Here is a 57,450-nt window from a genome sequence, read left to right as displayed (position 1 = left end):
GCTGGCCGTGGGCGCGATGGGCGCCGTCGAACTCGTACCCCTCGTCGTGTTCGGACTGTATGGCGGCGCCCTCGCCGACGCGGTGGACCGGCGCAAGGTCATCCTGCTGACCGAAGCGGGCCTGGGACTGCTCGCGGTCGTCCTGCTGGTGAACGCGATGCTGCCCAGCCCCATGCTGTGGCCCCTGTACGTCGTCGCCGCGGGAGTGGCTGCACTCGCCGGCCTCCAACGGCCCGCCATGGACTCGCTGCTGGCCCGCATCGTCCCGCACGACCAGCTCGCCGCCGCGGCCGCACTGAACGCCCTGCGCTGGCAGATCGGGGCCATCGCCGGCCCCGCGGCGGCCGGGCTGGTGGTGGCGTACGCGGGCAACGTTCCCGCCTACGCCACCACCGTGGCCGGCTTCGCCGCGTCGGTCCTGATGTGCCGTCGCCTCTCGGCCGTGCCGCCCGTCGAGCACGCGGCCAGGCCCTCCTGGCACGGCATCCTCGAAGGAGCCCGGTACGCCTGGTCGAGGCCGGTCCTGCTCGGCACGTACGCCATCGACCTCGCCGCGATGTTCTTCGCCTTCCCGAACACGATCTTCCCCTTCCTCGCCGACGAACTCGACGCCGAATGGTCGCTCGGCCTGATGTACGCGGCAGGCTCCGTCGGCTCACTCTTCGTCAGCCTGACCAGCGGCTGGGTGTCCCGGACACGCCGCCACGGCCTGCTGGTGGTGTTCGGCGCCGCAGGATGGGGCGTGGCTGTCGCGGCGGCCGGCTGGACCTCGAACATCTGGCTGGTGCTGGTGTGCCTCGGCCTCGCGGGAGCGGGGGACATGCTGAGCGGTCTGGGCCGCTCGACCATCTGGAACCAGACCATTCCCGACCGGATCCGCGGCAGGCTCGCCGGCATCGAGGTCCTCTCCTACAGTGTCGGCCCCCAACTCGGTCAGGTCCGCGCCGGAGCGATGGCCGGCTGGACCGGCGCCCGCCCGGCGATCTGGACCGGCGGGCTCGCCTGCGTCGCCACGGTGGGGGTGCTGGCGGCCGTGCTGCCCAAGCTCCTCAGCTATGACGCCCGCACCGACGAGGACGCCCTCCGCCGCGCCGGCGAGGTCACCGACCTGCGCAAGCGGGGTGTGACAGCGGCGGAGTGACACGCCCGCCGGGTCGTACACCGGTGAGTGACGAACCATCAGTGACGGACCGTTAGCGGTGAACCATCAGTGGTGAACCACCAGTGGTGAATCTCCGTCGCCCGGCTGTCCGGCCGGCCGTGCGTGAGTCGGCCTGGTCTGCCTACGAACCCGGGTCGGAAAGGTTCGGAAGACCAGGACCCGGGCCCGGTGTCGCCGCCGCGGTGTCGAGTCGGTCGCCCTTGGTTCGCCCGTATTGACCGCCACCCTCATGTCTGTGCCCGATAGGTGACCATCGCTCCCAGCCGCCCGCCTACCGCAGCTGCGCCGCCTCCTCGACCAGGTGGCGGAGCCAGAGGTGAGCGGGATCGTCGGTGAGGGTTTCGTGCCACATCGAGCTGACGGCGTACTGGGGCATCGGAATGGGCGGCGCGGTGGCTGTCAGGCCCAGCAGGCCGGCGTACACGGTGGCCGCGTGGGCGGGGAGGGTGGCCAGGACAGGCAGGGTGGCCAGGTGGAGGGCGGCTCCGGCGAAGTGGGTGGTGGAGGCGATCACCCGGCGGTCGAGTCCGCGTGCTTCCAGGATGTCGTCGACGATGCCGCGCCGCCCGTCGTAGGAGATCAGCAGGTGGGGGTGGGTCAGGAAGTCGTCGAGGGTGAGCGGGGTCCGCAGCGGCAGGAGGCGGGGGTTGAACAGGCAGGTGTAGCCGGAGGTCATCAGTTCCTGGCTGCGGTGGTCGGCGCGGTGCGCGGGGGCGGCGGCCACGCCGAGGTCGACCTCGCCGCGGTCGATCATGTCGGCGACGGTGTTGCGGCTGGCCTGCCGCACGGCGAGCCGGATGCCCGGCAGCGCGGACGTGACGTTCAGCAGGCGGGGCAGCAGGGCGGCCTCCAGATCGTCGGACATGCCCAGGGTGAAGGTGCGCCGGGCTGTGGCCGGGTCGAAGCGGTCCCGGTCGGTCACGGCTCCGTGGATCAGCCCGAGGGCCGGTTCGATACGGCGGGCCAGTTCGACGGCGCGCGGCGTCGGCTCGACGCCGCTGCGGGTGCGGGTGAACAGCTCGTCGTCGAAGAGTCCGCGCAGGCGGCCGAGGGCGGCGCTGGTGGCGCCCTGGCTCAGGTGCAGGGCGGCGGCGGCCCGGGTGACGCTGCGCTCGCGCATCAGGGCGGCGAAGACGACCAGCAGGTTGAGGTCGGCCTTCCTGAATTCGGTTTCGTAGATGTCGATCATTTGAAAGATTAGTTTGCCCGATGGGCAGGTCGGTTCCTACCGTCGCAGCATGACGTCTGCCTCTCCCCAGCCCAGCCGCACCGTGACCGCCGCCGTCGTCCAGGCGGCCGCCCCGCTCTTCGACACCCCGGCCGCGGTGACCCGGGCCGAAGAACTCATCCGCGAGGCCGCCGGCCGCGGCGCGGAGGTCGTCGTGCTCCCCGAGGCGTTCCTCGGCGGCTACCCCAAGGGCCTGGACTTCGGCATCACGGTCGGCAGCCGCACCCCGGCCGGCCGCGACCTCTTCCGCCGCTACCATGCCGCCGCCATCGAGGTCCCCGGGCCGGAGGTCGAAGCCCTGGCCACCGTCACCCGCGAGCTCGGCTGCCACGCCGTGGTCGGCGCGGTCGAGCGCCAGGGCGGCACGCTGTACTGCGTCGCGCTCTTCTTCGGCCCCGACGGCTACCTGGGCCTGCACCGCAAGCTCATGCCCACCGCCGCCGAGCGGTACCTGTGGGGCCAGGGCGACGGCTCCACCCTTCCCGTCATCGACACCGGCGCCGCCCGCATCGGCGCGGCCATCTGCTGGGAGAACTACATGCCACTCTTCCGTACCGCGATGTACGCCAAGGGCGTGGACCTGTGGTGCGCACCGACCGTCGACGACCGCGACGCCTGGCAGGCCACCATGCGCCACATCGCCCTGGAGGGCCGCTGCTTCGTCCTCAGCGCCAGCCAGTACCTGCGCCGTGACGCCCTGCCCGCCGATCTCCACCCCGTCCAGGGCGACGCACCCGACACCGTCCTGATCGGCGGCGGATCCGTCATCGTCTCTCCGCTCGGCGAGATCCTGGCCGGTCCGCTGCGCGACGGCGAGGGCATGCTGACCGCCGTGCTCGACCTCGACGACCTCGCCCGTGCCCGTTTCGACCTCGACACCACCGGCCACTACGCCCGCCCCGACGTCTTCACACTCCACGTCGACGAGACTCCCCGCCCCGCCGTCACCGGCGGCCGGCGGGGCACGGAACTCGCCGGCTGAACCGCTACGGCTGCGAAGGCCGGTTCTGCCCACCGTTTTGTCCACGCGCAGAATCGGATACATGGCGAACCGTGTGTCCCACGACGAGTGCCGCTGCTCGAAGAACTCGCGGCGCGCTTCTGGATCCGCCGCGAGTTCGTGCCGGAACTCGTCGGCCCGGTGGGGTTCACGGCGCGGGCCCGGTGGTGGCTGACTGCTGAAACCAGGGCTGGAGCCGCACCACCGACTGTGCGGCTCCAGCCCTTTCATCCTCTTGGCGCGCCCGGCGAACAGCTCCCGCGCCGCGCATCGCCAGGAGGGCACCGCGAGGACCGGGCATCCGGGGGAGGGGCTCGGTCTTCGCGCTTCCGGCCGTCGCCGCGTCAGTGCGCGGCGGCGGCCGGACGGCATACGAAGCCTGTCATCGGCACGGCTGGCCATGGGTCGGTCCTGCGGTATGCGGAGAACCTGATCACCCTGACCGGTTTCAGACAGGGGGTGGGACGGGCCGGTAACAGGTGTGACGATGCTGCCGGGTCCCGGCACCACCTGCGCAGGGCTTTCACCTGCGGTTCCGGTGCCCGAGTGCAAGCGGGCCGGCGTCACGGGTGCGTTACGCAACGCGCACAAGGAGACCCGAGTTGGCTGTTCCTGTCCTTGATCGACAGGCGTGCCGCGGGCATATTCCTCGCCATGGCGTTGGTCCGGCAGGGACGACGCGCGGTGCGGAGCGGGGATCGTGACCATGGAGAATCTGTTTGCCGGGCTGCTGGAGGGCGTGTCCGAGGCGGTTGCGGAGACCACGAGTTTCCAGGGCAACCACGTGCTGGAACTCGACGTGCCCGAAGACGCGTGGCGTCAGGTGCTCTGCGTGACCTACCGGCTGGAACGCCGCGCAGACGTGCCGGCGAACTCGTTCCGGCTGTCGGCACAGGCTTCGACACCCCTTCCATTCCTGGTTCAGGTGATGACGGAGGACCAGCAGCTGATCAACCAGGTGGACTTCAACGGAGGCCCTCCCGTGACGGCGACCGCGGGTCCGCTCACGTCGTACAGCGGGCGGATACTCCACATCCGAATGAGCCTGGACGGCAACCCGCTTGTCTTCCACCTCGACCTGGGCGAGCCGGCGTCCACACTCCTCGGCGGCCGACTGCTCGCCTTCACCCTCGCACCCCGCCCCCTGCCGGCCACCGCGGAGAACGAGCAGTGGCCGCGCAGTGTCACCAAGCAGGCGTACGTGCTGGGCTACCAGGACCCCGTCACCGGACAGGTCACGCCGCCGTGCCGCACCATGCCGCCCGCCCTGTCGTCCAGCCGGGTGCGGCAGGCGTTCCTGGCCCTGCGGGATGTGGGCATCCGCTCCCCGGAGGTGTTTCCGCTGCTGAGCGTCCCTACGGACGGCGTTTCTGCACAGGCGTTACGCGATGCGCTGGGCAACGTCGACGCCGACGCGGTCGTGGCGGAGATGCACCAGGGCCGTCAGCTGACGGCGACGCGGACGAGCAGCGGCGCGTACATATTCCGTTTTGTGCCGGACGCCCGCTACACCGGACCGCGCCTGCTCCTGGTGGAGACCTACCAGCTCACCTCCGTACCGCTGCACTACGGACCCGGCAGGGTGATCAAGACATTCACCCTGCTGCCCGGCGAGCGCACGACGATGCGGGTGAGCTCCTACAAACGGTCCTCGCAGAGTATCCAGTCGACGTCGTCGGTGCTGGACTCCACGAGCGACGAGAGCGAGCGGGAGTTCGAGCAGGCCGTCACCGCCGAGCAGGGCAACTCCGCCGATTCGTCGAAGAGCTTCGAGTACAACGCTCAGGCTTCCGCGTCCGCGAAGGGCTCCTGGGGCTGGGGCAGCGCGAGCGCCTCGGTCAGCGGTGGCGTCGCCGGCAGCAACACCTCCGCCCGGCAGGAGTTCGCGAAGAACCTCACCAGCGCGGTCGGGAAGAACGCCGCGAAGGCTTCCGCACGCCGCGAGGTGACCGTGGACACCAGCATGGACATGAAGCTGGAGGAGGGCGAGGAGTCGGCGGTCGAGCGGACCATCGAGAACATCAACACCAGCCGCACCCTGAACTTCCTTTTCCGGCAGATGAATCAGGAGTACGCGGCCGTCCTGCACCTGGTCGACGTCCGCGTCGCGTTCTTCAGCGGCCACAACGAATCCCGCGAAGAGGTACCGCTGGCGGAGATGGACTCTCTCCTGCACCGCGTCCTGAACAGCGACGCACAGGTCACCGCGGTCCGCGAACAGATCCTTGCCCTTGTCGCCGGCACCCGTGACCTCGCCGGGAACACCCACCCGGGCTTCGTCCGAACCGAGGCACCCGACGGAACCGGCCTCGCCCCGGCCGTCGACCCCACCTACACGAGCACCTACACCACCCCTGACGGCCGCACCATCACCCTGCCCGGCATCGTCACCGCCGCCGAGCACCACGTCATGCGCACCGACGGCATGACCGTCGACGCCTTCCTCGGCGAAGGGCAGGGCCTCGACGCCTACTCCACCGGCCTGCAGGAACAGGCCCTGCGCGCCCAAGCCGCCGACAACCTCCTCAAGGAACGCGAAGCCGAACGCCTCCAGGTCGCCCTGGACATCGCCCGCGACGGCGACGAACGCCGCGCCCGGGCATTTCGCACGCTGTTCATGCCCACGCAGATCGTCAACCAGATCGACCATGCCGCCGTCAACACCGGTGACCGCGCGGGCGACAACGGGACAGGACAGGACCGATGAGCGAAACCGCACCGGAGAGCGGACCTCTGACACCGGGCGGCGGGGGGCAGGAGGGCGCCCCCTCCGGGCCTCCGGCGCAGTCCCCGGTCCTGGAGGAGAAATCTCTGCAACAGAAAGAAAAGACGCTCGAGAAAAAAGCACTCGCCACCGAAAAAAATTCCGTAGCACCTTCCTCTTTGGGAAAAACAGCCAAAGCGACAAAAAGTCCTGGACTGATCGACGACCGGGGCAAGAGAGTGGGCGCCAGCCAGACCGGTGAACTGTTCAACACCTGGATGAAACAGGGGCACATCGAACTGATAAGCAGAGACCCCACTACTTTGGACGCCTGGAGAGGCCTCTTCAGGAAGGTGGTTGTGGAGGCCGCGCGGAGTCCAAAGCAAACCTATGAGCGCGATGACGTCATCATGGCCTTCTACTTCCTCCTGGCCGAAGCCGACAAGCGGGAGGAGGACAACAGGGAGATATACGCCAAGCTCAGCATGAAGATCACCGCGGACTCGACACTGCGCACGGAGATCGAAACGGTCGCGAGAAGGATAGCGAACCAACTGGGAGAGGACGGACAGGGGGACATCCGGGAGCCGAAGCTGGCTATCTTCCGCGGCCCGAGCCTGTTCCAGGCGGACCGGATCTACGCCAACAAGTCGATGGGCGGAGCCGCCGCAAATCCCGGCCGCACCGAGGTCCCCACGGAGGAGGAGGCCGTCAGTCAGACTGGCTTCAACGAAAAGAAAGCGAAGTACGGCCTCATCGAGGAATGGTCGCTGAAGCAACAGTTCGGATTCGCCACCGGGAGTTTCATGATGGCCGCTCTCGTGGACAGTAGATACGTACGGATCCCCCCGAAGGGGCGTGGCCGGACGATCGGGGAAATGGGTGTGACCGGGTATGAGGACCTTCCGGTGCAACCGGTCGTATGGAGTGCGGGACGAGCATCGGTCACACCCGCGGTGCAGGCGAAGATCGACGACATCGGCAAGCCGAAAGACATTACCGCTGCCCTCGGCAGAGCAATCGGTCACCGGCCGTCCGGCAATTGACGGCGGCCTCGCGTGCTCAACGACCGGGCTCCCCGGTTGGATTTTGGAGCCGCTTGGGGTTCAGGGGTTTTCGGGGTGCAGGGTGCCTTGGCCGTCGAGGTCGTTGAGCACGGCGGGCAGGCCAGTGGTGAGCATTTTGGTGCGGACGGAGCCGAGGATTTTGGCCATGAAGAAGCCTCCGGCGCCGGTGAAGCCGGTGTGGTCGTAGGTGAAGCGTGTTCCGTTGCCGTGCGGTTCGAGCCGGTAGGCGACCTCGGTCACCTCGCCGCCACCTTCGTCCTGCCACGAGTAGCGCAGTAGTGCAGGCTCGCGCACCTCCAACACCTTGCACACCACGACGCCGCTCCAGCCGGGCTTCGGTTTCGCGATGAACCTGAACGTGGTGCCGACCGTGGTGGCGAAGCCCTCCGGCCGAGCGCCGGCGCCGGTGGCCGTCCACAGCGGGATCAGTTCCGGATCGGTGACCGCACGCCAGACGCTCTGGGGTGGGTGTGGGTACTCGCGGACGATGTGGATGGCGCTCATGGAGGGCTCCTCAGGGAGGGGTGCGTCAAGTACGGCTTAAAGTTCAGTCGCTGTAAAATTACAGTAACAGAATAATGCAGCCTGACCGGGCTATGCTTCGGTGATGAGTACGCGCACCGTGAACTGGACGGCCTTGCAGGGCCGCGAAGAGGAGCCTGCAGCCGAGGGGCTGCGGGAGCGCAAGAAACGGCTGCTGCGGCAGCAGCTGTCCGACACGGCCACCGAGATGTTCATGGACCGGGGCTTCGATGCTGTGCGTGTCGCGGAGATCGCCGACGCCTGCGGGGTGTCGGAGAAGACCGTGTTCAACTACTTCCCCACCAAGGAATCCCTTGTCCTGGACCTGGGCGAAACCACGTTGATCTCCCTGCGGACCACACTGGCCGATCCGGACCTGTCGCCGGTCGAGGCGGTATTGGAGATCTTGTCCGGCCAACTGGCGGGCCTCACATCCTGGCTGACGGCGCAGGACGACTGGACCCGGGCCAAGGCTGTTCTGCTTCGCTTCGGCATGCTGATCCGATCGACCCCGTCCCTGCGGGCATATCAGCGCGACATGACCGACCAGCAGGTCGCCGTTGCCGCCGAAATCCTGGCCCGGCGTACTGGGATGAGCCCGGACGATCCTGAACCCCAGATCGCCGCGGCCGCCCTGCTCGCGCTGTGGCCCGTCCAGTTCCAGGCGCTGCGCAGGCACCTGCATCGCGCCCGGACCTCCGAGGAACTGCACGATGAGGTCAGCGCCGACGTCCAACGCGCAGCCCAACTTATCGACGCCGGACTTAGCTCATTCACCCCCGCCCGGCGCAGCTTGTGAATCAGGCAACCGGCCCGGCGTAGCGGCGAGGGGTATCACCGTTCCTCCGGCGCACCTGCCAACCGGGACCCGTCACCAACCTCCGTGGGTAGAACGTTGCTCTCGGCCCATCAATCCTACCGAGCAACAGCTCACCTTCATGATCCAAACGAGACTGCCTAGAGGTGCCTGCTCCACGTACGCGGCGCACGCGGCATCGCGCTCGTTCAGCCGGTCGACGATGGCCGCACACGACCTCGGGTCGGTGAATGTCCTTGTCCACCCAGCTGGGGCCGGCACTTGTTCCTCGTAGGGAGAGTGCCCTGCCGCCAGGAATCACAGGCATCCCCGGCCGGCGATCACCTGACCGGCCATCGCATCGCAGATCCGCGGGTGGCACAGGGCACCTACGCGATCAACTACGACGCCACGCTGTTCATCCTGCATCCTGACGACGTGCCAGGCACCGCGCTACATCCCGACCGCGGGCCGACTCCCCAGAGTCCGTTATGGCTCTGACTTCGGGAGGTGCGAGAGCAGACCAAGCGAAGGACTTGAGGGGCTGCTGCCCGGCCTAGAGCCAGTCGCGGCGCTTGAAAATCACGTACAGGCTGCCGCAGACAACCCCCATCAGGCCGATGGCGAAGGGGTATCCGAAGGTCCAGCCAAGCTCGGGCATGTGTGTGAAGTTCATGCCGTAGATCGTGCCTACCAGGGTGGGGGCGAACAGGATCGCCGCCCAGGATGAGATCTTCTTGATCTCCTCGTTCTGTTCGAAGCCCGCTTCCGCCAACGCCCGCATTTCCGCGTTCTGTTGCTGGGTGACCAGGGTGGCGTTGACCGTGAGGATGTCCGTGAGGGCCTGGCGGAAGCCGTCCACGCGTTCGCTGGTGTGCGTGACGTGGTCGGCGACGTCGCGGAGGTAGCGCTGGAGTTCGTCGTCGGTGCCGTACTTGGCGAAGCCCGCCATCAGGCCGTGCAGCATGCCGACCAGGGGGCGGGTGGCGCGCTGGAACTCGACCATCTCGCGGGAGAGTTCGTAGATGCGGCGCGAGACCCAGGGGTCGCCGCCGAAGACCTCGGTCTCGATCTCGTCGATGTCGTTCTGGACGCCGGAGACGACCGGTGCGTAACCGTCCACCACCGCGTCGAGGATCGCGTAGAGCACCGCTTCGGGGCCGAGGCTCAGGAGTTCCGGGGTCTCCTCCATGCGGCGTCGCACCGCGGAGAGGTCGGGGGCGGCGCCGTGCCGGACCGTGATGAGGAAGTCGGGGCCGAGGAACACGTGCAGTTCGCCGAAGTCGACCTCCTCGGACGCGTCGAGGTAGCGGGCCGCGCGCAGGACGACGAAGAGCGTCTCGCCGTACCGTTCCAGCTTCGGTCGCTGATGGGCCTCCATCGCGTCCTCGACGGCGAGCGGATGAAGGTCGAACTCGGCCGCCAGGGACAGGATCTCGTCCTCGGTGGGACGGGCGAGACCGATCCAGGCCATGCCGTCCGGCTGCTCGCGCAGCTCACGGAAGGTCTCCGCGAGGGTGGCGGGCGTCGCGACCCGGACGCCGTCGCGGTAGAGCGCCGCCTGGACGACGCTGCCGGGCTCCACGGCGTCCGTCTTCACGTCGGCCGCGGCGGGGCCGGGCGCCGGAGGGCTCGAAGGGGGCTCGGTGGTCGGAGGTGCGGCGCGTCGCCACATCGGCTTCCGGTTGCCCCTGGTGGCCGGTACGGGGCGGGCTCGGCGCTCCGGCATCGCGGCTGCCTCCGTGTCGTACGTGTCGCACGTTTGTTCGTGCGTTCGGCTTGTGGGCTGTCGTGTCGTCTGCCTTGCCGGACGCCTTGTCGGACGTCCTGTCGATCACCGGCAGGATATACGGGCCACATGGCCGGAGCGGCTCGGCACCATGGCGGACAGAAGGTGTCCGCAGGGGCCGGTAGCGTGCCGAACATGACGAAGACCTCGACCGCTCCCGTGCTGAGCGTCCGCGAGCTGAACCGTGCGACCCTCTCCCGGCAGTTGCTCCTGCGCCGGGCCGGCCTGTCCGCGAAGGGCGCCGTCGAACACCTCGTCGGTCTCCAGGCGCAGAACGTGAAGCCCCCGTACCACGCGCTCGCCGCCCGCCTGGAGGGCTTCGCGCCCGAGGAGCTGTCGGCCGCCATGGAAGCACGGGAGGTCGTCCGCATCGTGACGATGCGGTCCACCATCCATACCCACACCGCAGACGACTGCCTGACGCTGCGGCCGCTCGTACAGGCCGCCAGGGAAAGGGAGTTGTACGGCTTTCGCCAAGGACTCGCCGGAGTGGATCTCGACCGGCTCGCCGCGATCAGCCGGGAGCTGGTCGAGGCCGAGCCGCGCACGATGAAGCAACTGCGGGAGGTGCTGCTCACCGAGTGGCCGGACGCCGACCCCGCGGCCCTCGCGATCGCCGCCCGCTGCCGGCTGCCGCTCGTCCAGGTCACCCCGCGCGGGCTGTGGGGGCGCAGCGGGCAGGTCGCGCTCACCACCGCCGAGCACTGGCTCGGCAGGCCGTCCGAACCGGCTCCCGCGCCCGACGCCACCGTCCTGCGCTACCTCGCCGCCTTCGGGCCCGCCTCCGTCAAGGACATGCAGACCTGGGCCGGTCTGACCCGGCTGCGCGAGGCCTTCGAACGGCTGCGGCCGCAGCTGGTCACCTTCGCCGACGAGCACGGAGTCGAGCTCTTCGACCTGCCGGACGCGCCCCGCCCGGACGCCGGCACCCCGGCCCCCGCGCGTCTGCTGCCCGAGTTCGACAACCTGCTCCTCTCGCACGCCGACCGCTCCCGGGTGGTGTCCGCCGACTACAAGGGCCGTACCTGGCGCGGCAATCAGGCCTACCCGACCCTGCTCGTCGACGGGTTCCTGGCGGGCGTGTGGCGGCTGGAGGAGACCGGCGGACGGGCCGTACTCACCGTCGAGCCCTTCGGCACGCTCACGGACCGGCAGCGCGCCGAGGTGACGGAGGAGGCGACCCGGATGCTGACCGTGCTGAGCGGGCCGGCCTCGCCCTCGTCCTCGTACGACATCCGGTTCGGGACCGTCGTACGAGGCTGACGAGCGGGTGCCCAGGGAGTGCCGGGCATATGGACAGGGGGCGTTGCGGGCCGCTCGTGGAGGCCCGCAACGCCCCCTGGCTCTACCTGAGTTGACCTCAGGGAGTACTCGGGGCCGATCCCTCGGCTAGGAGTTGACCTGCGTGGTCACCAGGCTGGAGAACGTCGTCAGACGGGTGTAGACGCCCGGGTAGCCGGCGTCCGCGCAGCCGTAGCCCCACGAGGTGATACCGGCGAGCTTGCCGCCGATGATGAGCGGGCCGCCGCTGTCGCCCTGGCAGGTGTCCACGCCGCCGGAGGTGTAGCCGGCGCACACCATGTCGGAGGAGATGTACGAGGAGCCGTACGCCGACGAGCAGGTCGAGTTGGACACGGTCGGGACCGTGGCCGTGCGCAGCTGGTTGGACGACGAGCCGCCCGAACTGGTCGTGCCCCAGCCGAGGATGCGGGCGGTGGTGCCCGCCGTGTACAGGCTGGTCTCGGAGGCGGAGACGTAGCTGATCGGCGTGTACGGCATCGACGTCGACAGGGTCAGGACGGCGACGTCGTCACCCTCCTCGGCGTCCGTGTAGCTCGGGTTGATCCATATCTTGCTGACCTGGGCGACGGTGCCGTTGGTGCCGTTGCGGTAGGTACGGCCGCCGACCACGCGGATGCCGCTCGGGGTCTCGCCGACCATGCAGTGGGCCGCGGTGACGACCTTCGTGGCCGACACCAGGGTGCCGCCGCAGAACTGGCTCTGCGAGGCGGTGGTGATCTGCATGACGTACGGGTAAGCGGCTGCCGTGGTCGTCGTGCCGCCGACGATGGGGGCGGGGGCGGCACTTGCGGTGGTCGCGCCGAGAAGACAGGTGGTCGCGGCGGCGGCGACGGCCGCGGTGACGGCGGCGGCCTTCTTGGCAAAGGTGAGCCCGAACATGGATCTCCTCAGGAGTGCCGGTGGGGGGTGCACTGTGGGGTGGTGCGACGGCCTGTGGGGTGGGTCCACGGTAGGAGTGGGGCGGGGGTGTTCCCAATGAGGGAACTCCCTCGGCCGGTTACCGAGGGATAACCCTCGGTCACGTTGGCCCCGGGCCGGGCGTTGTGTGTCGACGGCGGCCCGGTGGGGGCCGGTCGCGCAGTTCCCCGCGCCCCTTTATAGGGGCGCGGGGAACGGCGCAATCTTTTGGTCTGACCCGCACGGGCAGCGACGCAGCCACCCCCGCTCCCAGAAGCGCGCAACTCTTCGCCAGCGAGGGCGAGTTCACTCGCCCCGGTGCTGCCCCGCAGCCAAGCGCACGATGTCCACCCGGGAGCGGATGCCCAGCTTTCGGTAGACGCGGGTCAGTGTCGCCTCTACCGTCTTCACGCTGATGAACAGGCGCGCGGCGATCTCCCGGTTCGTGGCGCCCTCCAGGACCAGCGCCGCGACCTGACGCTCCGTCGAGGCCAGCCGGTCGAGATGCGGCAGCACCGACTCGGGCGCGGCGGGGGCGGAGACACCGGGAGACGCCGCGGCGGGCGCGGCGTCGGCCGCGGCGACCGCGTCCAGCTGGCGCAGCCACGGCATGGCCCGGCAGCGCCGGAACAGCCGTGCCGCCTCGTCGTACGAGCCCCGCCCCGACTGCTCCGCGCGCAGCCGTGCCAGCGCGAACGCGGCGCGGGCCTCTTCGAGTCCGTAGCCGAGCTGCGCCAGCCGGTCCTGCGCCGACGTCAACTGCTGCACGGCCGCCTCGTGGTGACCGGTCGCGGCCTTCACCAGGGCCTCGGCCCGGTCCAGTACGGCCAGCACGCTCGCCCGCCGCAGCCGTACCGCGTGCTCGCGCGTGGCGGTGATGACGTCCTGCGCCTCCGCCGGTTCGCCGACCAGGACCAGCGCCTCGGCGAGGTCGCCGTGCCAGCGGCCCCGTGCCGGATCGGAGATGCCGAGCCGCTGCTCCGACTCCCGGGCCCGGCGCAGTGAGCGGACCGTGCCGGCCGCGTCCCCTGCCACCAGCTGGGCGTGCCCGAGCGCGCCGAGGGCCCGGGAGAGGTAGATCAGGTCGCCGTCGTCCTCGGCCCGCCGCACCGCGTCCCCGGCCAGGACCAGTGCCCGGTGCACATCGCCGCCCGCGGCCTCGGCGAGCGAGGTGAACATGTTGCCCGCGGCCTCGCCGATCCCGGTGTCCCGGGCGAGCCGCAGACTCTCGTGGGCGAGGTCGAGGGCCCGGCCGCAGTGTCCGGAGCGCAGTTCGGTCTCGGCGAGCCCGCGCAGGAAGTGCACCTCGCTCTCGACGATGCCGCGTCTGCGTACCTCGCCGAGCAGTCGGGTGATCGAGACCCGGGCGTCCGTGAGTTGGTCGCTCATGATCAGCCAGCGGAAGCGGGTGGCGCCGGCGCCGTTGTGGTCGACGGCCACGCGCAGGTCCTGCGGTTCCGCGAGGGCCTTTTCCAGGGTCACCGGGGCCGCGGGGTGCCCCATCAGGGTCTCCATCTGGGCCTGGAAGGACAGGGCCAGCAGTTCGGTGCTGCGGTCGCCCGCGGTGGCGGCGAGCCGCGCCGCGCGGGCGGCCTCCTCGCGGCCCTTGCCCATGGCGCCCTCCACGAGGAGCGCCCGCCATGCCAGTTGGTAGCGGACCAGTGCCAGCAACCGCGGGTCCTCGCCCGCGTCCGCGAGGGCCTGCGGGAACACGGCCTCGACGTCGGCCATCGCCTGCCCGGCCGCGTCGATCACGACCATCCAGGCGCGGACCCGGGCGGCCGGGTCCGTCGCGCGTTCCAGGACGTCGCGGGCCACCTCGCGGGCCAGGTCGATCTCGCCGGAGGTCAGCGCGTCCTCGGCGGAGCGCAGCCGCCGCTCGTCCGCGCCGACCGGGCTGTCGGCCGGGGTGTGCCGGGCGGCGAGCAGTCCGAGCTGGGCCGCCACCGAGGGCGCGCCGCGGTCCCGGGCGAGGGCTGCCGCCTCGGAGAGCCGTTCGGCGACCTGCTCGTCGGTGCCGGTGGTGGCCAGTGCGAGATGCCGGGCGCGTTCGATCGGCTCGGAGGCGGCCGTCGACAGGGCGGCATGGGCGGCCCGCCGGTCCTGCGGTGCGGCCTGGGCGTACAGCGCGGCCGAGACGAGGGGGTGCGCGAAGCGCACCGCGCCCTCCTGCCCGTCCGGGCCGTGGCCGTCCGGACCCTGCGCCGCCACCAGTCCGAGGGAGGCGGCCAGGGCGATCTCGGCCTCCGCGTCCGGACGGCCCGCGGACTCCAGCAGAGACTGGGTGGGGCGGGCTCCCGCGCTCGCCACCAGGAGCGTCTGCCGGGCCTCGGCGGACAGCAGTTCCAGACGGCTGAGTACGAGGGCGCGCAGGGAGGTCGGCACGGGCAGCGGCTCGCCGGGCCTCGGCGGCGTGGGGCTCTCGGCGAGGGCGCGGCCGATCTCCAGCGCGAACAGGGGGTTGCCGCCGCTGGTGTGGTGGATGTCCCGCAGGGTCGAGCGGCGCAGCCCGTTGTGGCCGCGGGCGGTCAGCAGCTCGGAGACCTGCGGCCGGGACAGCGGGGACAGCCGCAGGGCCAGCGTCTCCGGCGGATACGCGCGTAGATACGGGTCATGCTCCTGCTCTTTGGGTTCCGTTCCGGTACGCACCGCGCCGAGCATCCGCACCGGCATACCGCCGAGGCGCCGGGCGGCGAACGCGAGCAGCTCGGCGCTGGGGGCGTCCAGCCACTGCAGATCGTCGGCGACGAGGAGGACGGGCCCCCTGGCCGCCAGCGCGCGGAGCACCGAGAGGACGGCGAGCCGCAGCGCCAGGCCGTCCTGGTGCAGGGACGATTCCGCACGCCCGGTGAGGGCCGCTTCGAGCGCGGCCTGCTGCGGGGCTGGCAGCGCGTCCGCGACCTCGTCGGCGACCAGGCCGAGCAGATCGACCAGTGCCAGGAACGGGAGATGCGATTCGGACTCGGTCGCGGAGCAACGCAACACAGTCCGGGCTGATTCGGCGTATTCCGCAGTGATTGCCCGCAGGACGGTCGACTTTCCTATTCCGGGCGGACCGTGCAAGAGGAGGCTGCCCCCTCGGGAGAGCTGGCCACGTGCTCGTACGAGCAGCTCCTCCCGCCCGATGACCTGGTCGGAACGGGGTCTGACAGGCTCTTCGAAATCCCGTCGCACGCGCACCGCTCCCCTCAAGTCGTGTCCGGAACAATATTATGCAAAGAGGCCCTGAATTTCGGGGGGTTCCACCGTGAGGGAAATAACAGAGATTCGGTATACGGGATTTCATGGCACCCGCACATGTATGAAACACGCGGAGTGGTACGGACCTTCATGGCAGCAGCCCCGCCCGCCGCGCCGCCACCACGGCCTCCAGCCGCGTATGGGCCCCCAGCTTGCGCATCGCCGACCGCAGATACGCCTTCACCGTCTCCGCGCGCAGCCCGAGCCGCTCCCCGGCCCCCGCGTTGGTCCTGCCGACGGCCACACAGCTGAGAACGTCCAGCTCACGCGGGGTGAGCCGGATCTGCCCCGCCGACCGGAACGATCCCGCCGACCGGACCGATCCCGGCGACTGCGCCGCTCCGGCCGACCGCGCCGGTCCCGGCGAGGCCGCCAGCGTCTCGCAGACCGACAGCAGCTCGGCCCGCAGCGCCGGGTCCATGACGCGCGGGGCCAGCGCGCGCAGCGCACCGTGCGCCTCCCGGAGCCGCTCCCAGGCCATGCCTTCCGCCCCCTGCGCCCCCGGGTGCCTCTCCGACCCCCCGGGCGGCCCCGGCTCCCGGGCCGCCGCCAGCAGGCCGTACGCCTCGTCCCGTACGGCCAGTGACTGCTCCATGTCCCGGGCCGCCTCCACCGCCGCGGACAGCGTGCGGTCGCCCAGGGGCTGGGCCGAGCGCAGGGCGCCGTACAGGACAGCGCGCACCCGGCGGCGTACGACGACGGGCACCGCGAGCACGGAGCGCAGCCCCTCCGCGGCGACCGCGACGTCGTACTCGTGGCTGATCCGCCGGGACGAGGAGTAGTCCGTCACCGCGCACGGCCGGGCGAGAGCGACCGCCTTGCCGCCCAGACCGTTGCCCGAGGACACCGCGAGCGCGCTCAGAGCGGCCGTCGTCGTGCCGTTCAGCTCGCTGATACGGACCTGCGCGCGGCCCGGTTCGACCAGCCCGCCGAAGGCGACGGCGAGCCCCGTCTCCCGCCGCAGCCGCATCAGCGCGCCGCGCATCTCCACCGTATCGGCGCCGCCAGTTGCCACGTACTCGTCCCTTCACCGTCACGCACCCCCCGTCCGGGGGTAGTGAGACCCGCATCACGGATTACACGATGGGGGAGAGCCGCCCGGCAATGGTCCGGGACCGAGGAGGACAGATGACGACGCCGCCGACGACGCCGGCCCACTCCACGCCCACGGAGAGCTTCCGTGCGGCGCGGGACTTCCTGCTGGCGCACCGCGAGGACTACGGCACGGCCTACGAGGGGTTCTCCTGGCCCCGTCCGGAGTACTTCAACTGGGCGCTCGACTGGTTCGACGTCATCGCGGCCGGCAACCACCGGACCGCGCTGCACATCGTCGAGGAGGACGGCTGCGAGATCGAGCTGTCCTTCGCCGAGCTGTCCATGCGCTCCGACCGGGCCGCGGAATGGCTGCGCGGGCTGGGTGTCCGTGCCGGGGACCGCATCCTGGTCATGCTCGGCAACCAGGCCGAGCTGTGGGAGACCGCGCTGGCCGCGATGAAACTGCGCGCCGTGGTCATCCCCGCCACCCCCCTGCTGGGCCCGGCCGACCTGCGCGACCGTGTCGAACGGGGCCGGGTCCGGCACGTCGTCGCGCGCGCCGAGGACACGGCCAAGTTCGACGAGGTGCCCGGCGACTACACCCGTATCGCGGTGTCGGCGACAGGGGCGGCGGGTGCCGGCGGCGGTGGGCGCGCGGGCTGGCACGCCTACGAGGAGGTCCAGGAGCGCGCCTTCGGGCCCTTCACGCCGGACGGCCCCACCCGGGCCGACGACCCGCTGATGCTCTACTTCACCTCCGGCACCACCGCCCGCCCCAAACTCGTCGAGCACACCCATGTCTCGTACCCGGTCGGCCACCTCGCGACCATGTACTGGATCGGCCTCAAGCCCGGTGACGTGCATCTGAACATCGCCTCGCCCGGCTGGGCCAAGCACGCCTGGTCGAACCTCTTCGCCCCCTGGAACGCGGAGGCGACCGTCTTCATCTACAACTACACGCGCTTCGACGCGGGCCGGCTGATGGCGGAGATCGAGCGGGTCGGGGTGACGACGTTCTGCGCGCCGCCCACCGTGTGGCGCATGCTCATCCAGGCCGACCTGAGCCGGCTGCGTACGCCCCCGCGCGAGGTCGTCGCCGCCGGTGAACCGCTCAACCCCGAGGTCATCGAGCAGGTGCGCAGGGCCTGGGGCGTCACGATCAGGGACGGCTTCGGTCAGACCGAGACGGCCGTCCAGGTGTCCAACAGCCCCGGTCAGCAGCTGAAGACGGGGTCGATGGGGCGGCCGAGCCCCGGCTACCGCGTCGAACTGCTCGACCCGGTGACGGGCGCCCCGGGCGCGGCGGAGGGCGAGATCGCGCTCGACCTGTCCGCGCGGCCCGTGGGTGTGATGACCGGCTACCACGGCGACCCCGACCGCACGGCCGAGGCGATGGCGGACGGCTACTACCGCACCGGTGACATCGGCTCGCGCGACGCCGACGGCTACATCACGTACGTGGGCCGCAGCGACGACGTCTTCAAGGCCAGCGACTACAAGATCAGCCCCTTCGAGCTGGAGAGCGCGCTCCTGGAGCACGAGGCCGTCGCCGAGGCCGCCGTCGTGCCGGCGCCGGACGACCTGCGGCTCGCGGTCCCGAAGGCGTACATCGTGCCGGCGGAGGGCTGGGAGCCGGGCCCCGACACCGCGAAGGTCCTCTTCGAGCACTCGCGCACGGCCCTCGCGCCGTACAAGCGCATCCGCAGGCTGGAGTTCGGCGAGCTGCCCAAGACCGTCTCCGGGAAGATCCGGCGCATCGAGCTGCGCGAGGCCACGGCGGCGGGTTCCGAGGCCGAGTACCGCGAGGAGGACTTCCGATGACCGACCCGATGAGCGCTCCGACGACCGGCTTGACGACCGGCCCGACGAGCGATCCGGTGACCGAACGGACGCGCACCGACCTGTCGTACGCGCACGGGGTGAGCGGCACCGGCCTGCTCGGGGACACGATCGGGGCCGACCTCGACCGGGCGGTGAGCCGTTGGCCGGACCGTGAGGTGCTCGTCGACCTGCCCTCGGGACGGCGCTGGACGTACGCCCGCTTCGCCGCGGACGTCGACCGGTTGGCGTGCGCGCTGCTCGCGAGCGGCATCGCCAAGGGCGACCGGGTGGGCATCTGGGCGGTCAACTGCCCCGAGTGGATGCTCGTCCAGTACGCCACCGCCCGCATCGGCGCGGTCATGGTGAACATCAACCCCGCGTACCGCACCCACGAGGTCGAGTACGTCCTCAAGCAGGCCGGCATCTCACTGCTGTTCGCCTCACTCAGCCACAAGACGAGCGACTACCGGGCGATGGTCGGCCAAGTGCGCGGCGCGTGCCCGGAGTTGAGGGAGACCGTGTACGTCGGCGACGCGACCTGGGACGCGCTGCTCGACCGTGCCACCCCGGAACTGCACGAGCGACTTCCGCTGCTGGCAGCCGAGTTGTCCTGCGACGACCCGATCAACATCCAGTACACCTCGGGCACGACCGGGTTCCCCAAGGGAGCGACCCTCTCCCACCACAACATCCTCAACAACGGCTATTTCGTAGGTGAGTCGATCGCCTACACCGAGCGGGACCGCATCTGCGTACCGGTGCCGTTCTACCACTGCTTCGGCATGGTCATGGGCAACCTCGCGGCCACCTCGCACGGCGCCTGCATCGTCATTCCGGCGCCCTCCTTCGAGCCCGCGGCGACGCTCCGGGCGGTGCAGGAGGAGTACTGCACGTCGCTGTACGGCGTACCGACGATGTTCATCGCGGAGCTGAACCTGCCGGAGTTCGCGGAGTACGACCTCTCCTCCCTGCGGACCGGCATCATGGCGGGCTCGCCCTGTCCGGTCGAGGTCATGAAACGGGTGGTCTCCGAGATGCACATGGCCGAGGTGTCCATCTGTTACGGCATGACCGAGACCTCGCCCGTGTCCCTCCAGACGCGCCGCGACGACGACCTGGAGCACCGCACCGGCACGGTCGGGCGCGTCCTGCCGCACATCGAGGTCAAGGTGGTCGACCCGGCGACCGGGGTGACGCTGCCGCGTGGCTCCGCGGGCGAGCTGTGCACCCGGGGCTACAGCGTGATGCTCGGCTACTGGGACGAGCCCGAGAAGACGGCCGAGGCCGTGGACGCGGGGCGGTGGATGCACACCGGGGACCTGGCGGTGATGCTCGACGACGGCTACGTACAGATCGTCGGCCGGATCAAGGACATGATCATCCGGGGCGGCGAGAACATCTACCCGCGCGAGATCGAGGAGTTCCTGTACGCGCACCCGAAGATCGCCGACGTACAGGTGGTCGGGGTGGCGCACGAGCGGTACGGCGAGGAGGTACTGGCCTGCGTCATCCCACGCGACCCCGAGGACCCGCCGACCCTGGCGGAACTGCGCACCTTCTGCGAGAACCGCCTGGCCCACTACAAGGCCCCCACCCGCCTGCGCATCATGAACACCTTCCCGATGACGGTCTCGGGAAAGGTCCGCAAGATCGAACTCCGGGAGCAGCACGCCCCTGAGGACTAGCCCCGCAAGGGCCACGAGGAACGGCGCAACAACCACGACGCTCCTGCAGGTTCAAGCGCACGGAACCCCTCACCCCGCAAGGGCCACGAGGAACGGCGCGAGCAACCACGACGCTCCTGCAGGTTCAAGCGCACGGAACCCCCCACCCCGCAAGGGCCACGAGGAACGACGCAACCAACCACGACGCTCCCGCAGGTTCAAGCGCACGCAGCCCCTCACCCCTTGAGGGGCGCGGGGAACGGTGCGAGCAACCACGACGCTCCCGCAGGTAAAAACGCACGGTACCCCCCACCCCCCCAAGGGGCGCGAGGAACAGCGCGACCAGCCACAGCGAACCCGCACCCGCAACGCTCGCGAGAGCACCACGCACAGGCCCATGCCTGACGCGTATGCCCCTGACCCCTGCACCGGACGGCGCAACGCACTACTACCCGCCCCCCTATCACCCCTACGCGCTCACTCACACGTGTCTCGAACAGCCAGTTCGCCGCCGCGATGACGACTAGAACGGGTCACTCCGGCGGTCGCGCGACCGCGACGTTCGACGGGGGAGCGGTGGGAGAGCGGTGGGGATGCAAGTCGGACTGCACAGCGCGCAGGCGCGCAGACGCATGTGGTTCGCCGTGTGCGCGGTGGCACTCGCGGCACTGGCCGCGATCCTGCGCTTCTGGTGGCAGGACTCCGCCACCGCCGGCGTCCTGCTGACGGCGCTCGGCGCCTTCATGTCGGTCGCGGCACTGATGGCCGACGTACTGCGCGGCGACGCCACCCCGCGCCCCGACGGCGACGGCGCACACCGGCGCCGGGCCGTCGAGGCGCTGGCGGAGGCCGTACGGGAACAGTGGGCCGCCGAGGCACGGCTGCGGCGCCTCCAGGACCCCGCGCCGCTGGAGGTCGAGTGGTCGCTCGCGGACCGCCGCCTCGCCGACCATCCGTACAACATCCCGCCCGGCCCGGTGCTGCCCCGCCCACGCGCGGCCGGCGGCACCCCGGGCAGCGTGGATCCGGCCGTCCAGGATCCGGCCGTCCAGGATCCGGCCGCCCCGGAGCCGGTCACCGCGCCGCCGGACCGGCGCGTCGTGGTCCTGGGTGAGCCCGGATCGGGCAAGAGCGTGCTGGCCATGCGGTACGTCCTCGACCGCCTCGCGACCCGGCAGGAGGGCGGCCCGGTCCCGGTGATCTTCCCGCTCGCCTCGTGGGACCCCCTGCGCGCCCCGCTGCGCGACTGGCTCACAGCCCGGCTCGCCGCCGACTACCGGCCGCTGGCCGCCCAGGCGGACGACCGGCGCACCCTGGCACGCGTCCTGGTCGACACGGGCCTGGTGGCCCCGGTCCTCGACGGCTTCGACGAACTGCCCCGCCCCGCCCGCGCGACCGCCGTACGCCGGATCAACGCCGAACTCGACCCGGGCACCCCGCTGTTGCTGACCAGCCGCGGTGACGCCTGGGCCGCCGCGGTGCACGAGGGCGACGTACTCACCGGGGCCGAGGTGGTGGAACTGCGGCCCCTGGACCTCGTACGGGCCGGGGCGCATCTGGAGCGCTCGGCGCGGCCGTTGGGTGTGACGGCGGACGGCGTTCCGCACACCGTGTGGACGCCGGTGCTGCGGAAGCTGGCGGAGCGGCCCGGCCTGCCGCTGGCCGAGGTGCTCACCACACCGCTGATGGTCGCCCTGGCCCGCACGGTCTACGGCGACACCTCCCGCGACCCCGCACCCCTGCTCGACCCCCGGCGCTTTCCCACGGTGGCGGCGGTGGAGGGGCACCTCCTGGAGGCGTTCGTACCCGCGGCGTTCGCGGACGCCGGGCCGACGGCCGCCGGCGAGGCCACCCGGCGGCTCACCGTGCTGGCCCGGGGGCTGCACCGCCGTGGCACGGGCCGGCTGGCCTGGTGGGAGCTGGAGTCGCTGGTCCCGCGGACCCTCGCGCTGTACGCGCCGGGCCTGCTGGCCCTCGCCGTGCTGTCCTTATTCCTGCTGCCGGTCACCCTGGCCCGCGCGGTCGACGATCTGGCCGGTCTTGAGGACGTGCTGTCCCTGGTCGCCCTGCTCGTCGGCCAGACCCTGGGGTTCGCGTTCGGGCTCCGGTACCTGCTCCCGTCCGGGCGGCGGGGACGACGGGGGACACAGGAGCCGGACCGGGGTTTCCGGCGGCGGCAGGCGCTCATCACCATCGGGGTGAGCGCGCTGATGTGGGCGGGGTACGCGTACTTCGACGATCTGCGCTTCGGGTTCCGCTTCGGCGGCGTCACCGACGGCTGGATGCCGGATCTGCTCGGCGGATTCCTGTTCTCGCAGTTGTTCACCCTGTTCCTCGGCATCGCGGGACTCACCCGCCGCCCGACCCCGCTCGGCCTGCCCTGGAGCGGGGTCATGAGCCGGGCGGCGGCCCGGCTGGGCGGGGCCGCGCTGGCGGCGGCCGGAACCGCCACGGCGGGCGTGGCCCTGCTGGGCCGGGAGGGCAACCCGTGGACCGTACTGCTCGGCACCACCTGCGCGGGGGCGGGTACCGCCCTGATGGCGAGCGGAACGAGCCGAGGGGGCGGCCAGGACGGGGCGCACACCCCGCGTGCCGGACGGATCGCCCGCCGGTTCGTGACGGGCGCGGTCCGGGGCACCGCCGCGGCGATGCTGATCGGGGTCGCCTCCTGCACGGCGGGCGGGTTCGCGGCGGTCGGCGTGACCGCGCTCAAGTCCCGTACTGCGGTAGACCTGAAGGACCGGGAGATCGACGGCTGGTACTTCTCCGAACGGGCGGGAGTGCGCAGCGCCGTCACCGAACGGACCCTGCGGGGCGGGCTGCTGCTGCCCGGGGACGGAGCGCGCCCGGTGGCCTTCGCCGGGACGACCCGGCCGCCGAACTGCACGATGCCCCTGCTGCCCCGGCGCCGGTGCGTGGACTTCGTGTCACGGCGGACGGTCTTCGAATCACGGCACGGTGCCGTGGTCGTCCTCATCACCCCGGGCGCCGGCCCCCGCACGACGGCGGTCCATCCGACGAACCTGCGGTCGGTCCTGCCCGGCGCGGGCCGGGACTGGCTGACCCAGGGGCCCGCGGCGGGCGTGGTGACCCGCGACCTGCCCCCGGTCCTGGTCGCGGGCCTGCTGATCGGTGTGGTGGGCGGCTGTGTGTGCGGGGTCTACCGCGCGCTGAGCGTGCCGTCGGACCTGATGCGCGCGGCGAGCCCCGGCCTCTCGCTGCGCACCGACCGGACCGCGTCCCTGACCCGGGGCGGGATGGTGGCCCTGCTCGTGGCCCTGGTCTGCGTGCCCGTCGTGGCGACGCCCGGCGACTGGGGCGGACTGGTGCACCTGGGTACGCAACTGTGGCTGCCGCTGGGCACGGCGGCGCTGGCGTTGAGCGCCTGGGGCCGTTTCCTCGTCGCGCGCAGCTGGCTGGCGGCGACCGGCCAACTGCCGTGGCGGCTGATGGCGTTCCTGGACGAGGCACACCAACGGGGCGTGCTGCGCCAGTCGGGGGCGGGGTTCGAGTTCCGCCACCTGAGGCTCCAGGCACAGCTCGCCACCGGCCCGACGGCGAACGTGGTGGCGGCCCGGTCCCCGGGATCCGGGAGTGTCCCGGACGCGCCCGACACCCCGGACATGGACGAGGGCTTCGACATCCACCACCACACGCCCTAGGGCGTGCCTGACGCCGCCCGGCCGCCCTCCGGGCGACGACGGGAATGGTCAGACAGGCCCTAGACGTGCCGCCCGGGCTGCTCCATCGGCAGATACATGCACACCCGGGGGCGGCGGTCGAGGCCCTGCTCGGCCTCCACGGCGAGGACTCTCCGCAGTCCCGGCGTGAGGTCGGCCTCCGGCAGGACACGGAAGCCGAGCCGCTGGTAGTAGGGCGCGTTCCAGGGGACCTCGGAGAAGGTCGTGAGCGTGAGTCCGGTCAGCCCCTGCTCCAGCGCACGCTCGGCGGCGTACGCGATCAGGGTCCGGCCCACGCCCTGGTGCGCGGCGTCCGGGTGGACGGAGACCTGCTCGATGTGGAAGGCGCCGTCCAGGGGCTCACCGATCAGGTACGCGACGAGCCTGCCCGTGGCGTCCTCGGCGACCCAGGCGTGGCCCGCCTTGCGGAAACGCTCCAGGACGTCGAGCGCGAACGGCTCGTCGTCGGCGATCTCCGGCATGCCGAAGATACGGAAGGGCTCGCCCGCGGCACGTTCGATGTCCTGGAGCAGCGGGAGGTCGGCGGAAGTGGCCGCTCTGACGGTCATGGGGTCAAGTATGCGACGGCTTCGCCGAGTTGGTGGGATCACGCGCCGGTCGCGACGAGGTCGTCGGCGAGGCTGTTCGCCGGCTGCGGGGTACCGGTGAGGTCCAGTACGAACAGGGGGACGCCCAGTGAGTCGGCGCGGGCGCGGGCGTCCTTCTCGTAACCGGCCAGTGAGAAGTAGACGCAGCCGGACGACTCCGTCATCGCCGTCAGCCACAGGCACTCCACGTCCCGCAGGGAGGCCGGGCGCACGGTCGGGTCGACCAGGGCGACCATCCCGCGGGCCGCGAGCCCTATGCCGGAGGGTGGCCGCTGGTCGGCCCGCCGTATGTCCCGGTACCCGAGCCAGCGCAGATACAGCGCGGCGGCGGTCACGGCGTCCCGGGCCGTACGTATGGTCACCGGCTGGAACGCGGGGCGGGGCGCGGGTTCGGCACGGGGGAGGGGGAGCGACACGGCAGCGGGCAGCCGCTGCGCCCGTGACCGCGGCCTCGCCCCCGGCCGGCGGCCTGCCCCTCCGGCGGCGGCTTCCGGGGGTACGGCGCTGTCGGGGCCCTGCCCGCCATCGCCTCCGTCGCCGCCACCCTCGTCACCCGGGCTGCCCGGGTCGACGGGGCCGTCCGAGCCGGCTGTGCGGTCCGGGGCGGCCGGGCGGTCCGAGCGGACGGGGCTGTCCGAGCCGATCGGGCTGTCGGGGTCGACGGAACTGTCCGGGGCAGCCTGGCGGTCTGCGCCGCACGCGCCGACAGGGCTGCTCGGGCCGTCCGGGCTGACAGAGCTGTTCGGGGAGTCCGGGCCGATGCGGTTGTGCGAGCGGTTGGGGCGTCCTGGGCGGTCTGCGCTGTCCGCGCCGACAGGGCTGTTCGGGGCGTCCGAGCCGGTAGAACCGTGCGAGCGGATAGGACTGTCGTGGCCGACGGAGCTGTCCGGGTCGGCCAGGCGGTCTGTGCCGGCTGGACCCGCCGGGCCGTCCGGGCCGTCCGAGCCGGCTGGACCCGCCGGGCCGTCCGGGCCGTCCGGACCCACCAAGCCGTCCGCCCCCTCGGCGCCGGAGGCGCGTGCCTCGTCGGCGCCTCGCGGACGCGCATCGGTCCCGTCGCGCCCTGTCCCAGCCCGCCCTGTCCCGGCCCGCCCGGTCCCGTAGCGCCCGCTCTCGGCGCGCCCAGTCTCAGCGAGGCCGGTCTCCGTGAAGCCCGGCTCGGTGAGGCCGGATTCCGCGCGCCCGGTGTCAGCGAGGCCCGTTTCCGCGCAGCCCGGCTCCGTGAGGCCCGCCGCATCGGGATCGGTGTAGGCGCGGCCCGGCGCGTCGGGGGCGATGTGGGCGGGGCCCGTGCCGTCCGGCCCCGCCCCGGCGACCGGTACCCGCAGCACCGTCCCGCACGGGCAGCCGAGTTCCGGACGGGGCCACTGGTCCGCGCGGCCGCAGGTTCCGCAGGGGATCGTCACCCAGCCCTCGTCCCAGGTGTGGTGGGTGATGGACTCGGGGGCCGCCCGCGAGTCCAGCGCGGGAGTGACCGGCGCACCGCACGCGCACGGGTACGTCGGCGCCGCATAGACATGCTCGCGCCGACAGGCCGGACACGTCACCGGCACGCTCTCGGCCATGACTCTCTCCAGAACACGTGACACCGAACCACAGGGGAGCTGCACCTCCATCGTCCTCCGGAACCCTGTCCTCCGGCAGGGAATCGATCGGACGCCCCATGATTCGCCGCGCACGCGGCCCCGTCGCGCGCCCTTGACGCCCTCCGGCCGCCCACCTACATTGCTTCCAGATAGTAGAAGTTACTTTCCGCAATACGGAATTTGAAGCTCTCCGCGGGGCGCGACGGGAGCCCGAATCCGGCAGCCGAAGCAGGAGTACGCAATGGCCCGTATGACCGCTGCCCGCGCGGCAGTCGAAATCCTCAAGCGCGAGGGCGTCACCGACGCGTTCGGTGTCCCGGGCGCGGCGATCAACCCCTTCTACGCGGCGCTCAAGGCCGCCGGCGGCATCGGCCACACCCTGGCCCGCCATGTCGAGGGCGCCTCCCACATGGCGGAGGGCTACACCCGTACCGCGCCCGGGAACATCGGCGTCTGCATCGGGACGTCAGGACCGGCCGGCACGGACATGATCACCGGTCTGTACTCCGCGACCGGCGACTCCATCCCGATCCTGTGCATCACGGGCCAGGCCCCGACCGCCGTGATCCACAAGGAGGACTTCCAGGCCGTCGACATCGCGTCGATCGCCAAGCCGGTCGCCAAGATGGCGGTCACCGTGCTGGAGGCGGCCCAGGTCCCGGGCGTCTTCCAGCAGGCCTTCCATCTGATGCGCTCGGCCCGTCCGGGCCCGGTCCTCATCGACCTGCCCATCGACGTCCAGCTCACCGAGATCGAGTTCGACCCGGAGACGTACGAGCCGCTGCCGGTCTACAAGCCCGCCGCGACCCGTGCCCAGGTCGAGAAGGCGATCGCGCTGCTGAACGAGTCCGAGCGGCCGCTGATCGTCGCGGGCGGCGGGATCATCAACGCCGATGCCTCCGAACTCCTCGTCGAGTTCGCCGAGTTGACCGGCGTCCCGGTCGTTCCCACCCTCATGGGCTGGGGCATCCTCCCCGACGACCACGGCCTGAACGCCGGCATGGTCGGCCTCCAGACCTCGCACCGCTACGGCAACGCGACCTTCCTGGAGTCCGACTTCGTCCTCGGCATCGGCAACCGCTGGGCCAACCGCCACACCGGCAAGCTCGACGTCTACACGGCCGGACGGAAGTTCGTGCACGTCGACATCGAGCCCACCCAGATCGGCAAGATCTTCGCCCCGGACTTCGGCATCGCGTCCGACGCGAAAGCCGCGCTGGAGCTGTTCGTGGCGGTGGCACGGGAGTTGAAGACCGAGGGCAAGCTGCCGGACCGGTCCGGGTGGGCCACGGCCGCCCAGGAGAAGAAGGCGTCCCTCCAGCGGCGTACGCACTTCGACGACATCCCCATCAAGCCGCAGCGCGTCTACGAGGAGATGAACAAGGCCTTCGGCCCGGAGACGCGGTACGTCACCACCATCGGCCTCTCCCAGATCGCCGGCGCGCAGATGCTGCACGTCTACCGGCCCCGGCACTGGATCAACTGCGGTCAGGCCGGCCCCCTCGGCTGGACCGTCCCCGCCGCGCTCGGCGTCGCCAAGGCCGACCCCGGCGCGCAGGTGGTCGCGCTCTCCGGCGACTACGACTTCCAGTTCATGATCGAGGAACTGGCCGTCGGGGCCCAGCACCGCATCCCGTACGTCCATGTGCTCGTGAACAACGCCTACTTGGGCCTCATTCGGCAGGCCCAGCGCGGCTTCGACATCGACTTCCAGGTCAACCTGGAGTTCGAGAACATCAACTCGCCCGAGCTGGGCGTGTACGGGGTCGACCACGTCAAGGTCGTCGAGGGGCTCGGCTGCAAGGCGATCCGGGTGACCGACCCGGGCGAGCTGGGCGCCGCCTTCGAGCAGGCGAAGAAGCTGGCCGCCGAGTTCCAGGTGCCGGTGGTCGTCGAGGCGATCCTGGAGCGTGTCACCAACATCTCGATGTCGACGACCAACGACATCAGCAACGTCGTGGAGTTCGAGGAGATCGCGACCGAGCCGGGCCACGCGCCCACGTCCATCAGGGCCCTGAAGGTCTGAACCCTGACCTGAAGGTCCGACCCACCCCGAGACAAGCCCACCCCGAGACAAGCCCACCCGGACAAGCCGAGGCCCCGTCCTGAGTCGTCAGGACGGGGCCTCGCGCCGTGTCCGGTCCCGGCCGCCCCCGCCGCGACCCGAGCCGAACCCGGCGCCCCCGTGCTTTCCCTTGTGTCCCGCCTCGCGCTACTCCCCGAGTGGTGCGTCGGGTGGTGCGTCGCGCGGTGCGACCGTCACCGCGGCAGGTGGCCCGCTTCGCGACAGCGCCGCGAACGGCTCGTGCCGACACCTCGACCGGCTGCCCATGCGTCCCACCCCCGTTCCACGACCAGCCCGCGGTGTACTCCTCAAGGGGGCCCGCCGCCCCCGTGCCGGCGGGCCCCATGTGCTGAGAATGTGCCCAACAGCACGGTGAGTTGAAGCCTCGCGGGTCATGTTCAGAGGTTGATTTGAGGGTTCCGTAGCGGCCGTACGCCCACCGCTGTACGCCCCCCGGCGTACGGACGACGAAGAGCGCCGAGTACGGGACTCTCCGTACTCGGCGCTCTTCGTCGTCGGTTCTCGGCCGGGACCGCGGCGGTGCGACGGTTCCGAACGCTTCCCTTCCCTCATGTCGAGAAGGGAGCCCCGGGACCTTCACCACCGCACTGGCGTGCGCACCGCCGCGGCCCTCGCCCTGCCCGCTCGTTCCGTGGACTACCCCTCATCCGGGTCCACGGTCCTCGCGGGCGGTGCGCCCACGGGCTGACCTCCCGTCAGACCCTGGGCGCAGCTGTGGAGTTGTTGGTACCGGGCGGCGCCGCCGCTTGGGCGCGACAGGACAGGTGTCAGCGCCGGCGCCGCCCGGGTCTGTGGGGGCGGGCGGTCAGACCTTCGCGCCGGAGAGGCGCTCGACCGCGCGCAGCAGCGCGGAGTGGTCCAGGCCGCCGTCGCCCTGGGTGCGCAGGGACGCGACGAGCTGGGCGACCACCGCGCCGACGGGCAGCGCGGCACCGACGTTGCGGGCGGCGTCCGTGACGATGCCCATGTCCTTGTGGTGGAGGTCGATGCGGAACCCCGGCTTGAAGTCGCGGTTCAGGAAGTTGTCCTTCTTGCGGGTCAGTACGGTCGAGCCGGCGAGGCCGCCGTTCAGGACGTCCAGGGCCGCCTTCAGGTCGACGCCCGACTTCTCCAGGAAGACCACGGCCTCGGCGCACGCCTGGATGTTCACGGCGACGATCAGCTGGTTCGCGGCCTTCACGGTCTGGCCGGAGCCGTGCGGACCGCACAGCACGATGGTCTTCCCCAGCGCTTCGAAGATCGGCTCGGCCTGGTCGAAGTCGGCCTGCTCGCCGCCGACCATGATGGACAGCACGGCCTCGACCGCGCCCGCCTCGCCGCCGGACACCGGGGCGTCCAGGGCCCGGATGCCCTTTGCCTGCGCCGCCTCGGCCAGGTCCACGGAGGTCTGCGGGGTGATGGAGGACATGTCGATCAGGAGGGCGCCGGACCGCGCGTTCTCCAGGATGCCGTCGGGCCCGTACGCGATGGCCTCGACCTGGGGGGAGGCCGGCACCATCGTGATCACGACGTCGGCGTCCCGTACGGCCTCGGCTATCGACCCGGCCGCGGTGCCGCCCGCGGCGGTCAGCCGGTCCAGCTTGTCCTGCTCCAGGGTGAACCCGGTGACGTCGTAGCCGGCCTTGATCAGGTTCTCCGACATGGGGGAGCCCATGATGCCGAGGCCGATCCAGGCGATCGTCGGACGGGACGCGTGGGAACTGTCGGCAAGTTTGCTCATGGTGAGGATGCCTCTCTGACTGCTGACTGCTGACTGCTGACTGCTGACTGCTGACTGCTGTGCTGCGTCAACTGCTGTGCTGGACCAACTGCGCTGCTATGACTGGGAGGTGCCGCTCATCGCGCGGTGCGTGCGGCGCGGGCCCCGCGGGGGAGCCAGTCGAAGGAGTCGGCGCTCGGCAGGTCGCCCGGCTTGTACTCCAGGCCGACCCACCCCTCGTAACCCTGCTTGCGCAGCAGGCCGAGGAGGTCGGCCAGCGGGAGCGAGCCCGTGCCGGGTGCGCCGCGGCCCGGGTTGTCGGCGATCTGGACATGGCCGGTCCTGGCGGCGTACCGCTCGATCACCGACGGCAGGTCCTCGCCGTTCATGGACAGGTGGTAGAGGTCCATCAGGAAGCGGGCGTTGCCGAGTCCCGTCGCCTCGTTCACCCTGTCGACGACGGCGATCCCGGCCTCGGCGCTCACCAGCGGATAGAGCGGCGACTCCGGCTTGTTGAGCGTCTCGATCAGCAGGACCGCGCCGACGCGGTCGGCCGCGCGGGCCGCCAGTACGAGGTTCTCCAGGGCGAGTTCGTCCTGCTCGGCGGGGTCGACGCCCTCGACGCGGTTGCCGTACAGGGCGTTGAGGGCCGTGCAGCCCAGTGAGCGGGCGAAGTCCGCGGCCACGTCGATGTTCGCGCGGAACCGCTCGGACTCCTCGCCGGGGATCGACAGTGCGCCCCGGTCCGGTCCGGGCAGCTGCCCGGCGTAGAAGTTGAGGCCGGTGAGCTGTACGCCCGCGTCCTCGATGGCCTTCTTCAGAGCGTCGAGTTCCGCGCGGTCGGGGGTGGGGGTGTCGGTCCAGGGCCACCAGAGCTCGACCGCGGTGAAGCCCGCCGCCGCGGCGGCCGCGGGGCGTTCCAGGAGCGGCAGCTCGGTGAAGAGGATCGACAGGTTGACGTTGAAGCGCTGCTCTGCGGCTGCATCCATCGAGAAACCGGGCATAGGGGTCGGCGCTCCCTTCCGTGGCGAGTAGGTCCGTATGGCCGGGCCCGTATCGGCAGTTCCGTATTGCGGAAGTTCTTTTCTGCTTGATGGAAAGGCTGCCTTCGTGGGGGAACCTTGTCAAGAGGGGGCGGCGGGAAAAGCGGGCGTGTCCCTGGTCGGGTCCGGGTCCCGTTCGGCAGCCGGGAGGGGGGTTCCGGGTGGGCTAGGGTCGCCTTCTGGTCGGCCGGGCCTGGGCCGTCGCAGACACGGACCTGAGTGATGCCATGGGGGCACAGTGCGATTGCGAGTGGAGTTCACCACCGAACCCTTCGACCTCGACGAGGCGCCGCCGCACGCGCTGGTCGCCCGCGAGGTCATCGAGGCGGCCGAACTGGACTCGGTCGACGTCGGCCCGTTCGGCAACACCGCCGAGGGCGGGGCGGATTCGGTGCTCGCCGCGGTCGACGCGCTGCTGCGCAAGGCCCTGGACGCGGGTGCCACCCGGGTCTCGCTGCAGCTCAACGTGATCGGGGAGGAGGGTCGGTGACCCGGTCCGCGGACGACCCCTTCGTGTCGGCCGTCAAGCCGCTGGTCGACGCCATGGGTGCCGAGATGCTGCCCGCCGACCAGGCGGGACCCGACGACGTGGTGCTCTCCTGGGAGGGCGTCGACGTCGTGGCCGTCCGCCTGCCGCAGCTCGCCGACTCGCTGGACCACATCCTGGCCGCCCTGGAGCGCAAGCGCGGCAAGCCGCTGGCCGAACTGGACCGCAAGGCCAAGCAGGAGGTCGTACGCATCCTTGAGGCGCGCGGAGCCTTCTCCGTACGGCACGGCGTGGAGACCGTGGCGGGCGCGCTCGGCGTCTCGCGGTTCACCGTCTACAACTACCTGAACCGCGAGAAGGACGCCTGAGCGGGACGTCTGGGCAGAGGGCCTGAGCTGGGAGAACGGTGGCCGGTCCGGGATCGGGGCGCCCGGGTGGCGGACGTCTTCGTTACCTGGATTTTTCAACAAAGTGTTGACGTGGTGTTTCCGAGGGCGTTAGCTGACCGCAGCCCGTCCAGCACAAGGCCACGGAGGCTTCCCGTGACTTCGAGTACGACGACACCCGGCGGCCTCGCCCGGTTCAACACCCTGGAGGAACCCGCGGCCCGCGCCGCCCTCCACGAGCTGTGCGCCTCGACGGCCTGGGCGCACAGCCTGCTCACCGGCCGCCCGTACGCCACCGGCGACGACCTCTTCGCACGGAGCGACGCAGCCATGGCCGACCTGACCGACGCCGACCTGGCGGAGGCGATGGCCGGCCACCCGCCGATCGGCCGCCCGAAGCCGGGCGACCCGACCTCCTCCCGCGAACAGCGCGGCATGGCCGGCGCCTCCGACGCACTCAAGGCGGAGATGCTCGAACTGAACCTGGCGTACCAGGAGAGGTTCGGCCATGTCTTCCTGATCTGCGCGACCGGCCTCACCGGCGAACAGATGCGTGACGCGCTCAAGGAGCGCAGCGGCAACACGCCCGCACAGGAGCGCGAGATCGTGCGCACCGAACTGGGCAGGATCAACCGCATCCGGCTCGCCCCACTCGTCGAAGAGGACGCCCCCGCATGACCACCGAGACCACCGCTTCCGTCGCCGCCGTCGCTTCCGTGTCCACGCACATCCTGGACACCAGCGTCGGCCGCCCCGCCGCGGAAGTCGCCGTCCTGCTCGCGGCCCGTGCCGGCCGTGACGCGCAGTGGCGGGCGCTCGGCGGCTCCGCGACCGACGCGGACGGCCGGTGCAAGGACCTGCCGGCCCTGCCGGAGGGCACCACACACGTACGGCTCGACTTCGCCGTCGAGGCGTACTTCGAGAAGAACCCTGAGAACAACCCCGAGAGCAAGCCCGAGAACAAGCCCGTGAAGAACCAGGCCGAGGCGCAGCAGGACGCCCCCGCGAACCGGGACAGCGGTGCCGCACCGGTGTTCTTCCCCGAGGTGGCGATCACGTTCGCCGTCAGCCCGGGGGAGCACTATCACGTACCGCTGCTGCTCAACCCGTTCGGCTACTCCGTTTACCGAGGGAGCTAGCAGACATGACCACCCAGCCCCGTTCCGCCCGTCCGGCTGTCCTGGCGCAGAACCAGTACGGCAAGGCCGAGAACCGCGTCGTCCGGATCACCCGGGACGGCGCCACCCACCACATCAAGGACCTGAACGTCTCCGTCGCCCTCAGCGGTGACATGGAGGAGGTCCACTACTCGGGCTCCAACGCGAACGTCCTGCCGACGGACACCACCAAGAACACGGTGTACGTCTTCGCCAAGGAGCACGGCATCGAGTCCGCCGAGCAGTTCGGCATCCACCTCGCCCGGCACTTCGTGACCTCGCAGGAGCCGATCCGCACCGCCCGGATCCGTATAGAGGAGTACTCCTGGGAGCGGATCGGCACCCCGGAGGCGGACTCGTCGGCCGCCGGCGCCGAGGAGGGCGGGCACTCCTTCGCCCGCAAGGGCCAGGAGACCCGGGTCACGCAGATCACGTACGACGGCTCCTCGTGGGAGGTCGTCTCCGGCCTCAAGGACCTGGTCGTCCTGAACTCGACGAACTCCGAATTCTGGGGTTACGTCAAGGACAAGTACACGACGCTGAAAGAGGCGTACGACCGCATCCTCGCCACCGAGGTCTCCGGGCGCTGGCGGTTCAACTGGACCGACGACGAGCAGCCGATGCCCGACTGGGAGGAGTCCTACGCACAGGTGCGCGGGCACATGCTCCAGGCCTTCGCGCAGACGTACTCCCTGTCGCTGCAGCAGACCCTGTACCAGATGGGCGCGCGGATCATAGAGAACCGCGACGAGATCGACGAGGTCCGCTTCTCGCTGCCGAACAAGCACCACTTCCTCGTCGACCTGGAGCCGTTCGGCCTCAAGAACGACAACGAGGTGTACTTCGCCGCCGACCGGCCGTACGGCCTGATCGAGGCGACCATCCTGCGGGACGGCTGCGAGGCACTCATCCCGGTGGACCTCAGCAACCTCTGACGCACCCGCCTCCGTCAGCAACTCCCCCTGACGGAAACCCTTTTCGGCACGGCAGAAGGACGAACCATGGCAGCAGACCGGCGGATCGTCATCGAGAACTGCTCGATCGCGACCGTGGACGCCGACGACACCGAGTACACGTCGGGCCATCTGGTCCTGGCGGGCGACCGCATCGAGTCGCTGGGTGCGGGCAAGGCCCCCGAGTGCCTGGAGAACGTCGTACGCCGGATCGACGCGACCGGCCACCTCGTCACCCCGGGCCTGGTCAACACCCATCACCACTTCTACCAGTGGATCACCCGCGGCCTCGCCACGGACCACAACCTCTTCGACTGGCTCGTCGCCCTGTACCCGACCTGGGCGCGCATCGACGAGCGCATGACGTACGCGGCGGCCCAGGGCTCCCTCGGCATGATGGCCCGCGGCGGAGTCACCACCGCCATGGACCACCACTACGTGTTCCCCGAGGGGTCCGGCGACCTGTCGGGTTCGATCATCCGCGCCGCACGTGAGACGGGTGTCCGCTTCACCCTGGCCCGCGGGTCCATGGACCGCAGCGAGAAGGACGGCGGGCTGCCGCCCGACTTCGCCGTCGAGACCCTCGAAGGCGCCCTCGCCGCCACCGAGGCGACCGTCGACGAACACCACGACGCCTCCTTCGGCGCCATGACCCAGGTGGCCGTCGCACCCTGCTCGCCCTTCTCCGTGTCCACCGAACTCATGCGCCAGGGCGCCGAGTTGGCCCGGCGCAAGGGGGTGCGGCTGCACACCCACGGCTCGGAGACGGTCGAGGAGGAGCAGTTCTGCAAGGAACTGTTCGGCATGGGTCCGACCGACTACTTCGAGTCGACCGGCTGGCTCGGCGAGGACGTGTGGATGGCCCACTGCGTCCACATGAACGACTCCGACATCGCCGCCTTCGCCCGTACGAGGACGGGGGTGGCCCACTGTCCCTCCTCCAACGCCCGTCTGGCGGCCGGGATCGCGCGGGTGCCCGACATGCTCGCGGCCGGCGTCCCCGTCGGCCTGGGTGTCGACGGCACGGCGTCCAACGAATCCGGCGAACTGCACACCGAACTGCGCAACGCCCTGCTCATCAACCGCCTCGGCGCTCACCGCGAGGCCGCCCTGAACGCCCGTCAGGCGCTGCGGCTGGGTACGTACGGCGGAGCCCAAGTCCTGGGCCGGGCGCCGGAGATCGGCTCCCTGGAGCCGGGCAAGCTCGCCGACCTCGTGCTGTGGAAGCTGGACACCCTGGCCCACGCGTCGATCGCCGACCCGGTCACCGCACTCGTCTTCGGCGCCGCGGCGCCGGTCACCGCGTCCTTCGTGAACGGTGAGCAGATCGTCGAGAACAACCGGCTGCTGAACGTCGACGAGGACGCCATCGCCCGCTCCACGCGGGACGAGGCCCAGCGCCTCGCGCGGATCGCCGCGCGGGCCTGACCTCGTCCCCGCCATGATCTCCGGCCGAGGGGGACGGCCCTCGGCCGGTGGCCGCCGACCCGAACGGGGTCCGCGGTGACCGTCTCCGGGGCGCGCGCACGAACTGCCCGCGCCCCGGAACGGTCCCCTTCCGTCCGTACGCCCCGCCACGCCCCCTCCGTGACGGGCGCCGTCCTGCCAGAAAGTCCTGCCGAAAAGACCTCCCTGACACCCACGTCAACGCCGACGTGTACCCGACCGGAGGAGCCGCCGTGGCTGCCCAGCACCTGCCCAGCAGTACGGACGTAAGCGCGACCGGCCCGGAGAAACACCCGGTCGACGAGAAACTCCCCGCCCTGAAGATGGCGACCAGCGGACTGCAGCACGTGGCCGCCATGTACGCCGGAGTGGTCGCCCCGCCCCTGATCGTGGGCGCGGCCGTGGGCCTGACCGCGACCGAACTGACCTTCCTCACCGGTGCCTGTCTGTTCACCGCGGGACTCGCCACCTTCCTGCAGACCCTCGGCATCTGGAAGATCGGCGCCCGCCTGCCCTTCGTCAACGGCGTCACCTTCGCCGGGGTCGCGCCGATGATCGCGGTCGTCAACTCCACCGACGACAAGCGCGACGCGCTGCCGGTCATCTTCGGCGCCGTCATCGTGGCGGGTGTCCTGGGCTTCCTCGCCGCCCCCTTCTTCAGCAAGGCGGTCCGCTTCTTCCCGCCGGTGGTCACCGGCACGGTCATCACCCTCATCGGCATATCCCTGATGCCGGTCGCCTTCGGCTGGGCCCAGGGACCCGACCCGGCCGCCCACGACTACGGCTCGACCACCAATCTGGGCCTGGCGGGCGCGACCCTTCTCATCGTCCTGCTGCTGCGCCGCTTCACCCGCGGATTCGTCAAGCAGATCGCCGTACTGCTGGGCCTGGTGGCCGGCACGCTCGTCGCGATCCCGTTCGGTGTCACCGACTTCGCGCCCGTCGCCGACGCGGCGGTCGTCGGCTTCCCGACGCCGTTCCACTTCGGAGCCCCGCAGTTCCATCTCGCCGCGATCCTCTCGCTGTGCGTGGTGATGGTCGTCTCGATGACCGAATCGACCGCGGACATGCTGGCGTTGGGGGAGATAGTGGGCCGCCCCGCCGACGAGAGGACCATCGCGGCGGGCCTGCGGGCCGACACCCTCGGCTCGGCCGTCAGCCCGCTGTTCAACGGCTTCATGTGCAGCGCCTTCGCCCAGAACATCGGCCTGGTCGCGATGACCCGCATCCGCAGCCGGTACGTCGTGGCCACGGGCGGCGGCTTCCTCGTCCTGATGGGCCTGTGCCCCATGGCCGCGTCGCTGATAGCCGTGGTCCCGCGGCCCGTGCTCGGCGGGGCGGGCGTGGTGCTGTTCGGCTCGGTGGCCGCGAGCGGTATCCAGACCCTCGTCAAGGCCGGTCTGGAGAAGGACAACAACGTCCTGATCGTGGCGGTCTCGCTGGCCGTCGGCATCATCCCGATCACCGCGCCGGAGTTCTACCACGCGTTCCCGGAGACTGCGAAGATCATCCTGGACTCGGGGATCTCGACCGGGTGCGTGGCGGCCGTGGCGCTGAACCTGGTCTTCAACCACCTGGGCGCAAGCCGTGAGTGCGACGAGGTGACGGCACCGATGGAGCCGGGGCCGGGGGTGGGGCCGGGTTCGGTTCCGGCTCCGACGACTCCGGGTGCGGGCACGGGTCCGGGTCCTGTGGCCGCTCGCTGACGGTTCGCGAGCGAGCGGCCACCGGCCCGGTTCTCCGGGCTCCTCGGGTTCCTCAGGTTCCCCTGGCTCCTCAGCCGATGTGGAAACTGTCCCCGTAGACCTGCCAGTCCAGCGGCGGGTTCAGGTTCAGGTTCCGGTTCCTGAGGAACACCCGCTGGGCGGTGTCCACGCGGCTGGTGTCCGAGTGGGCCTCCTCCTGCTTCATCGCCCACACGCGGGCGTCGAGGAAGGCGTTGAGGTACGAGACCTCGTCGCCGCCCTGGGCCGGGGGCTTGGCCCGGCCCAGCGCCCGGTTGCGGATGCTCCCGAAGCTCGTGCTGTCGCCGCCGTTGCCGTGCATGACGATGGCGTCGTAGTACGTGAACTGGCCGAGCGTGCCGATGCCGTCCGCCTTGCCGCGCTGGACCGCGGGGTTGAAGTAGACGCGGTCCCGCTCGTCGTTCTGGGCCTGCTTGAACGCCTGGTCCTGGGCCGCCCGGCGCCAGGCGTCCGGGTAACCGGGGTCCAGCCCCTCGTGCGAGTCGGAGCCGTCGACGCGGCGCAGGGCGGGCAGGTAACCGGCCAGCGGGTTGCCCGGCTTGCGCTGGGTGTACAGCTCGACGAGGTCGAGCATGTCGTGCGTGCCCGAGCAGAACCCGATGATGCCCGCGGTGTAGCCGCGGCCGTCGCCGATGTCCTCGATGTACTGGTACTGCGCCTTCCAGTCCAGCGAGGAGTTCTCCGCGCTGGAGACCAGCTTCATGGCGATCTCCTTCTTCGCCGGGTCGTCGAGGCCGGGGGCCGCGGTGCCTTGGGCGCTCGCGGGGGTGCCGGTGAGGGCTGGGCCTGCCACCAGGGTTGCTCCGATCATCGCGAGGATGGTGCGACGGGAGGAGCTTATGGGGGTGTGGGGGGTGTGCACGGGACCTCCAGTGGGGGTGGGAGTCGCTCTTCCGTACTGTTAGGAAAGTTTCCTACCAGAGATTGAGAGTGACGTATACCCGTCAAGCGTTTTCTCGCCCCCGCCGCCCTTGCCCTTCCCGACCCTGGAGCTGCGCCCCAGACCCCCTGTCGCGCTTGCGCGCTCGTCCTCAAACGCCGGACGGGCTATTGGTCAGCCTCTCCGGCGTTTGAGGAGCGGGGGTTCGGGGGCGGAGCCCCCGAGTCAGTGACGGGAACGGGTAGGGGTGGCGGGGGCGAGAGAATCCCGAGCCGGCCGCAACAGCACCCCCGCAACCACCAACCCCACCCCCGCGATCCCCGCCGCGACGGCGAACGCCAACCGATACCCCTCAGCGGTTGCCACCGCGAACACCTGACCGCCCCGCAGAAGCTGATCCGTACGCCCCGCCGCGAGCGTCGTCAGCACCGCCAGCCCCAACGAACCCCCCACCACCTGCGTGGTGTTGAAGAGCCCGGACGCAAGCCCGGCATCCTCCCCCGCCACCCCGGACATGGCGAGCCCGGTCACCGCAGGCATCGCGGCAGCGAACCCCGCCGCGAGCAACAGCATTGGAGGCAGCACATCGACCACGTACGACCCGGACACCGGTATCCGGCTCATCAGGCCCATCCCGGCCACGATGAGCACGAGCCCGGCGAGCAGCACCCGGTACGCCCCGAAGCGGCCGATCGTCCGCGCCGACAGGCCCAGCATCAGCACCCCGATCAGCACGGGCGCGGGCAGGAACGCCAGTCCCGTCCGCAACTCGTCGTATCCCAGGACCCGTTGGAGGTAGAGCGCCCCGATGTACTGGAACCCGAACATCGTCGCGATCATCAGGATCTGCACACCGTTGGCGCCGGTGAGCAGCCGTGAGCGGAACAGCCTCAGCCGCAGCAGCGGACGCGCGGCCCGCGCCTGCCGCAGGATGAAGCCCGCGAACAGCGCGAGCGAGACCGCGGCCAGGATCAGCGTGCCGCCGACCGACCGCTCTCCGGCGCCGACGATCGTGTAGACCGTGAGCATCAGCGCACCCGTGACCAGCGCGGCCCCCGGATAGTCGGCGCCCCTGCCGAGCCCCGCGCCGCGGTCCGGAGCGAGGACGTGCAGGGCGGCGATCCAGGCGACGATCCCGATCGGCAGATTGACCAGGAAGATCCAGTGCCAGCTGAGCGCCTGGGTGAGCGCCCCGCCGAGGAACGTGCCCAGCGCACCGCCCGCCGCCCCGACCGCGCTGAACACCGCGATGGCCCCGGCCTGTTCACGCGGTTCGGGAAAGAGTGCGATCAGCATGCCCAGGACGACCGCCGAGGTCATCGCCCCGCCGACGCCCTGCAACGCCCGCGCCGCGATCAGCGTGCCCTGGCCGGTGGCGACCCCGCACAGCACCGACGCCACGGTGAACAGGGCGAGGCCCGCGGTGAACATCCGTCGGCGTCCCACCAGATCGCCGAGCCGCCCCACGAGCAGCAGCAGTCCGCCGAAGGGGATCAGATACGCGTTCACGATCCAGGCGAGCCCCGCGGACGAGAAGCCGAGATCGCTCTGGATCGCGGGCATCGCCACGGTCACGACGTTGCCGTCGAGGATCGTCATCAGCGCGCCCCCGCACAGCACGACGAGAGACGCCCGGCGGGAGTACGTTCGCGAGGGGTGTGCGGGCTCCGGACTGTCTTGGGTGAGCCCCGTCGTGCGGGCTCCGATCGGGGACGACATGGTCACGGCCTCCGTATACGTGCTGGACGTTCCATAGGTGCACGACTTGTAACGGAGGACATCGTCAGTGACCATGGAGAGCGGCCGTAAGGAGGCACCCGAATGTCCCAGGGGAACACCCGTGTTACCTCGCAGGTCGTGAACGCGCACGCGTGTCCCGTCCGCGAGGTTCTTGACAGGGTCGCCGGGAAATGGAGCGTTCTGATCATCGTGGCCGCGGCGCACGGACCGATCCGCTTCACCGAACTGGAGCGCAGCATCGAGGGCATCAGTCGCCGCATGCTCACGCTGACCCTGCGCAATCTGGAGCGCGACGGACTCCTCACGCGCACCGTCCACCCGACGGTCCCACCGAAGGTCGAGTACGAACTCACGGCGGTGGCGCATGAGTTGCACGCCTCGCTGCTGGGCCTGACCGACTGGGCGGAACGGCACCGCGTCACGATCGCCGAGTCACGCGCCGCGTACGACGCCCGCCACCAGCCGGAGTGAACCGGTCGGGCCTGGAAGGTCTCGGCGATGATCTGGCGTCAGAGGTCGCACAACCGGCAGTCTGCGCAGGGTCGTTGGGGTCTTCAGGACCGGCGGGGCGAAGCCAGTAGGTAGCGCGCTCCCGTGCGCGGTTCTGCGTGCTCGCTGACCTGCCAGCCGGCGTTCTCCAGCGTCACCGCGCACTCCCGCAGTGCCGCCGCGTCCGGCTCGCGCACGGCGACGGCCTCCGGCTGGGGTGTCGCCCGCACCCGGTATCCCGCGGCGCTGGGGCCCGCCCCCGCCGGGCGCAGTCCCGCCGCCTCCAGGGCCAGGGCGGCGGCCTGCACCAGATGCGTACGTTCCCATGCGCACGGCCGGTCCATGACACCGCCCGTGTTGGTCATCCGGCGCATCTCCAGCAGCCCCTGCCAGGCACCGCGCACCTCACGCAGGCGCGACGGCCCGGCGTCGGCGCTCTCCTCGCCGCCCACCCGCGCGGCGAACACGCCCGAGGCCGAACCGGCGGGTACGGAGGCCTCGGCGGGGGCCGCCACCGGGGCGGCCGGCTCCTCGCGTATCCGGTGCCCGGCCGGTGTGAGGAAGTGGTCGTGCGGCGGACGGGGGTGCCGGAAGGCCAGCCCGTGCCGCACCAGCGCCGCGAGCATGCTCTCCGTACCCCTGAGGCGCCCGCTCACGGGATCGGCGGCGTCGATGACGCGCCGCTGCGCGGCGGTCGGCGGTCGGGTCACGGGATGCTCCTTCCCCAGAGCGGAACTCTTCATCGAGGACGAAGGCTACGACCTGGGTCTGACATCCCCCTCTACTGCCGGTAGCCGCTCAGGAACCGGCCGATCCTGCTGATCGCCGCGTCCAGGTCGTCGGCGTACGGGAGGGTGAGGATGCGGAAGTGGTCGGGGTGCGGCCAGTTGAAGCCGGTGCCCTGGACCACCTGGATCTTCTCGCGCAGCAGCAGGTCGAGGACGAACTTCTCGTCGTCGTGGATCTTGTGGACCGAGGGGTCGAGCCGCGCGAACGCGTACAGCGCGCCCTTCGGTTTCACACAGGAGACGCCGGGGATCTCGTTCAGCTTCTCCCATGCGATGTCACGCTGTTCGCGCAACCGGCCGCCGGGCGCGGTGAGTTCGTGGATGGACTGCCGGCCGCCGAGCGCGGCCTGGATGGCGTACTGCGCCGGGGCGTTGGCGCACAGCCGCATGGAGGCCAGCATGGTGAGGCCCTCCAGATAGCTCTTCGCGTGCTGGCGCGGCCCCGTCACCACCATCCAGCCGGACCGGAAACCCGCCACGCGGTACGTCTTCGACAGGCCGCAGAAGGTGAGGACCACCAGGTCGGGGGCGAGCGCGGCGGCCGTGTGGTGCACGGCGTCGTCGTACAGGATCTGGTCGTAGATCTCGTCCGCGAACACCATCAGACCGTGCCGGCGGGCCAGGTCGAGAATGCCCTCGATGATCTCCTTGGGGTAGACCGCGCCGGTGGGGTTGTTCGGGTTGATGATGACGACGGCCTTCGTGCGGTCCGTGATCTTCGACGCCATGTCGTCGAGGTCCGGGTACCAGTCGGCCTGTTCGTCGCACAGGTAGTGCACGGCCTTGCCGCCCGCGAGGGTCGTCACCGCCGTCCAGAGCGGGAAGTCCGGGGCGGGGATGAGGACTTCGTCGCCGTCCTCCAGGAGGGCCTGGACGGCCATCGAGACGAGTTCGGAGACGCCGTTGCCCAGGAAGACGTCGTCCACGTCGACTTCGAGGCCGCGTTCCTGGTAGCGCTGCGCCACGGCGCGGCGGGCCGACAGGATGCCGCGCGAATCCGTGTAGCCGTGTGCCTGCGGGAGCATCCGGATCATGTCCTGGAGGATCTCCGGCGGGGCCTCGAAGCCGAAGGCCGCGGGGTTGCCCGTGTTGAGGCGCAGCACGCTGTGGCCTGCCTCCTCCAGGGCGTTCGCGTGCTCGATGACCGGGCCCCGGATCTCGTAACAGACCTCGCTGAGCTTGCTCGACTGCCGGAACTCCATGCGGTGCGCACCTCCAGGTTGTGGTGTTGCTTGGTTTTACCAAGTTCACGCTTGGAAAGTCCAACAAGTTGTCTAGACTGCGTCGCATGTCACCTCGCCGAAGCTACGACCAGTACTGTTCCGCTGCCCGGGCGCTCGACGCCGTCGGTGACCGCTGGACCCTCCTGATCGTCCGCGAGCTGCTGGCCGGGCCGCGCCGCTACACGGACCTGCATGCCGATCTGCCCGGGGTGAGCACGGATGTCCTCGCCTCCCGGCTCAAGGACATGGAACGGGACGGTCTGACGACGCGCCGCCGGATGCCGCCGCCGGGGGCGGTGTACGTGTACGAACTCACCGGCCGTGGGCGGGAGTTGCTGCCCGTGCTGCAGGCGCTCGGGGAGTGGGGGGCGCCGCTGCTCGGGGAACGGCGGCCCACGGATGCGGTGCGGGCGCACTGGTTCGCGCTGCCGTTGTTGCGGGCGTTGGAGGGGTTCGGTGAAGGGGTTGTCCAAGTTCGCCTGGACGAGGGGGAGTTCTATGTCCGTGCCGGCGCCGGGGTCGGGGAGCAGCCGGTCTACGGGGAGGGGTCCGCGCCCTCTGCGCCGGACGCTCGGCTCGCCCTGGACACGGAGACGTGCACGGCGCTGTGCCGCGGCGACCTGACACTCGCGGAAGCGATACGCACGCACCGCGTGGCGGTCTCGGGCGAGAGCCCTCTGTCAAAGGCACTGCGCGAACCTTGACCCACCCGGGTGCGTCACCGGCCCACGGGCTCTTGGGCACCCCGGGCCCGAATTCACCTGCGGGTCCGCCGTGGCCGGCCGCGCAGTTCCCCGCGCCCCTGGGTGGGACGGGGCCTGGGGCCGTTGTCGGCTGCGGGTGCGCTGTGGCCGGCCGCGCAGTTCCCCGCGCCCCCTGGGCGGCCCTGGCCGGCCCCCTCAGGGGCGCGAGGAACTGCGCGACAAGCCACGACGCGCCCCGCACCCAACGACGGACGCACGGCCCCCAAAGGGGCGCGGGGAACGGCGCGACAAGCCACGACGCACCCGCAGTCGACGACGTACGCACGGCCCCCGAAGGAGCGCGGGGAACGGCGCGGCCAACCACGATGCACCCGCACACCGGTGACGTGCCCAACGCTACGGCCGCGGCCGCCCCGCTCCGCGTGTCAGTGCGTACCCCCCGATCCCCGCGAGAGCGGCGAGCACACCCCCGATCCCCGTCCAGACCCACCGGTCGGACCACCACCCGGAGGCCCACCCGTCATCCGGCTCGATGCTGGACAGCACGGCCGCAGGCGAGTCGGACTCCTCGTCGTCCGACTCGGCCTCGGCCGCGGCCTTGACCGCGATCCCAGGAACCAACGGCTCGGACAGCGAGCCGTCGACCGCCGCCGCCCCACCGATCTCCTTGGAGTCGACCCGCACCTCGGTGGTCACCGGCAGCCCGAGGTCGGCAGCGGTCAGCCCGACCGTGGTCAGCCGGATGTAGTACGTCCCCGGCAGCGGATCGTCGGCCCACGGCTCGGACCAGGCCCGCACCGTGCGCAGCGTGCAGGACAGCTCCACCGAGCCGACGTCCTGCGCCGCGGTCCGCGTCTGCGCCCCGTACTGGCACGCCTGACGCCGCCGCAGCCCGTCGTACACATCGATCTGCCAGGTCGCGGAGGCGTGCGAGTCCGGCAGTTTCACCTTCGCCTTCACCGTCGGCCGCTGCCCGGCGTCGGCGGGGAACGACCAGTACAGGTAGTCACCCGTGGACGCCCCGGCGGTCGCCCGCTGCCCCTGGTCGACCTCGGCCGCCGTCCGGAAGGACGTCCCCGCCGAGGTGGGCGCGTCGGAGTCGTCCGACGGGCTCGCGGAGGGGGAGGAGTCGGCCACCGCGGGAACCGCCGCGACCCCGAGCAGCAGCAGCCCCGCACTCGCCGCTCTCAACACAAGCTTCGTACGCATCAGTTGGTCCTCCAGACCGCGACCCGCCAGCGCGAGACCCAACCCCACAGCACACCCGCGAGGAAGCCGGTGAGCACCAGTGCGCCGAGCAGCCACCAGCCGCGGCCGAGGCCGAAGGAGGCCACGTCGCTCGACGCGTCGGGCCCGTCCACGATGTCGATGGTCAGTTCGAGCGGCAGACCGGGTGTGGTCTTCACGCCGGAGGCCGCCGAGAAGGAGTTGGCGACCTGGAGGCACACGACCTCGCTCGCGGACCCGGAGTCGTCGGAGTCGTCGCTCTCCGCCTTGGGATAGCGCAGACCGGCCGACATGACGTCGGTCCGCCCGGTGCCGGTGGTCTCGCCGCGCACGATCTCACGGCCGTTCGTGGTGACCGCCCGCAGCGACACCCCGTAGTCGCGGTTGACCTGGCGGTCGGCCGCGACGCTCACCGAGGCGCGCAGTTCGGAGCCGGCCGGCAGGTCCACGCGGTACCAGCGGTGCTGCCCGAACTCCTCACGGTCGGTGTACAGCCCCGACTTGACCTCGGGAGCCTTCGCGCACGCGTCGGCGCCTTCGACGGCGACGGGTGTCACCACCGGGTCGGCCGCACGGTCGACCAACTGGTTGACCTTGTCGGTGAGTTCGTCGGTGTGCTCGACCGAGGTGTACGTGCCGCCGGTCGCCTCCGCGATGCAGCTCAGCTGCTGCCGGAGCTTGGTGTTCGGCACCAGACCCAGCGTGTCGATGGTGAGGCCGATCCCCTTGGCGGCGATCTCGCGTGCCACCTCGCACGGGTCCAGCGGGGCGCAGGTGTCCTCGCCGTCGCTGATGAGGACGATACGGCGGGAGCCCTCACCGCCTTCGAGGTCGTCGGCTGCCTTGAGGAGCGCGGGGCCGATCGGGGTCCAGCCGGTGGGCGACAGGGTCGCGACCGCGGTCTTCGCCTCGGTACGGTCCAACGGCCCGACGGGGTAGAGCTGTTCGGTGTCCTTGCAGCCTGTCTTGCGGTCGTCGCCGCGGTAGTTGGCGCCGAGTGTGCGTATGCCCAGCTCGACCTCTTCGGGGGTCGCGTCGAGGACCTCGTTGAAGGCCTGCTTCGCTGCCGCCATCCGGGACTGGCCGTCGATGTCCCGTGCCCGCATGGAGCCGCTGACGTCGAGGAGCAGGTTCACCTTGGGTGCGGCGGTCCCCGAGGGCTCGTCGGCGACGGCGTCGGGCGGGAGCGCGATCCCGGCCGCCAGGGTGGCGAGCAGGGCGCAGGCGCCCGCCGCCAGCCGTTGTCTTGTGATCATCGACGGATCCTATTGATCAAAGGCACCGCGCTTCAAAACGAGCGGGTCTTCGAGGGGGTTGGGCAGCCGGGCCCAGAGGTCGCCGGGCCGCTCCGGCGACAGCCTCATCAGCGTCAACGCCTTTGCGGGCAGGGGCTGTTCGAGCAGCGCTGTGAGATCCGGGGTGCGCGGCAGGTCCCGTACCGCCGTGGACAGTGCCTCGCGCAGCGCCGGTGCCGAACCCGCCGTCGCCGCCAGCGTGCCCGCGACGAGCGAGCCGAAGAGTTTGCTGCGCAGGACGGATTCGTCGTCCGTGACGATACGGCCCGTCAGGTCGGGGGCCGGGATGCCGTGGCGGGCCAGCCGGGCCGGGCTGATCCGGATGTCCGCCAGGTCGCGGTACACGAGCCGCACCGGGTCACCGGCGGGGGAGAGCACGACGAGCAGGTTCTGGCCGTGCGCCTCCAGGGCGACGCCGAGGTCGAGCAGCCGCAGTCCCACGGTGAGCGCGAGCCGGCTGAACTCCGCCAGCCAGCGCGGGGACCGGGGCAGGACGCCCGCGGCGAGAGCGGCCACCGGGACGACCTGCTCGCCCGCCGCCGCGTACAACTCGGGGGACTCCCGTGAGACGGCCGCCAGGTCGGCGGAGCCTGCGGTGACCGCGCCCAGGGTCCGGGTGATGTGCAGCAGTCCGTCCAGGCGCCCGGCCATCGACTCCATGAACGCCGACACGGTCGCCGCCGACGTGATCGAGTACACCGAGATGTCCCGCACGGAGGACGTCAGCCGGGCGCTGAGCGCGGTCTTGACGTGCGGTCCGTCCGGCACGGCCAGGGTGCGCAGCGACATCAGGGGATGCGCGGCCATGCCGTCCCCGACGGGCTTCTCGTCCTTGAGGACATGCCGGGCCTGCCACGGATGGACGGGGATCAGCAGCCGCCCCGCCTCCCGGTACGGCCATTCGCCCGTCGACCGGCAGTCGTCCTCCCGTACGGCGACCAGGCCCAGCCGCACCACCGGCCGGTGCTCGGGGGCGTACGCCAGCTGCTCGGCCACCGAGAACCCGGGCCGGGAACGGCAGTTGGGATGGAAGGGATGGCCGTCGACGACCCGCTGCTCCCACTCCCAGAGTGTGCGCGGACCCTCCGACGGGCCGTTCCCAGGCGCCTGGTTGGCGCGTGACAAGGCCAACGAGGCGACGCTGTCGGCGAGTTCGGCGGCGAAGGGCCGGCAGTGCGGAAGTCCGAGCGCCGTCATCAGCGCCGCCGGATGGTCGTACGCCGTCCCGTCCAGCTCGACCTCCGTGACGGTCGAGGCCGTCGCGTACGCGTCCGGGCGCGGCCCGTGCAGTCGGCGGCCGTCGGCCAGCCGCAGCGTCGGACCGTCGTGCCCGGCCTCGTGGTGCGTGACCCACGGCAGCGGCTCAAGGGCGAGCCCGCGCCACAACCGGGTCAGCACGGCAGAGCGGGCGCCGGGGAGTTCGGCCGCGTACGGGGAGAGCAGGTCGGGGCGTACCGTGCGCAGCTCGGCGGCGAGAGCGGTCTCGGTCTCGGCCGGGGTGCGGGGAGGATGCACAGGGGCTCCTAGGGTGAGGGGACGCCGTCCGGCCGGGTACGACGCCGGACATCCGGACATACTCAGCGCAAGTGCACCGTATGCAACGAACGGATCGCGTGGATCACATGCCCCCCGTGCCACCCATGCAGCCCATGCCCCCCATCCCGTCCGGGCCCTCCGCGTCCTCCGCGCAGGCCACCGACGGCGTCGCCGAAGCGGCGGACGCGATCGCGGCGGCACCGCTGCTCAACTGCCTGCTGCGGGAGATCGGCGCGCCCGAGTTCGATCCGGAGACCCAAAACCAGACCCAGCCGGGCCCGGAGCACGCGCCCGGCGCCCGGCGTGTGTACCGGCTGCCCGCAGGGGAGCGGCTCCTGCGCGTGCGCGACGGGCGCCGGCCCCGCGACCCGGAGCTGTTCGACGACGACACCTGGCAGCGGCTCGGCCACGCCGAACTGGTCAAACTCGCCGCCGAGGAGCTGCGCCTGCACACCGGCCTGTCCAACTCCGAGCTGCCCGCCGAGATGACCGACAGCCGGGACGCCGTGGCGGCGATCCTGGCGGCCAGGGCGGGCACGGCCCCGCCGCCGGACCCGTACCGCCGCTCCGAGCAGTCCCTGATCACCGGGCATCCCCACCACCCCGCCCCCAAGGCGCGCGGCGGCGGCCCGGTCACCGGCTGGCTCCCGTACGCCCCCGAGGCGTACGCCGACTTCCCGCTGACACTCCTCGGTCTGCGCGAGGACGTCTGCGTGCAGGACGGCGACACGAGCGCCCTGCACGCCCTCGGCGAAGCCCCCGACGGCTACCGGCTGCTCCCCGCCCACCCGTGGCAGCTCGACCTCGTCGGCGGCAGCCCGGAGATCCGCGAGGCGTTCGCCGACGGCCGCCTCGTACACCTCGGGCCTTCGCCGTGGTCGGCCTGGCCCACGGCGGCCGTCCGCACCCTGTACGTTCCCGGCGCCGACCTCTTCGTGAAGTTCAGCCTCGACGTCCGCATCACGAACGACATCCGGCGCCTGTGGCGGCACGACCTCCTCGCGCTGCGGCGTACGGACGCCGCCGTGACGGAGGCCTTCCGCACCCTCCCCGGCGGCGCGGCCTGGCTGAGCGACCGCGGCTACCGCACGGCGGACTTCGCCTTCGAGGAACTGGCCGTACTCGTGCGTGACGGTCTGGACGGGCATGTGACCCCCGGTTCGACTCCGCTGCTGGCGGCCGCGCTGACGGAGGGCGGGGGAGGCCCGTACGACCCACCGGGCACGGCCGACCTGGCCGGCTTCGACGGAAACCCTCTGGACACCCTCGCCGATCCGGCAGCCTGGTGGACCGCGTATCTGCGCCAAGTCGTCCCGCCCGTACTGGAGTTGTTCGCCCGGCACGGGGTCGTACTCGAAGCGCATCTGCAGAACACGGTGGTGGCCGTGGACGCGGACGGCACCCCCGTGCAGGCGCTGTTCCGGGACGCCGAGGGCGTGAAGCTGCTGCCGGACGTGACACGGGAGGCCGGGTGGGAGCGCCTGGTGTACTGCCTGATCGTGAACAACCTGCTGGAGATCGCGGACGCCCTGCGCGAGCGGTATCCGGATCTCGACCCGTGGGAGCCCGCGCGCCGGGAGCTGGCGCGGTACGCCCCGGAGCTGCCCGAGGCGGCGGACCTCCCCTGTTCCCCGACCCTGCCCAGCAAGACGAACCTGCTGCTGCGCTGGACCGGGGCGGACGGCGCCGACGCACGCTACCGGCCGGTCCCGAACCCCCTGCGCGCGCCGGACGCCTGACCGGCACCGCGGGCGCCCGACCGACATCTCGGGCGACTGAATTACAGTGGCGGATGTGCTGCGCCAAGTGACCGCCGACCGATACGTGACCCCGCTGCGGGCGGGCGGCTCCGTGCCCGGAGTCGTCGAGGCCGACGACCTGGGGACGTACGTCGTGAAGTTCACCGGCTCGGCGCAGGGGCTGAAAGCGCTGGTCGCCGAGGTGATCGTGGGGGAACTGGCACGCGCCCTGGGCCTGCGGTTCCCCGAGCTGGTGCTGGTGGACTTCGACCCGGCGATCGCCGCGGACGAACCGCACCAGGAGGTCCAGGACCTGCTGCGGGCCAGCGCCGGGCTCAACCTCGGCATGGACTATCTGTCGGGCGCGGTGGACTTCACCCCCGAGATCGCGCAGACGTTCCACGTCGACCCGCTGGAAGCGGGCCGGATCGTCTGGCTGGACGCCCTCACGGTCAACGTGGACCGTACGAGGCACAGCTCGAACCTGATGATCTGGCCCACGCTCGGCGTCGCGCCCCCGAAGCTGTGGCTGATCGACCACGGGGCCGCGCTGGTCTTCCACCACCGCTGGGACGCGTCGGCCCCGGAGAAGTCGGCTCCGGAGAAGGCGTACGACTTCCGGCAGCACGCGCTCGGCGGCCACACCCCCGACACCCGCGCCGCGGACGCCGAACTCGCGCCCCGGGTCACGGAGGAACTGCTGCGCGCGATCACGGCCGAGGTGCCCGACGCCTGGCTCGCCGACGAGCCCGGTTTCGCGACGCCCGACGACGTCCGCGAGGCGTACGTCGGCTATCTCCTCGCCCGGGTCAGGGCCTCCGCGGCCTGGCTCCCCACCGACTTCCCCACCCGGGAACAGCTCGCGGACGAGGACGCCCGCCGGGCCGCGAAGACACAGCAGGGCCGGCCGGACTGGCTCAAGCGGGTCCCCGACCTGCACGGCAAACCGGCGGCGCAACAGGATTGGTCGGTACACCTCGGATGACCACGGACAACACACCCGCCGTCGCGCCCGCCGCCACGGCCGGGCAGCCGCACCGCGTGCAGATCGAGTACTGCACCCAGTGCCGCTGGCTGCCCCGCGCCTCCTGGCTCGCCCAGGAACTGCTCACCACCTTCGAGCAGGAGCTGACCGAGCTGGCGCTCAAGCCCGGCACCGGCGGCGTCTTCGTCGTACGTGTCGACGACGAGGTGGTCTGGGACCGCCGCGAGCAGGGTTTCCCCGAGCCGACGGCCGTGAAGCGCCTGGTACGCGACCGAGTGGCCCCGGAGAAGTCCCTGGGCCACTCGGAGCGGTAGTACCTGTCCCGGCCGGCGCTCAGCCGGTCAGCTGCTCGTACGCGGGCAGCGTCAGGAAGTCCGCGTAGTCCTCGTCGAGCGCGACCGTGAGCAGCAGGTCGTGCGCCTGCTGCCAGCGCCCGGCCGCGAAGGCCTCCTCGCCGATCTCGGCGCGGATGTCCGCCAGCTCCCGCGCCGCGATCTCACGGGCCAGTTCGGGCGTCGCCTTCACGGACTCCCCGGCGTGCTCGAACTCCACGCCCGCGTTGATCCACTGCCAGATCTGCGAGCGCGAGATCTCCGCCGTGGCCGCGTCCTCCATCAGATTGAAGATGGCGACGGCACCGAGCCCGCGCAGCCACGCCTCGATGTAACGGATGCCGACCTGAACGGCGTTGACCAGCCCGTCGTACGTGGGACTGGCGTCGAGGGAGTCGACGGCGATCAGGTCGGCGGCCTTCACGTCGACCTCCTCGCGCAGCCGGTCCTTCTGGTTCGGCCGGTCGCCGAGCACGGCGTCGAAGGACGCCATCGCGATCGGCACGAGGTCCGGGTGGGCCACCCACGACCCGTCGAAACCGTCGCCCGCCTCGCGGTCCTTGTCGGCCTTGACCTTCTCGAAGGCGACCTTGTTGACCTCCTCGTCGCGCCGCGACGGGATGAACGCCGCCATGCCGCCGATGGCGTGCGCCCCGCGCTTGTGGCAGGTGCGGACGAGGAGTTCGGTGTACGCGCGCATGAACGGGGCCGTCATCGTCACCGCGTTGCGGTCCGGCAGGACGAACTTCCGCCCGCCGTCACGGAAGTTCTTCACGATGGAGAAGAGGTAGTCCCAGCGGCCCGCGTTCAACCCCGAGGCGTGGTCGCGCAGTTCGTAGAGGATCTCCTCCATCTCGTACGCCGCCGTGATCGTCTCGATCAGGACGGTCGCGCGGACGGTGCCCTGCGGGATGCCGACATGGTCCTGCGCGAAGACGAACACCTCGTTCCAGAGGCGCGCCTCCAGGTACGACTCCGTCTTCGGGAGGTAGAAGTACGGGCCCTTGCCGAGGTCGATGAGCCGCTGCGCGTTGTGGAAGAAGTACAGGCCGAAGTCGACGAGCGCGCCGGGGACCGGGGTGCCGTCGGCGTCGACGAGATGACGCTCGTCCAGGTGCCAGCCGCGCGGGCGCGTCACGACGGTCGCCAGTTCCTCCGGTGCCTTCAGCGCGTACGACTTGCCGGTGCGCTCGTCCGTGAAGTCGATGGAGCGGGTGTAGGCGTCGAGCAGGTTGACCTGGCCCAGGATCACGTTCTCCCAGGTCGGCGCGGAGGCGTCCTCGAAGTCCGCGAGCCACACCTTGGCACCCGAGTTGAGCGCGTTGATGGTCATCTTGCGGTCGGTGGGACCGGTGATCTCCACCCGGCGGTCGTTCAGGGCCTCGGGCGACGGGGCCACCCGCCAGGAGTCGTCCGCGCGGACGGCGGCCGTCTCGGGGAGGAAGTCGAGCGTGGAGGTACGGGCGATCTCGGCGCGGCGCTCGCCGCGGCGGGCCAGGAGCTCGTCACGCCTGGGCGTGAACCGCCGGTGCAACTCGGCGACGAAGGCGAGGGCCGCGTCGGTCAGGACCTCCTCCTGCCGGGGCAGGGGCTCGGCGTCGACGAGGGCCAGCGGGGACGGCGCTGGTGCGGACATGAGCTGTCACTTCCTTCAGCGAACGTGGCACCGGGTGCCAGTCGACCGGGTTACGGCGGTGAACGCCCGTCGAGGGGCCGGGCGCTTCTGATCAGTGGATACTAGTTTCCTCATGGTGGAAGTTCAATGTTTTGTTGACGTCGAGACTCTCCGGATCGAGACAAGGCGGCGCTCAGTGCCATCTCGCTCACTCTAGGTACCGGGCGAGGTCCGCCGCCGTGTCGATGTCGTAGGGCTGTGCCACGTCCGCGCACTCGACGAGAGTGATCGCGTCCGCGTGCGCCTTCAGATAGGCGCGTGCCCCCTGGTCGCCGGTCGCAGTCGCGGCGATCCCCGCCCAGTGGTCGGCGCCGAGCAGGACGGGGTGGCCCCGCTTCCCCTCGTACGAGGCCGAGGCGAGCGTCGCGGGGGAGCGGAGGGCGGCCAGCAGCCGGGCCGTGGCCCGCGGTCCGATGCCCGGCTGGTCGACCAGGGACACCAGGGCGGCCGGGGCCCCCGTACCCCGCAGGGACTCCAGCCCGGCCCGCAGCGAGGACCCCATCCCCTCCTCCCACTCCGGGTTGTCCACCAGCACGCACCCGGAGAGGTCGGCCCGCTCCCGTACAGCGTCCGCCCGCGCTCCGAGAACCACATGGATCCGGGTGCAGCCGGCCTCGCGCAGCACCCCGGCCGCGTACTCCACCAGGGGGCGCCCGCGGTGTTCGAGGAGCGCCTTGGGCCGTCCGCCGAGGCGCCGGCCGCCGCCCGCGGCGAGCAGGAGTCCGGCCACCTGGCCGTCGTTGTCCGTCATTCCTCCTGCATACCTGACCCGCGGGCGGGATCAGGATGTCCGGGGCCTGAATTTCGGTCCGTGCGGTGGCGCCCACCGCACCGGGTGGCGTTTACTTGCCCGCGTCCCCGGCGCCCGACCGACGCCTCGGGGCGGTCGGGCGGGAGAGGTCAGGCCGTGCGCCGGGCGGCGGGCGGCGCGCCAGGGGGAGAGCTGTGTTGCGGAGCTTGGGACAGAGGTCAGTGACCGGCAGCGACGAAGATCCGAGAGTGGCGGAGTTGCGTGCCGCCGTGTCCAGGCTGCGCCGCGAACTCGCCGCACTCCCGGCCGAGTTCCCCGACCGCGGCATCGCGGAGGACGAACTCGCGGCGCTCGCCGCGATGGCCGTCAGCGGCCTCCCCGAGATCCCGCGCCTGCGCCGCTCGCTCTTGCTGGTCGCCGGTTCCATCGGCTCGGTCAGCGCGCTGGCCACCGGACTCGCCGCGGTACGCAGCGCGGTCGAGCTCTTCGGAGAGCCGCCGCGCCGGTAACTCCCGCGCGGGGCAGGCTGGTTGGGGGCCGCTCAGGCCGCCGGGCCCGAGTTCGCCAGCGCCTCGGACAGCTCCACCGCGACCTGCTGCAGCACGGGCACGATCCGCTCGGTGGCCGTCTCCGTGACACGGCCGGCCGGTCCGGAGATGGAAATCGCCGCGGCCGTGGGGGAGTTGGGCACGGAGACCGCGAGACAGCGGACCCCGATCTCCTGCTCGTTGTCGTCCACCGCGTAACCGGCGCGGCGCACCTCTTCCAGCGCGCTCAGGAAGCCGTCCGGTGTCGTGATCGTCTTGTCCGTGGCGGCGGGCATGCCCGTACGGGACAGCAGGGCGCGCACCTCGTCGGCCGGGACGTGGGCCAGCAGGGCCTTGCCGACGCCGGTGGAGTGCGGCAGCACCCGGCGGCCCACCTCGGTGAACATCCGCATCGAGTGCTTCGACGGCACCTGTGCCACGTACACGATCTCGTCGCCGTCGAGCAGCGCCATGTTCGCCGTCTCGCCGGTCTCCTCGACCAGCCGGGCCAGATAGGGCCGGGCCCAGGTGCCGAGCAGCCGGGACGCGGACTCGCCGAGCCGGATCAGGCGCGGGCCGAGCGCATAGCGCCGATTGGTCTGCTGACGTACATAACCGCAGACCACGAGCGTGCGCATCAGGCGGTGGATGGTGGGCAGGGGCAGCCCGCTGCTCGCGGACAGCTCGCTCAGTCCGACCTCGCCACCCGCGTCCGCCATCCGCTCCAGCAGGTCGAAGGCGCGCTCTAGGGACTGGACGCCACCGCCGGCGGCAGCCGGCTTGGTGGCGACCTCGGCGGAGGCGTCGCTGGCGCTGGACGTCGGCACGGGCGCGGTCCTTTCAGACGGGCAGGCAGGTGGGAAGCCTACCCGGCAGTTGGTTGACTGCACGGCTGCGTGAGATTAAGTTCTGCTCTACGGAAGTGTATTTCCGCTTTGTGGAAACGTCCAGTGGCTGTCGTGTGCGGGGTCGGTGCCGAAGCCGGCTCTTGACGGCATGGGGTGCGGAGTGAAGACTCCTTCAACAGAACGTTGAATTTCGTTACGCGGAAGTTAACGGCGGCGGTGGACGTCCGGCAGGAGGCTTCCGGTACGAGGCCTCCGACACGAGACGTCCGGCATGGAAAGGGGTCCCGGTGTCCGACGACGGCTTGGTCCAACTGGTCCTGCGCTCGACGCGCGTCATCACTCCGGAAGGGACGCGCGCGGCCTCGGTCGCCGTCTCCGCGGGACGGATCACGGCCGTGCTCGCGCACGACGCCGAGGTGCCCGCCGGGGCCCGGCTGGAGGACTTCGGTGACGACGTCCTGCTGCCCGGACTCGTCGACACCCACGTGCACGTCAACGATCCGGGCCGCACGGAGTGGGAGGGCTTCTGGACCGCCACGCGCGCCGCGGCGGCCGGCGGCATCACGACCCTGGTCGACATGCCCCTCAACTCCCTGCCGCCCACCACGACGGTCGGCCACCTCCGTACGAAGGAGGACGTCGCCCGTGCCAAGGCGCACATCGACGTCGGGTTCTGGGGCGGCGCCCTGCCCGACAACGTCAAGGATCTGCGGCCGCTGCACGACGCGGGCGTCTTCGGCTTCAAGGCGTTCCTGTCGCCCTCCGGGGTCGACGAGTTCCCCGAACTGGACCAGGACCAACTCGCCCAGTCCCTCGCGGAGATCGCCGGATTCGGCGGACTGCTGATCGTCCACGCCGAGGACCCGCACCACCTCGCGGCGGCCCCGCAGAAGAGCGGCCGCAAGTACGCCGACTTCCTGGCCTCGCGACCCCGCGACGCCGAGGACACCGCCATCGCGAACGTCATCGCCCAGGCCGGTCGCCTCGACGCCCGCGTCCACGTCCTGCACCTGTCGTCCAGCGACGCGCTCCCGCTGATCGCGGCCGCCAAGCGCGAGGGCGTACGGGTCACGGCGGAGACCTGTCCGCACTATCTGACACTCACCGCCGAGGAAGTCCCGGACGGGGCGAGCGAGTTCAAGTGCTGCCCGCCCATCCGCGAGGCCGCGAACCAGGACCTCCTGTGGCAGGCGCTGGCCGACGGCACGATCGACTGCGTGGTCACCGACCACTCGCCGTCCACGGCCGACCTGAAGACCGACGACTTCGCGACCGCGTGGGGCGGCATCTCCGGGCTCCAGCTCAGCCTGTCGGCCGTCTGGACGGAGGCCCGCAAGCGCGGGCACACCCTGGAGGACGTGGTCCGCTGGATGTCCTCGGGCACGGCGGAACTGGTCGGCCTCGACGACCGCAAGGGCGCCATCGAGGCGGGCCGCGACGCCGACTTCGCGGTCCTCGCCCCCGACGAGACGTTCACCGTCGACCCGGCGGCGCTCCAGCACCGCAACCGCGTCACCGCGTACGCGGGCCGGACCCTGTACGGCGTGGTCCGCTCCACCTGGCTGCGCGGTGAACGCGTGCTGTCCGAGGGCGAGTTCACCGCTCCGGCCGGTCAACTCCTCACCCGCCGAGGGTAGCCAGAGCCACAGGTGGTCACAGCCACAGGCAGTCAGAGCCACAAGCAGTCACACGCCGACGTCCGGCAACCGCCCCGCACCCGCGGCGGCCGACCCCGAAAGGAAGACCTGATCACGTGACCGAGCAGCAGCCCTCTCCGGCTCGTTTCACCGGCGACGCGAACCCCTACGGAGGCGGTGACCCGTACGCGGACCACCGCACCGCCGACTTCCCCTTCACCCGCTACGCCAACCTCGCGGACCGGCAGCTCGGCGCCGCGGTCGTCGCCGCCAACGACGAGTTCTTCGCCCACCGCGAGAACCTGCTGCTGCCCGAGCCGGCCGAGTTCGACCCCGAGCGCTTCGGGCACAAGGGCAAGGTCATGGACGGCTGGGAGACCCGCCGCCGACGCGGTACCTCCGCCGATCATCCATGGCCCACGGACGACGACCACGACTGGGCGCTCGTACGCCTCGGCGCCCCCGGAGTCGTGCACGGGATCGTCGTCGACACCGCCCACTTCCGCGGCAACTACCCGCAGGCGGTGTCCGTCGAAGGGACCTCGGTACCCGGCTCGCCGTCCCCCGAGGACCTCCTCGCGGACGACGTCAAGTGGACAACTCTCGTACCCCGTACGGAGGTCGGCGGCCACGCGGCCAACGGGTTCGCCGTCGACGCCGGACAACTCGTCACCCACCTCCGCGTCAACCAGCACCCGGACGGCGGCATCGCGCGCCTCCGCGTCCACGGCGAGGTCGTCCCCGACCCGCAGTGGCTGTCCGTCCTCGGCAGCTTCGACGTGGTCGCCCTGGAGAACGGCGGCCACGTGGAGGACGCCTCCAACCGCTTCTACTCGTCGCCCACCAACACCATCCAGCCCGGCCGTTCCCACAAGATGGACGACGGCTGGGAGACGCGGCGGCGGCGCGACCGGGGCCACGACTGGATCCGCTACCAGCTCGTCGCACGGTCCGAGATCCGCGCGATCGAGATCGACACGGCCTATCTGAAGGGCAACTCGGCGGGCTGGGCGTCGGTCTCCGTCCGCGACGGCGCGGACGGAGACTGGCAGGAAGCCCTGCCCCGAACCCGCCTCCAGCCCGACACGAACCACCGCTTCGTCCTCCCCACGGCGGCCGTGGGCACGCACGCGCGCGTGGACATCTATCCGGACGGCGGAATCTCACGCCTGCGGCTGTTCGGGGCGCTGACGGAGGAGGGGGTGTCGGGGTTGACGGCCCGACACCGGCAGCTCGGCGGGTAGGACTAGGACTCGTCCGGCCGATCATGTGACCGCTTCATGTCCGGGTCGTTGCTGTGGACATGGGGCGGGGTGATCTGAGTGATGCCGAGTGGGAGCGGCTGCGGCCGTTCCTGCCGGTTAGTAACGGGCGTTGTGGCAGGTGGCGGGATCACCGGCAGGTGATCGACGGGATTCTGCATAGGGTTCGGACCGGGGTGCAGTGGCGTGACCTTCCGGAACGGTTTGGGCCGTGGAAGACGGTCTACGAACGGCACCGGCTGTGGTCGGCCGACGGGACATGGGAGCGTCTGCTCCAGCAGGTCCAGGCCGCGGCGGATGCGGCGGGTGAGATCGACTGGGACGTATCGGTCGACTCCACCATCGTGCGGGCGCATCAGCACACGGCAGGCGCCTGCGTCGACCCACCGCCGGCCCTCGCCTCCCAGGGGGCGGAAGTCCCAGAACACCAGGACGAAACGCCGTGGCAAGCCTGCACGCCCGCCTGGTGGAGGCGGTGCGGGAGGTGAGGGCCTTGGCCGCTCGCGCGGCGGCTTCACTACAAAAATCCACCTGAGCGCGGACGGCCGTTGCCGCCCACTTTCCTTGATCGTCACACCCGGTCAGCGGGCGGACTGCACGCAGTTCAAACCGGCGCTGGAGAAGATCCGCGTCCCGAGGTTCGGTCCGGGCAGGCCCCGCAAGAAGCCGGACAGCGTCGCTGCCGACAAGGCATACAGCAACGGACCTT

The 57,450-nt window shown here is 71.1% G+C and carries 44 protein-coding genes and 2 pseudogenes (1 of these 46 only partly in view); 26 read left to right on the top strand and 20 right to left on the bottom strand.

The window, feature by feature from the left end; all coding sequences use genetic code 11:
* Window positions 1-1,141: the 3' portion of an MFS transporter gene (locus ACZ60E_RS14715; RefSeq protein ID WP_469440565.1), read on the top strand. 158 nt of this gene lie to the left of the window's left edge; only the last 1,141 of its 1,299 coding nucleotides appear in the window; the start codon falls outside the window, past its left edge; the stop codon is at window positions 1,139-1,141.
* A 292-nt stretch (window positions 1,142-1,433) separates the two neighbouring features.
* Here the strand turns inward: ACZ60E_RS14715 and ACZ60E_RS14710 are convergent, their stop codons facing one another.
* On the bottom strand, window positions 1,434-2,351 hold the full coding sequence (locus ACZ60E_RS14710; protein ID WP_469440563.1) for a LysR family transcriptional regulator: 918 nt from the start codon (window positions 2,349-2,351) through the stop codon (window positions 1,434-1,436).
* Window positions 2,352-2,400: 49 nt separating this feature from the next.
* Here ACZ60E_RS14710 and ACZ60E_RS14705 point away from each other — a divergent pair, with 49 nt between their 5' ends.
* The 3 genes from ACZ60E_RS14705 (at window position 2,401) to ACZ60E_RS14695 (ending at window position 7,140) form a co-directional block, all read left to right on the top strand.
* A complete protein-coding gene (locus ACZ60E_RS14705; RefSeq protein ID WP_469440561.1) occupies window positions 2,401-3,372 on the top strand; it encodes a nitrilase-related carbon-nitrogen hydrolase in 972 nt (323 codons plus the stop codon).
* A gap of 724 nt (window positions 3,373-4,096) precedes the next feature.
* On the top strand, window positions 4,097-6,097 hold the full coding sequence (locus ACZ60E_RS14700; protein ID WP_469440559.1) for a hypothetical protein: 2,001 nt from the start codon (window positions 4,097-4,099) through the stop codon (window positions 6,095-6,097).
* The gene (locus ACZ60E_RS14695; RefSeq protein WP_469440558.1) at window positions 6,094-7,140 is read left to right on the top strand and encodes a hypothetical protein; all 1,047 of its coding nucleotides are present in this window, start codon (window positions 6,094-6,096) and stop codon (window positions 7,138-7,140) included. The genes ACZ60E_RS14700 and ACZ60E_RS14695 overlap by 4 nt, the downstream gene beginning before the upstream one ends.
* Window positions 7,141-7,200: 60 nt before the next feature.
* Here the strand turns inward: ACZ60E_RS14695 and ACZ60E_RS14690 are convergent, their stop codons facing one another.
* A complete protein-coding gene (locus ACZ60E_RS14690; RefSeq protein ID WP_469440556.1) occupies window positions 7,201-7,665 on the bottom strand; it encodes an SRPBCC family protein in 465 nt (154 codons plus the stop codon).
* A gap of 103 nt (window positions 7,666-7,768) precedes the next feature.
* Here ACZ60E_RS14690 and ACZ60E_RS14685 point away from each other — a divergent pair, with 103 nt between their 5' ends.
* Window positions 7,769-8,482, top strand: coding sequence for a TetR family transcriptional regulator (locus ACZ60E_RS14685; protein ID WP_469440554.1), 714 nt, complete (start codon window positions 7,769-7,771; stop codon window positions 8,480-8,482).
* Window positions 8,483-9,035: 553 nt separating this feature from the next.
* Here the strand turns inward: ACZ60E_RS14685 and ACZ60E_RS14680 are convergent.
* Entirely contained in the window at window positions 9,036-10,208 is a 1,173-nt protein-coding gene (locus ACZ60E_RS14680) for a magnesium and cobalt transport protein CorA (protein WP_469440552.1), read from the bottom strand.
* A 195-nt stretch (window positions 10,209-10,403) separates the two neighbouring features.
* Between ACZ60E_RS14680 and ACZ60E_RS14675 the strand changes: the two genes are divergently transcribed.
* Complete coding sequence (locus ACZ60E_RS14675; protein ID WP_469440551.1) at window positions 10,404-11,531, top strand: winged helix DNA-binding domain-containing protein; 1,128 nt, start codon at window positions 10,404-10,406, stop codon at window positions 11,529-11,531.
* 126 nt (window positions 11,532-11,657) lie between these two features.
* Here ACZ60E_RS14675 and ACZ60E_RS14670 read toward each other — a convergent pair whose 3' ends face one another.
* The 3 genes from ACZ60E_RS14670 to ACZ60E_RS14660 all read right to left on the bottom strand — a co-directional run bounded on the left by ACZ60E_RS14670 (window position 11,658) and on the right by ACZ60E_RS14660 (window position 16,722).
* On the bottom strand, window positions 11,658-12,449 hold the full coding sequence (locus ACZ60E_RS14670; RefSeq protein WP_384799454.1) for a S1 family serine peptidase: 792 nt from the start codon (window positions 12,447-12,449) through the stop codon (window positions 11,658-11,660).
* Window positions 12,450-12,773: 324 nt separating this feature from the next.
* Window positions 12,774-15,641, bottom strand: coding sequence for a helix-turn-helix transcriptional regulator (locus ACZ60E_RS14665; RefSeq protein WP_469440548.1), 2,868 nt, complete (start codon window positions 15,639-15,641; stop codon window positions 12,774-12,776).
* A 154-nt stretch (window positions 15,642-15,795) separates the two neighbouring features.
* On the bottom strand, window positions 15,796-16,722 hold the full coding sequence (locus ACZ60E_RS14660) for a helix-turn-helix transcriptional regulator (RefSeq protein WP_384799448.1): 927 nt from the start codon (window positions 16,720-16,722) through the stop codon (window positions 15,796-15,798).
* A gap of 113 nt (window positions 16,723-16,835) precedes the next feature.
* On the opposite strand from ACZ60E_RS14660, the gene ACZ60E_RS14655 reads away from it, so the two are divergent.
* The 3 genes from ACZ60E_RS14655 (at window position 16,836) to ACZ60E_RS14645 (ending at window position 23,889) form a co-directional block, all read left to right on the top strand.
* Window positions 16,836-18,563, top strand: coding sequence for an AMP-binding protein (locus ACZ60E_RS14655; RefSeq protein WP_469440546.1), 1,728 nt, complete (start codon window positions 16,836-16,838; stop codon window positions 18,561-18,563).
* Entirely contained in the window at window positions 18,560-20,248 is a 1,689-nt protein-coding gene (locus tag ACZ60E_RS14650; RefSeq protein WP_469440543.1) for an AMP-binding protein, read from the top strand. The genes ACZ60E_RS14655 and ACZ60E_RS14650 overlap by 4 nt, the downstream gene beginning before the upstream one ends.
* A 572-nt stretch (window positions 20,249-20,820) precedes the next feature.
* Window positions 20,821-23,889: an NACHT domain-containing protein gene (locus ACZ60E_RS14645; protein ID WP_469440541.1), complete on the top strand. Its 3,069-nt coding sequence runs from the start codon at window positions 20,821-20,823 to the stop codon at window positions 23,887-23,889.
* A gap of 59 nt (window positions 23,890-23,948) precedes the next feature.
* Here the strand turns inward: ACZ60E_RS14645 and ACZ60E_RS14640 are convergent, their stop codons facing one another.
* Entirely contained in the window at window positions 23,949-24,476 is a 528-nt protein-coding gene (locus ACZ60E_RS14640) for a GNAT family N-acetyltransferase (protein WP_469440538.1), read from the bottom strand.
* Between the two features lie 38 nt (window positions 24,477-24,514).
* Window positions 24,515-24,910: pseudogene (locus ACZ60E_RS14635) on the bottom strand (hypothetical protein); the annotation flags it as partial.
* 1,432 nt (window positions 24,911-26,342) lie between these two features.
* On the opposite strand from ACZ60E_RS14635, the gene gcl reads away from it, so the two are divergent.
* Window positions 26,343-28,127 (top strand): glyoxylate carboligase, encoded by a 1,785-nt coding sequence (gene gcl, locus ACZ60E_RS14630; RefSeq protein WP_469440536.1) that lies wholly within the window; start codon window positions 26,343-26,345, stop codon window positions 28,125-28,127.
* An 865-nt stretch (window positions 28,128-28,992) separates the two neighbouring features.
* Here gcl and ACZ60E_RS14625 read toward each other — a convergent pair.
* Together ACZ60E_RS14625 and ACZ60E_RS14620 are read right to left on the bottom strand one after the other, a co-directional pair.
* Entirely contained in the window at window positions 28,993-29,907 is a 915-nt protein-coding gene (locus ACZ60E_RS14625; RefSeq protein WP_384815885.1) for a 2-hydroxy-3-oxopropionate reductase, read from the bottom strand.
* 116 nt (window positions 29,908-30,023) lie between these two features.
* On the bottom strand, window positions 30,024-30,890 hold the full coding sequence (locus tag ACZ60E_RS14620; RefSeq protein ID WP_469440534.1) for a TIM barrel protein: 867 nt from the start codon (window positions 30,888-30,890) through the stop codon (window positions 30,024-30,026).
* Window positions 30,891-31,167: 277 nt separating this feature from the next.
* Here ACZ60E_RS14620 and ACZ60E_RS14615 point away from each other — a divergent pair, with 277 nt between their 5' ends.
* From ACZ60E_RS14615 to ACZ60E_RS14585, 7 genes are all read left to right on the top strand, one after another.
* On the top strand, window positions 31,168-31,419 hold the full coding sequence (locus ACZ60E_RS14615) for a YkoF family thiamine-binding protein (RefSeq protein WP_469440533.1): 252 nt from the start codon (window positions 31,168-31,170) through the stop codon (window positions 31,417-31,419).
* A 53-nt stretch (window positions 31,420-31,472) separates the two neighbouring features.
* Complete coding sequence (locus tag ACZ60E_RS14610; protein WP_199854727.1) at window positions 31,473-31,784, top strand: helix-turn-helix domain-containing protein; 312 nt, start codon at window positions 31,473-31,475, stop codon at window positions 31,782-31,784.
* Window positions 31,785-31,958: 174 nt separating this feature from the next.
* Window positions 31,959-32,480 (top strand): 2-oxo-4-hydroxy-4-carboxy-5-ureidoimidazoline decarboxylase, encoded by a 522-nt coding sequence (uraD, locus tag ACZ60E_RS14605; protein WP_384815876.1) that lies wholly within the window; start codon window positions 31,959-31,961, stop codon window positions 32,478-32,480.
* Window positions 32,477-32,941: a hydroxyisourate hydrolase gene (locus tag ACZ60E_RS14600; RefSeq protein ID WP_384815874.1), complete on the top strand. Its 465-nt coding sequence runs from the start codon at window positions 32,477-32,479 to the stop codon at window positions 32,939-32,941. The genes uraD and ACZ60E_RS14600 overlap by 4 nt, the downstream gene beginning before the upstream one ends.
* A gap of 5 nt (window positions 32,942-32,946) precedes the next feature.
* Window positions 32,947-33,894 (top strand): factor-independent urate hydroxylase, encoded by a 948-nt coding sequence (gene pucL / locus ACZ60E_RS14595; RefSeq protein WP_469440529.1) that lies wholly within the window; start codon window positions 32,947-32,949, stop codon window positions 33,892-33,894.
* A gap of 66 nt (window positions 33,895-33,960) precedes the next feature.
* Window positions 33,961-35,340 (top strand): 8-oxoguanine deaminase, encoded by a 1,380-nt coding sequence (locus tag ACZ60E_RS14590; protein ID WP_469440527.1) that lies wholly within the window; start codon window positions 33,961-33,963, stop codon window positions 35,338-35,340.
* Window positions 35,341-35,681: 341 nt separating this feature from the next.
* Complete coding sequence (locus tag ACZ60E_RS14585) at window positions 35,682-37,064, top strand: nucleobase:cation symporter-2 family protein (RefSeq protein ID WP_469441186.1); 1,383 nt, start codon at window positions 35,682-35,684, stop codon at window positions 37,062-37,064.
* 70 nt (window positions 37,065-37,134) lie between these two features.
* Here the strand turns inward: ACZ60E_RS14585 and ACZ60E_RS14580 are convergent, their stop codons facing one another.
* A complete protein-coding gene (locus ACZ60E_RS14580) occupies window positions 37,135-37,914 on the bottom strand; it encodes a chitosanase (RefSeq protein ID WP_469440525.1) in 780 nt (259 codons plus the stop codon).
* 294 nt (window positions 37,915-38,208) lie between these two features.
* Window positions 38,209-39,702: an MFS transporter gene (locus tag ACZ60E_RS14575; protein ID WP_469440523.1), complete on the bottom strand. Its 1,494-nt coding sequence runs from the start codon at window positions 39,700-39,702 to the stop codon at window positions 38,209-38,211.
* Window positions 39,703-39,804: 102 nt separating this feature from the next.
* On the opposite strand from ACZ60E_RS14575, the gene ACZ60E_RS14570 reads away from it, so the two are divergent.
* Window positions 39,805-40,194, top strand: coding sequence for a winged helix-turn-helix transcriptional regulator (locus ACZ60E_RS14570; RefSeq protein ID WP_469440521.1), 390 nt, complete (start codon window positions 39,805-39,807; stop codon window positions 40,192-40,194).
* An 83-nt stretch (window positions 40,195-40,277) separates the two neighbouring features.
* Here the strand turns inward: ACZ60E_RS14570 and ACZ60E_RS14565 are convergent, their stop codons facing one another.
* Window positions 40,278-40,922 (bottom strand): hypothetical protein, encoded by a 645-nt coding sequence (locus ACZ60E_RS14565; RefSeq protein WP_469440520.1) that lies wholly within the window; start codon window positions 40,920-40,922, stop codon window positions 40,278-40,280.
* A gap of 71 nt (window positions 40,923-40,993) precedes the next feature.
* Window positions 40,994-42,202 carry a pyridoxal phosphate-dependent aminotransferase gene (locus ACZ60E_RS14560; RefSeq protein ID WP_469440518.1) on the bottom strand — a complete coding sequence of 403 codons (1,209 nt, stop codon included), beginning with the start codon at window positions 42,200-42,202 and terminating at the stop codon, window positions 40,994-40,996.
* Window positions 42,203-42,288: 86 nt separating this feature from the next.
* On the opposite strand from ACZ60E_RS14560, the gene ACZ60E_RS14555 reads away from it, so the two are divergent.
* Entirely contained in the window at window positions 42,289-42,927 is a 639-nt protein-coding gene (locus ACZ60E_RS14555; protein WP_469440517.1) for a winged helix-turn-helix transcriptional regulator, read from the top strand.
* 396 nt (window positions 42,928-43,323) lie between these two features.
* Here ACZ60E_RS14555 and ACZ60E_RS14550 read toward each other — a convergent pair whose 3' ends face one another.
* From ACZ60E_RS14550 to ACZ60E_RS14540, 3 genes are read right to left on the bottom strand one after another with little or no spacing between them, the layout of a single operon-like run.
* The gene (locus ACZ60E_RS14550) at window positions 43,324-44,136 is read right to left on the bottom strand and encodes a hypothetical protein (protein ID WP_469440516.1); all 813 of its coding nucleotides are present in this window, start codon (window positions 44,134-44,136) and stop codon (window positions 43,324-43,326) included.
* Complete coding sequence (locus tag ACZ60E_RS14545) at window positions 44,136-45,410, bottom strand: VWA domain-containing protein (protein ID WP_384806881.1); 1,275 nt, start codon at window positions 45,408-45,410, stop codon at window positions 44,136-44,138. The genes ACZ60E_RS14550 and ACZ60E_RS14545 overlap by 1 nt, the downstream gene beginning before the upstream one ends.
* 9 nt (window positions 45,411-45,419) lie before the next feature.
* Window positions 45,420-47,024: an IucA/IucC family protein gene (locus tag ACZ60E_RS14540; RefSeq protein ID WP_469440513.1), complete on the bottom strand. Its 1,605-nt coding sequence runs from the start codon at window positions 47,022-47,024 to the stop codon at window positions 45,420-45,422.
* A gap of 74 nt (window positions 47,025-47,098) precedes the next feature.
* On the opposite strand from ACZ60E_RS14540, the gene ACZ60E_RS14535 reads away from it, so the two are divergent.
* The 3 genes from ACZ60E_RS14535 to ACZ60E_RS14525 are packed head-to-tail and all read left to right on the top strand — an operon-like array spanning window position 47,099 to window position 50,023.
* Window positions 47,099-48,724: an IucA/IucC family protein gene (locus ACZ60E_RS14535; protein ID WP_469440512.1), complete on the top strand. Its 1,626-nt coding sequence runs from the start codon at window positions 47,099-47,101 to the stop codon at window positions 48,722-48,724.
* A gap of 55 nt (window positions 48,725-48,779) precedes the next feature.
* Complete coding sequence (locus ACZ60E_RS14530) at window positions 48,780-49,709, top strand: HipA family kinase (protein ID WP_469440508.1); 930 nt, start codon at window positions 48,780-48,782, stop codon at window positions 49,707-49,709.
* A complete protein-coding gene (locus ACZ60E_RS14525; RefSeq protein WP_469440505.1) occupies window positions 49,706-50,023 on the top strand; it encodes an Rdx family protein in 318 nt (105 codons plus the stop codon). The genes ACZ60E_RS14530 and ACZ60E_RS14525 overlap by 4 nt, the downstream gene beginning before the upstream one ends.
* Before the next feature lie 19 nt (window positions 50,024-50,042).
* Here the strand turns inward: ACZ60E_RS14525 and aceB are convergent, their stop codons facing one another.
* Together aceB and ACZ60E_RS14515 are read right to left on the bottom strand one after the other, a co-directional pair.
* Entirely contained in the window at window positions 50,043-51,677 is a 1,635-nt protein-coding gene (gene aceB, locus ACZ60E_RS14520; protein ID WP_469440502.1) for a malate synthase A, read from the bottom strand.
* A gap of 187 nt (window positions 51,678-51,864) precedes the next feature.
* Window positions 51,865-52,467 carry a nucleotidyltransferase family protein gene (locus ACZ60E_RS14515; RefSeq protein WP_384806898.1) on the bottom strand — a complete coding sequence of 201 codons (603 nt, stop codon included), beginning with the start codon at window positions 52,465-52,467 and terminating at the stop codon, window positions 51,865-51,867.
* Between the two features lie 194 nt (window positions 52,468-52,661).
* Between ACZ60E_RS14515 and ACZ60E_RS14510 the strand changes: the two genes are divergently transcribed.
* Window positions 52,662-52,976, top strand: coding sequence for a DUF5955 family protein (locus ACZ60E_RS14510; protein WP_384806901.1), 315 nt, complete (start codon window positions 52,662-52,664; stop codon window positions 52,974-52,976).
* Window positions 52,977-53,008: 32 nt separating this feature from the next.
* Here ACZ60E_RS14510 and ACZ60E_RS14505 read toward each other — a convergent pair whose 3' ends face one another.
* Window positions 53,009-53,821: an IclR family transcriptional regulator gene (locus ACZ60E_RS14505; RefSeq protein WP_107016713.1), complete on the bottom strand. Its 813-nt coding sequence runs from the start codon at window positions 53,819-53,821 to the stop codon at window positions 53,009-53,011.
* Window positions 53,822-54,129: 308 nt separating this feature from the next.
* On the opposite strand from ACZ60E_RS14505, the gene allB reads away from it, so the two are divergent.
* The 3 genes and pseudogenes from allB to ACZ60E_RS14490 all read left to right on the top strand — a co-directional run.
* Window positions 54,130-55,479: an allantoinase AllB gene (allB, locus tag ACZ60E_RS14500; protein ID WP_469440499.1), complete on the top strand. Its 1,350-nt coding sequence runs from the start codon at window positions 54,130-54,132 to the stop codon at window positions 55,477-55,479.
* Window positions 55,480-55,595: 116 nt separating this feature from the next.
* Complete coding sequence (gene alc / locus ACZ60E_RS14495) at window positions 55,596-56,723, top strand: allantoicase (RefSeq protein ID WP_469440497.1); 1,128 nt, start codon at window positions 55,596-55,598, stop codon at window positions 56,721-56,723.
* 59 nt (window positions 56,724-56,782) lie between these two features.
* Window positions 56,783-57,450, top strand: a pseudogene (locus ACZ60E_RS14490) (IS5 family transposase); the annotation flags it as partial.

This window comes from Streptomyces sp. NPDC102514 (assembly GCF_055584525.1).
The sequence above is the reverse complement of the archived record's forward strand: the minus strand, read 5'-3'. Positions and strand labels throughout refer to the sequence as shown.

What these genes read in the sequence shown, in the direction of transcription:
- ACZ60E_RS14670 (WP_384799454.1), bottom strand. Translation starts at nt 12,449, where the DNA reads ATGTTCGGGCTCACCTTTGCCAAGAAGGCCGCCGCCGTCACCGCGGCC.
- ACZ60E_RS14620 (WP_469440534.1), bottom strand. Translation starts at nt 30,890, where the DNA reads ATGCCCGGTTTCTCGATGGATGCAGCCGCAGAGCAGCGCTTCAACGTC.
- ACZ60E_RS14685 (WP_469440554.1), top strand. Translation starts at nt 7,769, where the DNA reads ATGAGTACGCGCACCGTGAACTGGACGGCCTTGCAGGGCCGCGAAGAG.
- gcl (WP_469440536.1), top strand. Translation starts at nt 26,343, where the DNA reads ATGGCCCGTATGACCGCTGCCCGCGCGGCAGTCGAAATCCTCAAGCGC.
- ACZ60E_RS14640 (WP_469440538.1), bottom strand. Translation starts at nt 24,476, where the DNA reads ATGACCGTCAGAGCGGCCACTTCCGCCGACCTCCCGCTGCTCCAGGAC.
- ACZ60E_RS14710 (WP_469440563.1), bottom strand. Translation starts at nt 2,351, where the DNA reads ATGATCGACATCTACGAAACCGAATTCAGGAAGGCCGACCTCAACCTG.
- ACZ60E_RS14675 (WP_469440551.1), top strand. Translation starts at nt 10,404, where the DNA reads ATGACGAAGACCTCGACCGCTCCCGTGCTGAGCGTCCGCGAGCTGAAC.
- ACZ60E_RS14610 (WP_199854727.1), top strand. Translation starts at nt 31,473, where the DNA reads ATGGGTGCCGAGATGCTGCCCGCCGACCAGGCGGGACCCGACGACGTG.
- ACZ60E_RS14555 (WP_469440517.1), top strand. Translation starts at nt 42,289, where the DNA reads ATGTCACCTCGCCGAAGCTACGACCAGTACTGTTCCGCTGCCCGGGCG.
- ACZ60E_RS14570 (WP_469440521.1), top strand. Translation starts at nt 39,805, where the DNA reads ATGTCCCAGGGGAACACCCGTGTTACCTCGCAGGTCGTGAACGCGCAC.
- ACZ60E_RS14550 (WP_469440516.1), bottom strand. Translation starts at nt 44,136, where the DNA reads ATGCGTACGAAGCTTGTGTTGAGAGCGGCGAGTGCGGGGCTGCTGCTG.
- ACZ60E_RS14545 (WP_384806881.1), bottom strand. Translation starts at nt 45,410, where the DNA reads ATGATCACAAGACAACGGCTGGCGGCGGGCGCCTGCGCCCTGCTCGCC.
- ACZ60E_RS14680 (WP_469440552.1), bottom strand. Translation starts at nt 10,208, where the DNA reads ATGCCGGAGCGCCGAGCCCGCCCCGTACCGGCCACCAGGGGCAACCGG.
- ACZ60E_RS14625 (WP_384815885.1), bottom strand. Translation starts at nt 29,907, where the DNA reads ATGAGCAAACTTGCCGACAGTTCCCACGCGTCCCGTCCGACGATCGCC.
- ACZ60E_RS14705 (WP_469440561.1), top strand. Translation starts at nt 2,401, where the DNA reads ATGACGTCTGCCTCTCCCCAGCCCAGCCGCACCGTGACCGCCGCCGTC.
- ACZ60E_RS14645 (WP_469440541.1), top strand. Translation starts at nt 20,821, where the DNA reads ATGCAAGTCGGACTGCACAGCGCGCAGGCGCGCAGACGCATGTGGTTC.
- ACZ60E_RS14600 (WP_384815874.1), top strand. Translation starts at nt 32,477, where the DNA reads ATGACCACCGAGACCACCGCTTCCGTCGCCGCCGTCGCTTCCGTGTCC.
- ACZ60E_RS14690 (WP_469440556.1), bottom strand. Translation starts at nt 7,665, where the DNA reads ATGAGCGCCATCCACATCGTCCGCGAGTACCCACACCCACCCCAGAGC.
- ACZ60E_RS14700 (WP_469440559.1), top strand. Translation starts at nt 4,097, where the DNA reads ATGGAGAATCTGTTTGCCGGGCTGCTGGAGGGCGTGTCCGAGGCGGTT.
- ACZ60E_RS14515 (WP_384806898.1), bottom strand. Translation starts at nt 52,467, where the DNA reads ATGACGGACAACGACGGCCAGGTGGCCGGACTCCTGCTCGCCGCGGGC.
- ACZ60E_RS14525 (WP_469440505.1), top strand. Translation starts at nt 49,706, where the DNA reads ATGACCACGGACAACACACCCGCCGTCGCGCCCGCCGCCACGGCCGGG.
- ACZ60E_RS14560 (WP_469440518.1), bottom strand. Translation starts at nt 42,202, where the DNA reads ATGGAGTTCCGGCAGTCGAGCAAGCTCAGCGAGGTCTGTTACGAGATC.
- ACZ60E_RS14585 (WP_469441186.1), top strand. Translation starts at nt 35,682, where the DNA reads ATGGCGACCAGCGGACTGCAGCACGTGGCCGCCATGTACGCCGGAGTG.
- ACZ60E_RS14590 (WP_469440527.1), top strand. Translation starts at nt 33,961, where the DNA reads ATGGCAGCAGACCGGCGGATCGTCATCGAGAACTGCTCGATCGCGACC.
- pucL (WP_469440529.1), top strand. Translation starts at nt 32,947, where the DNA reads ATGACCACCCAGCCCCGTTCCGCCCGTCCGGCTGTCCTGGCGCAGAAC.
- ACZ60E_RS14575 (WP_469440523.1), bottom strand. Translation starts at nt 39,702, where the DNA reads ATGTCGTCCCCGATCGGAGCCCGCACGACGGGGCTCACCCAAGACAGT.
- ACZ60E_RS14655 (WP_469440546.1), top strand. Translation starts at nt 16,836, where the DNA reads ATGACGACGCCGCCGACGACGCCGGCCCACTCCACGCCCACGGAGAGC.
- aceB (WP_469440502.1), bottom strand. Translation starts at nt 51,677, where the DNA reads ATGTCCGCACCAGCGCCGTCCCCGCTGGCCCTCGTCGACGCCGAGCCC.
- ACZ60E_RS14540 (WP_469440513.1), bottom strand. Translation starts at nt 47,024, where the DNA reads ATGTCCGGATGTCCGGCGTCGTACCCGGCCGGACGGCGTCCCCTCACC.
- ACZ60E_RS14535 (WP_469440512.1), top strand. Translation starts at nt 47,099, where the DNA reads ATGCCCCCCATCCCGTCCGGGCCCTCCGCGTCCTCCGCGCAGGCCACC.
- ACZ60E_RS14650 (WP_469440543.1), top strand. Translation starts at nt 18,560, where the DNA reads ATGACCGACCCGATGAGCGCTCCGACGACCGGCTTGACGACCGGCCCG.
- ACZ60E_RS14580 (WP_469440525.1), bottom strand. Translation starts at nt 37,914, where the DNA reads ATGATCGGAGCAACCCTGGTGGCAGGCCCAGCCCTCACCGGCACCCCC.
- ACZ60E_RS14695 (WP_469440558.1), top strand. Translation starts at nt 6,094, where the DNA reads ATGAGCGAAACCGCACCGGAGAGCGGACCTCTGACACCGGGCGGCGGG.